46 protein-coding genes and 2 pseudogenes (1 of these 48 running past the window's edge) are annotated in these 57,671 nt (G+C 49.9%); 22 read left to right on the top strand and 26 right to left on the bottom strand.

Annotation, left to right across the window (positions count from 1 at the left end; translation table 11 throughout):
• From B7988_RS04835 to B7988_RS04805, 7 genes are all read right to left on the bottom strand, one after another.
• A protein-coding gene (locus B7988_RS04835) for an HD domain-containing phosphohydrolase (protein ID WP_212668291.1) crosses the window boundary here: on the bottom strand, positions 1-659 show its 5' portion. The gene continues 238 nt to the left of window position 1, outside the view; the window shows 659 of its 897 coding nt (coding positions 1-659); its start codon is at positions 657-659; its stop codon lies beyond the left edge, outside the window.
• An 88-nt stretch (positions 660-747) separates the two neighbouring features.
• Positions 748-1,761 carry a tetratricopeptide repeat protein gene (locus tag B7988_RS04830; protein WP_283160528.1) on the bottom strand — a complete coding sequence of 338 codons (1,014 nt, stop codon included), beginning with the start codon at positions 1,759-1,761 and terminating at the stop codon, positions 748-750.
• Positions 1,762-1,960: 199 nt separating this feature from the next.
• Complete coding sequence (locus B7988_RS04825) at positions 1,961-2,584, bottom strand: energy transducer TonB (RefSeq protein ID WP_249268851.1); 624 nt, start codon at positions 2,582-2,584, stop codon at positions 1,961-1,963.
• 140 nt (positions 2,585-2,724) lie between these two features.
• A complete protein-coding gene (locus B7988_RS04820; RefSeq protein ID WP_072798016.1) occupies positions 2,725-3,129 on the bottom strand; it encodes a biopolymer transporter ExbD in 405 nt (134 codons plus the stop codon).
• A gap of 59 nt (positions 3,130-3,188) precedes the next feature.
• Positions 3,189-3,872 carry a MotA/TolQ/ExbB proton channel family protein gene (locus tag B7988_RS04815; RefSeq protein ID WP_088657037.1) on the bottom strand — a complete coding sequence of 228 codons (684 nt, stop codon included), beginning with the start codon at positions 3,870-3,872 and terminating at the stop codon, positions 3,189-3,191.
• A gap of 6 nt (positions 3,873-3,878) precedes the next feature.
• Positions 3,879-5,441, bottom strand: a complete 1,563-nt coding sequence (locus B7988_RS04810; protein ID WP_088657036.1) for a MotA/TolQ/ExbB proton channel family protein — start codon at positions 5,439-5,441, stop codon at positions 3,879-3,881.
• A complete protein-coding gene (locus B7988_RS04805) occupies positions 5,441-6,277 on the bottom strand; it encodes a DUF3450 family protein (protein WP_088657035.1) in 837 nt (278 codons plus the stop codon). The genes B7988_RS04810 and B7988_RS04805 overlap by 1 nt, the downstream gene beginning before the upstream one ends.
• Positions 6,278-6,463: 186 nt before the next feature.
• Between B7988_RS04805 and B7988_RS04800 the strand changes: the two genes are divergently transcribed.
• Positions 6,464-7,600: an LD-carboxypeptidase gene (locus B7988_RS04800; protein ID WP_088657034.1), complete on the top strand. Its 1,137-nt coding sequence runs from the start codon at positions 6,464-6,466 to the stop codon at positions 7,598-7,600.
• Here the strand turns inward: B7988_RS04800 and B7988_RS04795 are convergent, their stop codons facing one another.
• The 6 genes from B7988_RS04795 to B7988_RS04770 all read right to left on the bottom strand — a co-directional run bounded on the left by B7988_RS04795 (position 7,601) and on the right by B7988_RS04770 (position 19,776).
• Positions 7,601-9,244 carry a hypothetical protein gene (locus tag B7988_RS04795; protein WP_141225560.1) on the bottom strand — a complete coding sequence of 548 codons (1,644 nt, stop codon included), beginning with the start codon at positions 9,242-9,244 and terminating at the stop codon, positions 7,601-7,603.
• Between the two features lie 124 nt (positions 9,245-9,368).
• On the bottom strand, positions 9,369-10,778 hold the full coding sequence (locus tag B7988_RS04790) for a sodium-dependent transporter (protein WP_088657032.1): 1,410 nt from the start codon (positions 10,776-10,778) through the stop codon (positions 9,369-9,371).
• 56 nt (positions 10,779-10,834) lie between these two features.
• Positions 10,835-13,306, bottom strand: coding sequence for a TonB-dependent receptor plug domain-containing protein (locus tag B7988_RS04785; protein ID WP_249268850.1), 2,472 nt, complete (start codon positions 13,304-13,306; stop codon positions 10,835-10,837).
• A gap of 158 nt (positions 13,307-13,464) precedes the next feature.
• The gene (locus tag B7988_RS04780; protein ID WP_088657030.1) at positions 13,465-16,551 is read right to left on the bottom strand and encodes a response regulator; all 3,087 of its coding nucleotides are present in this window, start codon (positions 16,549-16,551) and stop codon (positions 13,465-13,467) included.
• Positions 16,552-16,571: 20 nt separating this feature from the next.
• Entirely contained in the window at positions 16,572-19,496 is a 2,925-nt protein-coding gene (locus B7988_RS04775) for an amino acid permease (protein ID WP_088657029.1), read from the bottom strand.
• A gap of 4 nt (positions 19,497-19,500) precedes the next feature.
• The gene (locus B7988_RS04770; protein WP_088657028.1) at positions 19,501-19,776 is read right to left on the bottom strand and encodes a response regulator; all 276 of its coding nucleotides are present in this window, start codon (positions 19,774-19,776) and stop codon (positions 19,501-19,503) included.
• 124 nt (positions 19,777-19,900) lie between these two features.
• Between B7988_RS04770 and B7988_RS04765 the strand changes: the two genes are divergently transcribed.
• Together B7988_RS04765 and B7988_RS04760 are read left to right on the top strand one after the other, a co-directional pair.
• A complete protein-coding gene (locus B7988_RS04765) occupies positions 19,901-21,604 on the top strand; it encodes an EAL domain-containing response regulator (protein WP_088657027.1) in 1,704 nt (567 codons plus the stop codon).
• Positions 21,601-21,945, top strand: coding sequence for an Hpt domain-containing protein (locus B7988_RS04760; protein WP_088657026.1), 345 nt, complete (start codon positions 21,601-21,603; stop codon positions 21,943-21,945). The genes B7988_RS04765 and B7988_RS04760 overlap by 4 nt, the downstream gene beginning before the upstream one ends.
• A gap of 8 nt (positions 21,946-21,953) precedes the next feature.
• Here the strand turns inward: B7988_RS04760 and B7988_RS04755 are convergent, their stop codons facing one another.
• From B7988_RS04755 to B7988_RS04740, 4 genes are all read right to left on the bottom strand, one after another.
• Positions 21,954-24,323, bottom strand: a complete 2,370-nt coding sequence (locus B7988_RS04755) for a caspase family protein (RefSeq protein WP_088657025.1) — start codon at positions 24,321-24,323, stop codon at positions 21,954-21,956.
• Positions 24,324-24,333: 10 nt separating this feature from the next.
• Complete coding sequence (locus B7988_RS04750) at positions 24,334-25,107, bottom strand: hypothetical protein (protein WP_088657024.1); 774 nt, start codon at positions 25,105-25,107, stop codon at positions 24,334-24,336.
• A complete protein-coding gene (locus tag B7988_RS04745) occupies positions 25,104-25,607 on the bottom strand; it encodes a sigma-70 family RNA polymerase sigma factor (RefSeq protein ID WP_088657023.1) in 504 nt (167 codons plus the stop codon). Before B7988_RS04745 ends, B7988_RS04750 begins: the two co-directional genes overlap by 4 nt.
• 160 nt (positions 25,608-25,767) lie before the next feature.
• The gene (locus tag B7988_RS04740) at positions 25,768-26,700 is read right to left on the bottom strand and encodes an FKBP-type peptidyl-prolyl cis-trans isomerase (RefSeq protein WP_088657022.1); all 933 of its coding nucleotides are present in this window, start codon (positions 26,698-26,700) and stop codon (positions 25,768-25,770) included.
• 318 nt (positions 26,701-27,018) lie between these two features.
• Between B7988_RS04740 and B7988_RS04735 the strand changes: the two genes are divergently transcribed.
• Both B7988_RS04735 and folD read left to right on the top strand, forming a co-directional pair.
• The gene (locus B7988_RS04735) at positions 27,019-27,240 is read left to right on the top strand and encodes a hypothetical protein (RefSeq protein ID WP_088657021.1); all 222 of its coding nucleotides are present in this window, start codon (positions 27,019-27,021) and stop codon (positions 27,238-27,240) included.
• A gap of 112 nt (positions 27,241-27,352) precedes the next feature.
• Positions 27,353-28,192 carry a bifunctional methylenetetrahydrofolate dehydrogenase/methenyltetrahydrofolate cyclohydrolase FolD gene (gene folD / locus B7988_RS04730; protein ID WP_088657020.1) on the top strand — a complete coding sequence of 280 codons (840 nt, stop codon included), beginning with the start codon at positions 27,353-27,355 and terminating at the stop codon, positions 28,190-28,192.
• Positions 28,193-28,288: 96 nt separating this feature from the next.
• Here the strand turns inward: folD and B7988_RS04725 are convergent, their stop codons facing one another.
• The 3 genes from B7988_RS04725 to metE all read right to left on the bottom strand — a co-directional run bounded on the left by B7988_RS04725 (position 28,289) and on the right by metE (position 32,011).
• Positions 28,289-28,612: a hypothetical protein gene (locus B7988_RS04725; protein WP_088657019.1), complete on the bottom strand. Its 324-nt coding sequence runs from the start codon at positions 28,610-28,612 to the stop codon at positions 28,289-28,291.
• 56 nt (positions 28,613-28,668) lie between these two features.
• Positions 28,669-29,652 carry a hypothetical protein gene (locus B7988_RS04720; RefSeq protein WP_088657018.1) on the bottom strand — a complete coding sequence of 328 codons (984 nt, stop codon included), beginning with the start codon at positions 29,650-29,652 and terminating at the stop codon, positions 28,669-28,671.
• 94 nt (positions 29,653-29,746) lie between these two features.
• A complete protein-coding gene (gene metE, locus B7988_RS04715) occupies positions 29,747-32,011 on the bottom strand; it encodes a 5-methyltetrahydropteroyltriglutamate--homocysteine S-methyltransferase (protein ID WP_088657017.1) in 2,265 nt (754 codons plus the stop codon).
• A gap of 180 nt (positions 32,012-32,191) precedes the next feature.
• On the opposite strand from metE, the gene B7988_RS04710 reads away from it, so the two are divergent.
• The gene (locus B7988_RS04710) at positions 32,192-33,097 is read left to right on the top strand and encodes a LysR family transcriptional regulator (RefSeq protein ID WP_088657016.1); all 906 of its coding nucleotides are present in this window, start codon (positions 32,192-32,194) and stop codon (positions 33,095-33,097) included.
• A gap of 1 nt (position 33,098) precedes the next feature.
• Here the strand turns inward: B7988_RS04710 and mnmA are convergent, their stop codons facing one another.
• The 6 genes from mnmA to B7988_RS04680 all read right to left on the bottom strand — a co-directional run bounded on the left by mnmA (position 33,099) and on the right by B7988_RS04680 (position 38,346).
• Entirely contained in the window at positions 33,099-34,175 is a 1,077-nt protein-coding gene (gene mnmA, locus B7988_RS04705; protein WP_249268849.1) for a tRNA 2-thiouridine(34) synthase MnmA, read from the bottom strand.
• An 82-nt stretch (positions 34,176-34,257) separates the two neighbouring features.
• The gene (locus B7988_RS04700; RefSeq protein ID WP_088657014.1) at positions 34,258-35,511 is read right to left on the bottom strand and encodes a hypothetical protein; all 1,254 of its coding nucleotides are present in this window, start codon (positions 35,509-35,511) and stop codon (positions 34,258-34,260) included.
• 111 nt (positions 35,512-35,622) lie between these two features.
• A complete protein-coding gene (locus tag B7988_RS04695) occupies positions 35,623-36,168 on the bottom strand; it encodes an alpha/beta hydrolase (protein ID WP_088657013.1) in 546 nt (181 codons plus the stop codon).
• A gap of 73 nt (positions 36,169-36,241) precedes the next feature.
• Positions 36,242-37,084 carry a class I SAM-dependent methyltransferase gene (locus B7988_RS04690; RefSeq protein ID WP_088657012.1) on the bottom strand — a complete coding sequence of 281 codons (843 nt, stop codon included), beginning with the start codon at positions 37,082-37,084 and terminating at the stop codon, positions 36,242-36,244.
• Between the two features lies 1 nt (position 37,085).
• Positions 37,086-37,481 (bottom strand): NifB/NifX family molybdenum-iron cluster-binding protein, encoded by a 396-nt coding sequence (locus B7988_RS04685; RefSeq protein WP_088657011.1) that lies wholly within the window; start codon positions 37,479-37,481, stop codon positions 37,086-37,088.
• The gene (locus B7988_RS04680; protein ID WP_073056572.1) at positions 37,474-38,346 is read right to left on the bottom strand and encodes a radical SAM protein; all 873 of its coding nucleotides are present in this window, start codon (positions 38,344-38,346) and stop codon (positions 37,474-37,476) included. The genes B7988_RS04685 and B7988_RS04680 overlap by 8 nt, the downstream gene beginning before the upstream one ends.
• A gap of 449 nt (positions 38,347-38,795) precedes the next feature.
• On the opposite strand from B7988_RS04680, the gene nifH reads away from it, so the two are divergent.
• From nifH to B7988_RS04600, 16 genes and pseudogenes are all read left to right on the top strand, one after another.
• Positions 38,796-39,641, top strand: coding sequence for a nitrogenase iron protein (gene nifH, locus B7988_RS04675; protein WP_073321569.1), 846 nt, complete (start codon positions 38,796-38,798; stop codon positions 39,639-39,641).
• A gap of 11 nt (positions 39,642-39,652) precedes the next feature.
• Positions 39,653-41,257, top strand: a complete 1,605-nt coding sequence (locus B7988_RS04670; RefSeq protein ID WP_088657010.1) for a nitrogenase component 1 — start codon at positions 39,653-39,655, stop codon at positions 41,255-41,257.
• Between the two features lie 17 nt (positions 41,258-41,274).
• On the top strand, positions 41,275-42,621 hold the full coding sequence (locus B7988_RS04665) for a nitrogenase component 1 (RefSeq protein WP_088657009.1): 1,347 nt from the start codon (positions 41,275-41,277) through the stop codon (positions 42,619-42,621).
• 382 nt (positions 42,622-43,003) lie between these two features.
• On the top strand, positions 43,004-44,215 hold the full coding sequence (locus B7988_RS04660) for a hypothetical protein (RefSeq protein ID WP_088657008.1): 1,212 nt from the start codon (positions 43,004-43,006) through the stop codon (positions 44,213-44,215).
• Positions 44,216-44,232: 17 nt separating this feature from the next.
• Positions 44,233-45,267 carry an ABC transporter substrate-binding protein gene (locus B7988_RS04655; RefSeq protein WP_088657007.1) on the top strand — a complete coding sequence of 345 codons (1,035 nt, stop codon included), beginning with the start codon at positions 44,233-44,235 and terminating at the stop codon, positions 45,265-45,267.
• Positions 45,268-45,274: 7 nt separating this feature from the next.
• Positions 45,275-46,090, top strand: coding sequence for an ABC transporter ATP-binding protein (locus tag B7988_RS04650; protein ID WP_088657006.1), 816 nt, complete (start codon positions 45,275-45,277; stop codon positions 46,088-46,090).
• Between the two features lie 68 nt (positions 46,091-46,158).
• Entirely contained in the window at positions 46,159-46,851 is a 693-nt protein-coding gene (locus B7988_RS04645) for an ABC transporter permease subunit (RefSeq protein WP_249268848.1), read from the top strand.
• 47 nt (positions 46,852-46,898) lie between these two features.
• Positions 46,899-47,468 carry an HD domain-containing protein gene (locus B7988_RS04640; RefSeq protein ID WP_088657004.1) on the top strand — a complete coding sequence of 190 codons (570 nt, stop codon included), beginning with the start codon at positions 46,899-46,901 and terminating at the stop codon, positions 47,466-47,468.
• A 107-nt stretch (positions 47,469-47,575) separates the two neighbouring features.
• Positions 47,576-49,909 (top strand): EcoAI/FtnUII family type I restriction enzme subunit R, encoded by a 2,334-nt coding sequence (locus B7988_RS04635; protein WP_088657003.1) that lies wholly within the window; start codon positions 47,576-47,578, stop codon positions 49,907-49,909.
• 161 nt (positions 49,910-50,070) lie between these two features.
• Positions 50,071-50,985 carry a Fic family protein gene (locus B7988_RS04630; RefSeq protein WP_212668290.1) on the top strand — a complete coding sequence of 305 codons (915 nt, stop codon included), beginning with the start codon at positions 50,071-50,073 and terminating at the stop codon, positions 50,983-50,985.
• An 18-nt stretch (positions 50,986-51,003) separates the two neighbouring features.
• On the top strand, positions 51,004-52,551 hold the full coding sequence (locus B7988_RS04625; protein ID WP_088657001.1) for a class I SAM-dependent DNA methyltransferase: 1,548 nt from the start codon (positions 51,004-51,006) through the stop codon (positions 52,549-52,551).
• Positions 52,552-52,556: 5 nt separating this feature from the next.
• Entirely contained in the window at positions 52,557-54,164 is a 1,608-nt protein-coding gene (locus tag B7988_RS04620) for a restriction endonuclease subunit S (RefSeq protein ID WP_088657000.1), read from the top strand.
• Between the two features lie 31 nt (positions 54,165-54,195).
• Positions 54,196-56,106, top strand: a complete 1,911-nt coding sequence (locus B7988_RS04615) for a P-loop NTPase fold protein (protein WP_088656999.1) — start codon at positions 54,196-54,198, stop codon at positions 56,104-56,106.
• Entirely contained in the window at positions 56,097-56,885 is a 789-nt protein-coding gene (locus tag B7988_RS04610) for a hypothetical protein (protein ID WP_088656998.1), read from the top strand. Before B7988_RS04615 ends, B7988_RS04610 begins: the two co-directional genes overlap by 10 nt.
• Before the next feature lie 10 nt (positions 56,886-56,895).
• Positions 56,896-57,063, top strand: a pseudogene (locus B7988_RS15435) (DUF2971 domain-containing protein); the annotation flags it as partial.
• A gap of 235 nt (positions 57,064-57,298) precedes the next feature.
• A pseudogene (locus B7988_RS04600) lies at positions 57,299-57,671 on the top strand (IS21 family transposase); the annotation flags it as partial.

Here is a 57,671-nt window from a genome sequence, read left to right as displayed (position 1 = left end):
CCGTGCCCGTCGATACGTTCGTGGTGATAAAGAATCCAGTTCTTGATATGCGCAAAAGTCTGTAGCGGCTCGAGAATTTTCACGCCCACTTTCGGATGCTGCTTCATGACAATCCATTCGTCCGGATCCAGTTTTGCGGGCTTGTTCAAGATAGCCTCCGGGACACCCAGTTTTCCCACATCATGCATTAGCGCCGCATATTCTAGGCTTACGGGATTGATTTTGTACGTTATTGATTTCGGCAAGTATTCGTAAAAAAGCATCGTCAGCCGCTGCACATGGCGACTATGACCGTTCAAGTTCGGGTCACGCGCATCGATAACGCCCACAAGCACTTCCGCAATGTCAATACTTCTGGACTTGGCCGTTTCGATCAAGTTGAACATCAGCGTGAGTACGATTGCCACGAAAACGCTGCCGCCCAAAAGAATCAACGCCATCACCAGGTCGGGATCGCCAATGAAAGCACTGAACAAGTACCCCAACAAGAAAAATATCAACAGGACAGCAGCAATCGTTTTCCAGATGCGGTCACGACGGCTACCCGCAGAAAGGACGTCGTGCGAATTTTTAAGGAATCGAAAATACCTGACGATGTTTATCACCATCAGAATCGATCCCCAAAGGATTGCAACTGTAATGAAATGGTCTTGGGTCATTTCAAGTAGAAAATATAATTTTCCCGCTTAAAATGGAGGCATTTTAAAATATTGCCTTTGAAAAAAGCCCCTTTTTAGGGCTAGCCATTTATTTTCGCTCTAATTCCAGAATGTCGGCCTGCAGGGTGACATCGTCCGGGAAGTAGCTCTGGGCAGCGCGCAGTAGGCGCAAGGCTTCGTCGTCGCGCTTTTGAGCGTGGGCATCGTAGGCCATGTTCTTGTAGCCGAATACGGCTTCGGTGTTACCTTGCTTTGCGGCAAGCTCGTAGGCGGATTCGGCGCGGTCAAGGAATTTGGCGTCGTAGGCTAGGTTCCCGAGGAAGATGGCGGCATCGCTAAAGTCGGGCTTGATTTGCGTGAGATTGTTGAGCACATCCATCGCGACAAAGGGCTTGTTGTCTTCGGCAAGAACATCGGCGAGTTTGTACATGGTCGCCGGGTCATCGGGGCGCACCCCCAACGCTTCGCGGTAAGCGGCAGCACTTTCTTCGTACTGTTTGTTCAGGCGGTAAACATCACCTAGGTAAACCAAGAAGTCGATTTCTTCGGGGTGGGCGGCATAGCCTTCGCGAATCACGGTCACGGCGCGTTCAAAATCGTTGAGCGAGATGTTCGCTTCGGAAAGCTGGTACACGATGCTGATGTCTTCTTTGTCGAGCTGGTAGGCTTTTTCGATGGCACGCAAGGCGCCGACCGCGTCGCCGGTTTTACTGTAGGCTTCGCCTAAGTAAAGCCAACCGGAAACATTTTCCGGTTCCAGTTTCAACGCGCGGTGATACGCCGCCACGCATTCGGGATACTGCTTGAGTCGAAAATACACGCTCGCCATGTTGAAGAGCGCGGGCGAAAAAGCCCCGTTCGAAAAATCAATCGCCTTGCGGTAAGTGGCGGCGGCCTCGGGCAAGTTTTCTAGCTGGTAATAGCTATTCGCGATGTTGAAACTGGTGGCGACGGGGTCCGCGCCGCGAGATTCAGCCTTGCGGTAAAGCGTAATGGCCTGCTTGAATTTTCCGTCGCGGTAAAGGGCATTCGCACGTTCCATCAAATCATACGCGGACTGCGCCGCGAAAGCAGGTATTGCGAAGAGTAAGGCGACTAGCAAGGAACCGCGGGCAACGAGACTACGAGAATTATAGGCAGTGAGATGCCCACGCAAGCCTCGTCTCAATTCATAAAAAATATTTATCAATTTGAACAAATTCATAAATTCCATTGGATCCTTCGACTACGTCACTTCGTGACTCCGCTCAGGATGACACCATACATTACTTTCCATTCCACATTACACACTACACATCGCATCAGTCCCTAAACTTCACTTCAAACGGTTGTTCCATGCCACAGAAGGGCACCGCCTTGCCCGCCTTTTCGGCAGGGCTAAACGTCATGCGCCCAAGAGCCTCTCGACCGGCCTGCGCAAGCCCAGAGCCAGCAGGAGATTCTTCCAGGACCTTGATGTCGTATGCCTTGCCGCTGACATCGACGCAAAAACTGAGTCGGAGCGTCGCATCAATTTCGTTATCGCGAATCTTGGGCGGCACCTGAAAATTCGCCATGCTGCGGCTTTCGGGTTTCTTGTCCACATCGCCTTTTTCCGTCGAAAGCGCTCCGCCGCGGAAATCGGCCACCAAGTCGCGGCTGACGGCTGCGCCACCGTTACCCGAAGCAGCCCCCAGGTTCATCGCAAAGCGCGGGCCCGCCTTGGGCGAGCGGGAATTCGACTTCATGCGATTCGGCTTGCGTGCGGGCTTTTTCCTTTCCACCTTTTTCTCGACTTCGTCCACCTTCTTGATTGCGATTTCGGTCTTGTTGTATTTCTTTTCATGAAAGACCTTGCCGCTCAAGAACAAGTTCGCCATCGTCACCGAGAACACGAGAAGCATACTCGCGAGAACCGCCGCAAGTAAAATGCTAAAACGCTTCACTATTTTTTTCAAATATCTAAACATACAATCAAAAAAAATCTTACTTAGATCCTTCGACGCGCTCCGCGTGCTCCTGCGAACCTAACTCAACTACAGAACTAAAGTTCTAAGTTTCGTATAGCTCAGGATGACACTACGTGTCACTCCGCCTGCGCCGCAATCGAAACCTTCTTGACTCCAGCCAAGTTGCACATGTCAATCACCTGCACAAGCACACCCGTTTCAGCACCCTTGTCGGCAATCACGACCGCCTCGCGATCCGGAGCCTTTGCAAGCGACTGCTTCAAGATATCCTGCAAGCTTGCCAAGTCCACCTGACGTTCGTTCATGTGAATCGTGCCTTCGCGCGTAATGGCAATCAGCAAGTTCTCTTTTTCGAGCTGGCTTGCAGACTGTGCCTGCGGCTTAGTCACGTCAACACCCGTTTCACGCGTAAACGAAGACGTCACCACAAAGAAAATGAGCAAGATGAACACGATATCCATCAGCGGGCCCATTTCGATGCCCATATCTTTCTGCTTTCTTCTCGGCAAATTGAATTCCATAATGCAATTCCTTCATTCCTGGATTGCCACGGCTTCTTCCGAAGCCTCGCAATGACGAATCACGGGCACTTACTCTCCACAAAATAATTCTCTATCACGGTCGCGCCGAGTTCCATTTTCTGGCGCAAAATTTCAACACGTTCATCCAGGCGCTGTTTCAAGAGCGTGAGCGGGAATGCGACAAGCAAGCCGCTCTGCGTCGAAATCAACGCTTCAGAAATTCCATCGGCCATAAGCACCGGATTCTGGTTTCCGTAAAGCGTAATCACTTCAAAAGTCGAGACCATGCCCGTCACGGTTCCAAGCAAACCCAGAAGCGGTGCGGCCGAGGCCATCACAGACACAATGTGGTTTCCTTGCTCCATGTAGCGCACCGTCTTGGCGAGACGCACTTGCATATAGTCGCGGAATCCTTCGGGATTTTCCTTTGCCACATCAATCGCATAGCTCAGTTCGCGACCCAAAAGTCCGCCACGCTTGCGAAGCCTACGCAAGGCCTTCTCGACGCTCGGGGGTTCGGCATTCTTTTCGTATTCTTCGTTACCGCCGTTCAAGTCAAGACGCATGCGCTTGATAACCCTGTGGATGTCGGCACGGAAGAAATCACTCCCGATACGGAACCAGCTCGAAAACAGGAAGTAGAATCCGATAACGCCTGCCAAGAGAATCGGGAGCATGACCACGCCACCCGCCTGGTAAGTGTTCTGCAGAGATTCCAGGAATATGTAATGGGTGTTAGACATGCCCGCTTACGCTTCCTTTCCGAAAATCCTGTTCAACAGCGAGGTGCTCTGCACATACATTTCGCTCGTAACCTTTTCAATCTTTTCGCTCAAAAGGCCATGCAAAATCATCACCGGAATGGCAATCACAAGGCCCGTTTCCGTAGTCACCAAGGCTTCGGAAATGCCGCCAGCCAAAACGCGAGCGTCGTTCGTACCGACTTCGGTAATCACGGTAAAGAGCGTAATGATACCGGTCACCGTACCGAGCAAGCCAAGCAGCGGAGCAATCGTCCCCATGGCCGCCAACAGGCCCATGCGGCGTTCCAATTTCGGCTGTTCACGCAACATCGCTTCTTGCAGCGAACGTTCGGCATCTTCACGCTTGTCGCGGGCGCGGTTCAGCACCGCAAACAGCACCAGCGAAAGGCTCGTTTCCTTTTTCAGGCAAAGATTTGCGGCATCTTCGTAGCGGGATTCCTTCACGAGTGCATTCAGTTTCTTGAGGAAGCGGCGACCCAAGTGTCCGCGGAAAGTCAGCACCAAGAAGCGTTCCAGGCAAAGGAGCAACGCAAAAATCGCCACCAGCATGAGCGGGTACATCACGATGCCGCCCTTCTTGAAGAACTCCTTGAACTTTTCCGTCATCGTGAGTTCCTTGGTATCGGTAATCGCATTCTTGATTGCCTTATTCTGGAGCACATCCAGCGGAATCACGACCGTCGGCGAAGCAGTTTCGCCAGCAGAACCTGCCTGCACCACGGCCTGCTTCACGTTTCCAGCAATTTCGGGCGGGAGCGCCGCATTCCATTCAAACACCTTGCCCTGCAAGGCGCCAGAGCGCAGCAATGCCTGCACGTCGCCGTTATCTTGCGCGACTTCGCCGAGGAACACGGTACCCAGGCGCAAGCGGTTCACGTTCACATCGGGGCGGCTCCCCACCTGCGAAGTTTCGCGGCCGTAAGACTGCGTATAAGTCAGTTCATGGCGGATCAGCAAATCATCCATATAGCTCTGCACCGCACCAATCGTATTCGGCGTCGCCTTTTCGGCTTCGTTGGCGGCTTGTTTCAAGCGAATCAGTCGACCATTCATGCCCACCGGGTAATCGCCCATGGCATCGCCAAGCGTCTTGTCGATTGAAAGCTTTACCTGCGTATTCAATGCATCGTAGGCAGATTCTTCGGACTGCGCACGTTCTTCGGCTTCTTCGGTCAGGCTCTTGCTGGCCGCCACTTCTTCGCTCACGCGGCCAAGATCGGTCGAGAGCTTGGAATAGCGGGCATCCAGTTCGCGCGAGGCGGCCTGGTGTTCTTCGGTCAACTGGGATTCGGCATAACGCTTGCGCCAGTGTTCGGCTTCAAGCTTTTCAAGCGAATCGGCCTTCTGCAGGCGAATGCGGGTCAAAGCCTCTACTTCGCGCTGCAAGTTGCGAACTTCTTCGGTCTGCAGGGAATCCTTGATTCGCGCCTGGTCTTCGGCAGAGGCCTTGCTTTCGCCCGAGCCCGACCACGGCCACGCAAAAGCGGAAGAGGCCGAGAGGAACAGAACTGCAGCAAAGACACCATTACACATTTTCACATTAAACATTATCTTTCACCCCCCACCACAGAAAGGCTTACGGGCAGTTTCACGACCTGAGGCGGCTTTTTCGCCTGCTTCACGTCGAGCGCGAGTTTTACAGCAGCACGTTCTTCCAGATTCAAGTCTTCGTTCCATTCGTAAACAATCTTGCCGTCCACCATCTTGCGCACGAGCGTTCCGAAAACGGTACCGTTGTCGTCGCTGTAAACCATCCACTGGTTACCAATGCGCAGAATCGCCGCATTAATGAGTTCACCGTCTTTACGGGTCAGCGGGCTGTTGATGATTGCCACCTCGTCACCGAACTTGGTTTCTTCGGCAATAAGCGACTTCAGGCGAGAAAAGGCTTCTTCTTCGCTGGCGTTACCGCTTTCGATATCGCGGGTAAGCGATTTGACGCGGTCAAGCCTGCTTTCGCGTTCCCACGGGAGCGTCTGCGCGACTTGCGCCTCTAATCGCTTGCTGATGCCAGCGAGTTCTTCGCGCAGGGCCTTGCGCTTGGCGGCCACATTGTCGCTCTTGTTTTTGGCGCGGGCCTGTTTGCCCCGTTCCGTCTGGAGTTCGGCGGCCACGTTCTTGATTTTCACATTCAAGGTATCGATTTCGCTACGACGGCGTTCCGTGTCGGCCTTGTAACGGGCCTGCAACGTCTTGTAACGGGAATCGTCCGCCTTGAGCATCGAATCGGTCGAGGCAATCTGGCGGTTCAATTTCTGAATTTCGGAATTCAGCTTGTCTTTTTCCAGCTTCAAATCGCGAATTTCGGCGTCGCGGTCGGCAAACGCCACTCCCGAAAGGAGCATCACGACAAGCGTCAACGGTAATAATTTCAGTCGTTTCATAACTTTCCGCAATAAGTGAGACATCAAAATTACATAATTAAAACACCCGGCCAAAACAAAAGTGTTACCGATATATCAAAAAAACTTTAGCGTTTGGCCCCATCCGGCGCCCCATTCCGCCCCTTTTTAATTGACATGAACCGGCCTTCAAGGTATATTTATGTTTACAAAATTAAGAAGGTGATTATGGATATTAAAAAAATTTGCACTTTCAGTGCTATTGTTGCCCTATGTTTCCTTTCCGCCTGTAGCGACGACGGCTCCACTGGCGCCATAGAATGGCCCGGAGAAAAAACGGCTCCGCTCGCCGAATGCACAATGCCAGCATTCCTGAAAAAAGGCGACAAAATCGCCTTGATTTCGCCCTCGTACACCACTCCCGATTCCAACATTCAAAAGACCGCCGACGTCATCAAGGACTGGGGATTCACGCCCGTTATCGGCAAGAATGTAGACAAACTCGATGCTGGCAAATACGCTGGCACCGCCGAAGAACGCGCCGATGACTTTATCGCTGCCCTCAAGGACACAAGCATCAAGGCAATCCTTGCAAACCGCGGCGGCTACGGCACCATTCAGCTGGTCGACCTCATTGACCCGAAACTCGTGAAAAAGAATCCCAAGTGGCTCATCGGCTATAGCGACATCACCACACTGCACGCCATGCAAACCAAGGCGGGCGTCATGAGCATTCACGGCACCATGAGTTCCAGCATCGCCAAAACCGCAGGCAAAGACGACAACAGCACACTCCTGCGCGACTTGCTCAAGGGCGAAGTGCCGACTTACAAGGTCCCCAAGCACAAGTATAACCAGAAGGGCAAAGCCGAGGGTATTCTTGTAGGCGGCAACATGACCACCTTCGTACCGCTCATTGGCGCAAGCGACATCGACGTTTTCCAGAACGACGGAATCATCTTGTTCATGGAAGAAATCGGCGAGAACCTGCGTAACATCGACCGCATGTTCCATTCCATCGAGTTGCACGGTGTCATGGAAAATGTACGCGGCGTGATTCTCGGCGAATTCGTAGATTCCGGCACCGATCTCGACTACGAAAGCACCGAAGCCATGCTTTCAAGCTACCTCAAGAAATACGACATTCCTGTCATGTGTGGATTCCCCGCCGGTCACGACGACGTAAACCTGCCGCTCGTCATGGGTGCAAAGGTTGAGATGAACGTAACCGACAAAGGCGCCACACTCGCCTTTGACATCGGCGGCAAAACCAAAGATGTCGATACAGACAAACTCACAAACAAGACTACCCTTTCGAATGCGATTCGCCTGATGCTTTCGGGTAAGACCTTCAATATTGAATAATTACTGGCATTTCATGCGGCCGTCTTTCTGCTTTTCGCACCAGTTGTCACAAATAGCGGGGTGATAATAGTTGCAAACATTCTGAACTTCGCGCTGGAGAATGCTGGACTTTTGCTCTTGCAAATAATAGCGGCTAACAAGCGCACTCTTGCACTGTTCCATATCGGGCCAGCCACGGTCAGCACACCACAACCACAAATATTCCTTGCAGCTGTTTTTTTCCGGGCTTTCGATACACTGCTGATACAATCCGTAACAGTCGGCAATTTTATTATTTTCAAAGTTGCTCGCCACGCAGTAACGCTTGAGTCCATCGGAATAGGCCATAAACTTTTCACCTTCGCCAATCGTGTCGGGCAAGAACAGCGACCACTTGGTCGTATCGAGCATCATGGCGGCCTTCACGTGCGAGGCATAGCAAGTCTTTAGATGCCGGTTATGGACTGAATCCCTATATTCCTTATACGCACGTTCATTCAGCGATATCAAATCGTCATAATAACCATCATATTCATAGTCTAAAGAAGCGCAGGCAACATCCTGATAAAGTCTGCACCCTCTAGAATCCCAGCTATCGGAATTGTCGCCACTGGCATCGTCGCAATTGCTTAAAGCAATATGACTCATGCTAACACCGTCGCCTTCCACATACAAGCTAATAGTTGTCTTGGACATACCGCTAAACACGCCCATACCGTTCTTGATGTTTGATTCCGGAACAACGCGCGAATCATTGAACGACTCCGTCACCTTCGTTTCGTAATCGACATAGGCCGCATCGGTGGAATAGAAATCCACATAGATTTCGCCCAAAGGCATCATCATGTTCATCAGGTAAAGCGTATCGAGCATGTTGTAACCGCCAACCCAGCGGTTCATGGAAAAGCCCAAATTCTCACGTCTTTCAAGCGGATCGTGCATCGCAATACCGCGGTAGCCTTCGTCATCTTCGCTTGTAAGGCCTTTAAGCATGTTATTAATAGTGGTCTTCTGCGATTCCGCATTCTTGATACCGTAACGCAAAATCGAAATGGCACCCGCTACTTCGCGATCAAAATCCACCGCGCACTTGACAAATTCCATATCCATCGGAAATTCCAGAAACTTAACTCTAAATTCAGGATTCTTTTCGTCATAAGGGAGCCACTCGTAGTCCCCATTTTGCAGAGGAACATTCAGACCCTTGATCCTTACAGGCGTCGGAATAGTCGCCTCGGCCGTGTACCTGGATTTAGCCTTATGGCCTGAACTATCCCATTCAAAGTAGGCATCCATAGTGTAGGACTTGCCCACCACGCCCATGTAATCCGAAGAAAAACAATTCGGCTTGTCTCTATAGGCCCACAAAACAATTGTCGTATCAACATCTTCGTCGTTGGTAGTCCTTTTAAAATAGCCCTTCACCGTCACGTAGGCGCTATCATAAAAGGCAAAATCCTTAGAAGACGTTTCGTCGAGTTCATAGATTTTCGAAAAACAGATTTCGGGATTTTCGTCAGCCACAATGGTGCCGTAAGTGAAAATACCCGTGTAGACATCGCGCTTTTCAGGATAGTAATCCCAGGGGCCATGAAAGTCGCTACAGGCCGCAAGGAACAATGCGGTCAAAAGCAATGAGCAACAGATTGCAAGTTTATTCTTCATCGGGTCCTTCAAATTTACATAATTAGAACACCCAAACCCCTAAAAAGTGTTACCCACCGCAAGTAATTTTCACAAAAAAAACCGCCCCTTTTTAGGGAGCGGTTCTTCGTCGCATCGAATTGACTTATCCAAAGATTTTGGCGCAGAGTTCCGGCGCAAACTTGGAGAGGTAACCCTGAATCAGGAGGATCGAAACGAGAGCCGGCAAAATCCACTTGAAGTAGATTCTGAAGGCGGCATTGTAAGGGATCTTGTAACCCTTACCGGCATTCATTTCGGCAAAGAACTTTTCCTGACCCCAACCATAGCGGCTAGAGCAGAAGATGGCGATGAACATGCCACCAGCCGGGAGCATGGTGTTGCTCACGATAAAGTCTTCGAGGTCCAGAACGCAGCTGCCGGGGCCGAACGGTTCAAAGCTCGAAAGCATGTTGAAGCCGAGGGCACAGGGGAGCGAAAGCAGGAATACGATCAAGATGTTCCAATAGGCGACCTTGCGGCGCTTGAATCCCTTGAGGTCCATCCAGAACGACACCAGGTTTTCGAAAACGGCAATCAAGGTAGACATGGCCGCAAACGACATGAACAGGAAGAATGCGGCACCGAAGAATCTACCGGCAGGCATCATGGCGAACACGTTAGAAAGCGTCACGAAGATAAGGCCCGGGCCCTGACCAGGAGACTGGTTGAAGGCAAAGCAGCTGGGAATCACAATGACGCCCGCGACCAAGGCGACGACGGTATCAAGAATACAGACGCTCGTGGCTTCTTTTGCCAGGGAATGATTCTTTCCGATGTAGCTACCGAAAATAGCCATGCTACCGATACCGAGGCTCAAGGTAAAGAAGGCGTGTGCAAAGGCGGCAAAGATAGCCTCGCCCAGACCCTTGCCCGATTGCGTAAGGCGTTCCAAAGACGGCAACAGGTAGAATTCGAGGCCAGCCGTAGAGCCGGGGAGCGTCACGGCGCGAACCGCGAGGATCACCATAATGACAAGCAAGCAGATCATCATGATCTTGGTGATGCGTTCCACACCCTTCTGAAGGCCAAGCGACACGATAAAGAGGCCAATGACAATGGCAACCGTCATCCAGAAAATCATGAGGCCCGGATTCGAAAGCATTTCGCCGAAGCCGGACGCAATCTCATCAGGAGTGCCCAAGAGGAACTTGGGATCGGTCACCATCTTGTAGAAGTAATAGAACATCCAGCCAGTAACCACCGAGTAGAAGGCCATTAATATATAGTTGGCCGAAATCAGCGGGAACTTGGCCCAATGCCACTTGGTACCCGGTTTTTCCAGGTTGTCGAAGGCGCGGGCGATACCGCTTCGGCCTCCACGACCCAGGGCGAGTTCAGCCATCAAGATGGGCAGGCCCAGGAAAAGCAGGAAGCCGAGGTACGGGAGCACAAAGGCCGCTCCACCGTACTGGCCAGCAATGTAAGGGAAACGCCACACGTTGCCCAGGCCAATGGCGCAACCGGCGGCAATGAGGATAAATCCGAGTCTTGATTTAAAGGTTTCGCGTTCCATAGTAACAGGAACTATAGAAAATTTCCGCAATCCTTGTCACCACGTTATACAAAATTCTAGAAATAATACTCGTAACTGAGCATAATCGGCAAGAACGGGAACTGCGTAATCTCCGTTTTTTCGGGGGGATTCTTGCCCGTATCGTAGAATGTAAAGAACATGTTTTCATGATCGGTCAAGTTGATAATCGTCCAACTAAAGTTCCACTTGCCTTCGCGGCCGATGTCAATCGCCTTCACATCGATACGGAAATAATCTGTCTGACGGGCGCCATTGCGGCTTCCCGGCACCACGACCGTTTCGTCGGAATATTCCTGATGACCGAGGTGTTCCGAGATGTAGTAACCCTTGTATTCACTCATGGGCATGCCCGCCGAATATTTCATAATCACAGAAGACCTCACATACATATCTTTCTGTGTCGGGTGTACGGTCAACGCATCTTCCGGGCCGCGCCAGTTGATACCCAGATCCATCTTGAGGGCGTAGGGCTGGTGCCAACTCGGGAAATAGGGCTTGGTACCATCGTCCACCTTCATGACACTAATGCTCTGGCTCCAGTTTATACCGCCAAACCACCAGCCCTTATCTTTACGGAGCGAAAGTTCGTAACCGAAAGAATAGCCTTCCGCCGTACCGAATCCGTCTGCCACCACAAAGTCGTCCGAAGCCGTTTCTTCGTTACTGTCGAGGACTGCCACAAACGTATTCAAGTTACTTTGAGTCTTGTAGTAAACACCCACGGTGGCGTCGTAGTCTTCCATAATGCCACGCTGGCTGTATTCGGCCGCAAACAGCCAAGAAGAAGCCGGCTTGATGTGCTTGCCCTTGGTAGTCGTAGTCGCCGGATAGTAGAATTCGTTTAGCGTTTCCTGGTCGGTATAGACAATCGAGTTCAAATACTGCAGGTAGTAGCCACCATAGAATTCCACCGTCTTGTCGTCATCGATATTGACACTGAGCGACGCACGGGGTTCTACGCCAAAATGTTCTGCGGCCGTCTGGTAATTAAAGCGCAAGCCATATTGCAACAAGTAATCGGGCGCAAGTTTCCAGGCATCTTGCAGGTAACCCACATGGTGGAACGGTTTTTGAATATCGGCAATACTAAGCGTAGACATTTGTTCGCCATAACGTTCGTAGTCGTATTCCAGTTCGTAACCCGCAGTGAGCGTATGGTTCGGAATGCCGCGGTAATTGACCCACTGCTTGCCTGCGAATGTATAAAGGTACATCTCAATCGACATGAGGTCGCTCACCTTCATGGTCTGATAAAATTCGCTGAAGGCAAGGGTCGCGTTGTAGTCCCAGTCGCCATTAAAGCGGTGGTAAAATCCGAGCGGAATCGCCACGTTGCCCCAGTCCATATAGAGCGGATCAAAACTCAAGCGGTCTTTACCGACATAATAACTGAATTTCATGCGGGTGTCATCGCTAAAATCGTACATGAGCGTTCCCTGCAAGTCGGTAAATTCATAATCCAGCGACAAGTCAATAACGTCAAGGGCGTTCATCAAGTCGAGCATGTAACCGATGTAAGTGGTACGGCCCGCGAGAACCCAGCGAACAGGCCCCTTGTGGCCTTCAGTATGAACCTGCGCCGCAAACGTACTGATCTTGATACTGGACTTGCTGAACCATTCGTCAACGGTATCCTGACCACCCGCGCGGCCATCCATCTTGAGCACGGAACTCAAGCGGTTACCGTACTGCGCCGGGAATCCGCTCTTGTAGAATTGCACGTCATCGATGCCTTCGACCAGGAAGGTACTGAACAGCCCGAAGAAATGCACCGGCGAATAAACGACAGCATTGTCGAACAGGAACAGGTTCTGGTCGGCGGCGCCACCGCGCACATAAATCTTGGAGCTAAAATCGGAGCTGGCGACCACGCCCGGGAGCGCCTGGATGCTCTTGATAACGTCGGCTTCGGCGAGGCTGGGCATACGCTTGATGGACTTGGCCGACACTACAGATTCGCCGGGCTTACGCTTGGGGCGACGGCGCAACTGCACCACGACTTTCTTGAGTTCGGTCACCTTCTCGTTGCCACCCGCAGCAAGGAGAGCATCGACGTCGACGTTTTGCTTCGCGGAATCTTGTGCCAAAGTATCTTTTGCAAGCGAGTCGGGGCGTTGCGGGGCGACGGTCCCGCTAGAAGGGGTAGCGGATGCCGAGTCAACGGCAGCAGCGAGGGGAAGGCCTTCCCCTTCTACTATAGAATCGGGTTCTGCAAAAGCCTCGCCAAGCGCTTGCGAGAAACTGCGTTCAGCGCCAATGTACTTGAGTTCGTAGCATTTTTCTTTTTCGGCGCCCGCCGTGTCCGAATTCGTGACGCACACATTCCAAAGGGTATCTTCGGGAAGCACAATGCTAAAGGGCGTGCCCACGGTGGTTTGCAGCGCCTCGCCCGACTCCAGGATTTCGACATTGAGTTTTTCGCCCGGGGCAAAAGAGGAATCCTGTACGATTCCGTTAAAGGTGATTCCTTGGGGTGCAAGCGAATCGGGCACAGGTTCTTGTGCCACGGCGGCTACACTCAACATAGCCAGCAACAAAGCAAAAATTTCAATATAACGTTTCAAAATAGCTCGCGTTCTCTCAAAAATAGCAAATAGGAGGCCCTATTTGCCATTGTAACACCCGAGGGAACGAAATGTGTTACCTTCACCTAAAAAAAAATGGATTACAGCAATTCCTCGAGCGTCTCGAAGAGTACGTCGGGTTCTACCGGCTTGCTCAGGTGCGCATTCATGCCCACCTGCAGGCTCCGCTGCACGTCTTCGTCGAAGGCGTTTGCCGTGAGCGCAATAATGGGAACCTTCTTGGCGTCGGAGCGCTCCAGCTTGCGGATGGCGGCTGTCGCTTCCAGACCGTCCATTTCGGGCATGCGCACATCCATAAGGATGGCATCGTAATAATTTTCGGGATGGTCGCGGAACATTTCCAGGACCTCGCGACCGTTTACGGCCAGTTCCACCTGCAAGTCCCGCATTTTCAGCACTTCCATCATGATCTGCGCGTTGACTTCCATGTCTTCGGCAAGGAGAACCCGCTTTCCGGCAAGTTCCGCCTTGTTCTTCGCAAGCGAGGTGTGTTCCTTCTTGCGCCGGAGGGCATTCTTGAATTCGTCCAGCAGGATTCCCGAGAACAAGGGCTTAGAAATGAAGCAGTCCACGCCGGCTGCCAGGGCCTCGTCCAGGATGTCGTCCCAGTTGTAGGCTGTCAATATGATAATGGCGGACTCGTCGCCGGTCACCTTGCGGATTTCGCGCGCCGTCTCGATGCCGTTCATCTCGGGCATCTGCCAGTCAACCACAATCAGGTTGTAGGGTTCGCGTCTCGCGTGGCGGAGTTTCGCCATCTCCACCGCTTCCTTGCCCGTAAGCACCGTGTCGGTGAGGATTCCCGCCTTGCCGAGCACGAGTTTCGCGTGCCCCAGGGCAATCTCGTCGTCGTCCACCACCAGCACGCTCATTTCGCTCGGGTGGATTTCGATTTCGTCGTCGGTCGCCTGCTTGCGCATGCTGTCGTTGAGGGTGAGCGTCACGCAGAACGTGGTCCCCTTGCCCTTTTCGCTTTCCACATCGATCTTACCGTTCATCATGTCGACGATACCCTTGGTAATCGCCATGCCGAGGCCACTGCTGCCGTACTCGAAAGCCGTGGTGGCGTTTTCCTGGGTGAACGTGTCGAAAATCTTGGGTAGGAATTCCTTGCTGATGCCGATACCGGTATCGCTAATCTTGAAGACGAGCGTGGACTTGTTGTCGAACGCAGCAATCTTTTCCACGTTGAGGTCGATGTTTCCGCCCTTCGGGGTGAACTTGACCGCATTGCCCAGGATGTTGATGAGAATCTGGCGAATCTTGGTGACGTCGCCGACGTAGTAGTCGTCCAGGCTGCCCGCCACATGGCACGAATAGTTCAGGCCCTTGGTACGGCTCTGGTCGTCGATGATAGTGTTCACCTGCTCCAAAAGCTTGGGGAACGAGAATTCTTCGCTATTGATCTTCGTGCGGCCGCTCTCGATACGGCTCATGTCCAGAATCTCGTTGATGAGGCTCAGCAGGTGTTCTGCGGAGGAGCCGATTTTTTCCAGGTAGCCGCGCGTCTTCGACGAAATCTCGGGTTCGTGCAGCGCAAGGCTATCGAGGCCGATAATCGCGTTCATGGGCGTGCGGATTTCGTGGCTCATGTTGGAGAGGAATATGGTCTTCGCCTTGCTCGCCTCTTCTGCCGTCTTGAGCGCATCGGAAAGGGCCTGACTCTTGGCAAGGGAATCACGCATTTCCTCGTCGATATCGGAAAATCCGAAACCTACAATGCGGAGCGGTGCATCCGGGGCGTCGCCGGCATTGTGCACGCCCGCCATGCGCAGCATTTCGTAACTTTCCTTGCCGCCATGGTTTGCTAGGTAGCGCAAGGTATAGATCTTGTTCTTCGCGACACCCGCGCGCACGTTTTCGGGCTGTATAAAGGCGAGGAACTTTTCGCGGAATTCCGGAGCGACGAACTTTTCGGCATAGGTTGAAAAATTTTCCAGGTAGCCGATTTCGTCCCCTTCCTTGAAGGGCGCGGGAACGGAGCCGTCCTTGCGGTAGCATATCGCCATTCCGGTATCCAGGTTCAGGTAGTAGACGCTGCGGTAATCTGACGCAAGCGCGGTAATCATGTTACGCTGTTCGTTCCTCTTGCGTTCTTCTTCAACTAACTTCTGCTGGAGCGCAAGCTGTTCTTCCAGTTTTTCCTGCTTGATGCGGCTTTCGGCATCGGCCACCTCTTTTTCTAACTTGAGTTGAGAGGTACGCCTGATTTGCATGAAGAGGAACAGGAACACGGTCAAGAGCACTAGCGCGATAATTCCGGATAGCAGAAGGCTGCGTTCCAAAATGTCTTCCGAAATGGAACCGATTTGCTCGGAGATGACGCTTTCGCGGATAAGGTAGGTCAGCATCCAGTCCGTAGAATGGATGGGAACATAGTACATGGTTTCACGGATGCCGTTGTACTCGAAGGAAACGACGCCCGCCTCGTGGTTCGCGAAGTCGGAGCGCATCTTTTCCATGGAGAAGCCTTTTTCGAATCCGGCTTTTTCCATGGCGGCAAGCAGATTGTCGCCGCTCGCAAGCCCACCTAGCACCAGGTTCGTAAGCGAATTGCCTGCCTTCGAGTAGATGTTGCAAAATGTAATTCCCTGCCGGTCGGATTCCAGCGAAATACCTTCCAGCATGCGGTTCATGTCGATTTCCATGAAGCACACGACCAAAACCCGACCATTAAAGGCAAGACGGTCCACAGGCACGGCAATGACAACAGTCTTCTTTTCTTCACTGTTTTTCTTTAATGAAATTTCGGATTTTGCCAGGGTCCTGTAATCGAAATTATAGAGATCAATGTCGGTGCGCGTACCGCGGGATGTGTAGATGAGACCCGTAGTGTCCACGAAGGCGAACTTTTCTAGACCGTACAGTTGCTTCATGCGGAGCTGGTAGCTCTGCAAGCTTGCGGTACTTGCGAGGTCTTCTTTTGAAAGCAGGCCCACCGCCACATCTAGGTCGTTGATGTAGCCGTTCAATTTCGACGCCACCACCTGTTCGCGGCGGTTCGCGAGTTCGTTCATAAAGAGGAGCGTTACGTTGCGCACGGCCTTTTCCGTATCTCCGCTCGCATGGCGACCCGTGAAGATTGTCCCCAGCACAAGGATGATAACGATGATGGGGGCCACGATAATGGCGATACTTACAATCCCGATTCTTTTTTTCGTTTCCATAACATTGTCCTGTTAAAACTTTACCGTACCCACTGCGCAAGTGTTTCCGTGAGCATGCCGACATCGATGGGCTTCGCCAGGTGAGCGTTCATGCCGGCGTCTTTCGACTTCTTGAGGTCATCGCCAAAGGCGTTCGCAGTCATGGCGATAATGGGAACTTCCGCCTTCTTCTTGTCGGAGAGCGCTCGAATCTGGCGACTCGCTTCGCAGCCGTCCATCACGGGCATCTGGATATCCATGACAATCCCGTTGTAGTAACCGGCGGGGTTCTTCTCCACCATATCGACCGCCTGCTTGCCGTTTACCGCCATCTCGACCTTGAACCCGAGACTTTCCAGAATGATTTTTGCAAGCTCGCGGTTCACTTCCATGTCTTCTACCAGCAATAGGCGCATATTCGTGAAATCCGCCTTGGCCGCGATGGAGATATTGCGCTTGCCACTTTCGGGAACCTCCGTGCCTGCGGCTGTCTTCAGTACCACATTCACGAAGAATTCCGTCCCCTTGCCGACTGTCGATTCAAACTTGATTGTCCCGCCCATCAATGACACCACGTTCTTTGCAATGGCAAGCCCGAGGCCCGTTCCCTGCACGCCGCTGATGGTCGAGACGCGTTCCCGCTCGAAGGCGTCAAACACGCGGTCTGCAAACTCGGGCGAAATGCCGATACCGTCATCCTTCACGCGGATTTCGAACGCGGCCTTGCCCTCTTCGATGCATTCCTTTTCGGCGAGAGTCACGGAAACGTGCCCGCCTTCCGAAGTAAACTTGAATGCGTTGCTGACCAGGTTCAGAATCACGCGGTTCATGCGGTTCCTGTCGCAGAGCACCACCGGGTTCCTGAGGCCGTCGTATTTCACGGCAAAGGCGATGTTCTTGCCCACCATCTGCGCCTCGAACATGTCGCGGATTTCATCCATCATTTTCCGCAGGTCGGTGGGCCGCTCTTCCAGTTCCATCTTCCCGATTTCGATGCGGCTCATTTCGAGCATATCGTTGATGAGGGCCATCAGGTACATGTTCGAAGAATCGATCTTGGTCAGGTATTTCTGGATTTGCTCGGGGGTCGCCTCCGGTTTGCGCGCCAGGTTGGTGTAGCCGATAATGGCATTCATGGGCGTGCGCAGGTCGTGACTCATGTTCGAAAGGAATATGGTCTTTGCCTTGTTGGATTCCTCGGCGATATGCTTTTCGTGGTCCAGTTTCTGTTCACGTTGCTGCTGCGTGCGGTAGATGTTCACCACGATGAAAATGCACAGGATAATGAAGAGCGTTTCTACCAAATTGTTCTTCAGCTGGGAATCACGGACAAGGTCCATCTGCTCTTCCATGAAGTCCTTTTCCTGTACCACCTGGGCTTCGGTCATGGGAATATGCATCTTTTTATGCAGATCCGTATGGAACTCGCTGATATGCACAATGACTTTCTCGGCCTCGTCGTTGGTGACCTGGCGTTCCCACATCACCGCCGAGAACAGCAATATGAACAGCATGGTCACCCACATGATGGCCGACTTACCGAAACGGTTCTCCTGGTCGCGCATGAACACGGCCCTGTAAACGACGAACCCCACAATGCTCCACGCCATCAGAATCATGAAGGACTCCGTGGCAATTGTGTTCATGTTCCAAAGCGTCGGCGTAAGCGGGAAGAAAAAGAAGAAGGCGGATATTACGACACCCAGGATTCCGGTAAAGTTCAGCACCGTCTTTCGCCTGCCGGTTTCACTGCGGGCAATTTTCACTATCCCCGCAGAAACATACAGATAAATGATAGATGCACTGATGGAGGTGATGTCCACAATCCAGCCGATGGCCGTTCTCCCGAAGAACGGAATAATGCAGGAAAGGAGCATCACGTAGATAATGCCGTAGTTGGTGGCGCCGTGACGGTTGATATGCCCGAACCAGGACGGCATCACGGAATCTTCGGCGAGGCTCAGGAACATGCGCCCGATTGTTCGGTAAAGCCCAAGAAGGCTCGTGGAAATGGCCGCCGTGATGGTTATGGCGAGCACAATAAGGCCGCCGTTGCCGAGGGTCCTGAAAACGGCGTGGAATACCGGGACGGCATCGATTCCCTTGAAGTTTTGCAGGTTGGCAAAATAGGTTTCCCAATTGCCGGATCCTGCAGGGTTTGCCGAAACCGAAAAAAGAGCTATGAGGGCGTAGACAATCGCTCCAGTTGCAAGAGCCGCCACCATGATGGCGAAACCGTATTTCGGCTTGAAGTCATAGGTGGAAGAGGCAAAGCTCACCACGCCAAAGCCTACAAATGCCCAGGGGGCAAGCACCAGCACGTTCACGATCTGCATCAGGGGGGAATGGTCCTTCGCGACTCCCGACGTCGCAAAGGTCGGGCCCATATCCGAGAAATCAATCCCGCCCTTGCAGGCAATAATTGCAAACAGGCCGACCACACCGCCAAAGAATATGAGGGCAAGCACCGTATTCACCAGGCGCAGCACGTTGGTGTTCCTGCAACTGATGAACCCGAACAGAAGTATGATTGCAAGCGTGGTAAACAGCTCGCCTGCCCAGACCTCGTAGCCCATGATGGTATAACTGAAGCCCCTTTGCAATACGGGTCCGAACAAGAAACGGATAAACAGCACAAAGGCCGACATATTGGCCCACAATACCGCCAGGTACGCAAGGGCCGTGGCCCAGGTGCAAAGGAAGGAATGGTCGTAGCCGAAAAGCTGCTTGGTAAAGGAGAATACGCTCCCCGTGCCGGGAATGCGGTTCATCATGATGTGGAAATTGTAGGCGACAACACCCATCAGCACGGCGCCAAGCACAAGGGCGATAACTGTTCCCAGGGGGCCCGCAATCGGCAGGAGCGTTGTCGCGGGCATCACGAATGCACCCCAGCCTACGGCACAACCGAAGGAGAGCGCCCACGCACTCAAAACGGACAATTTTTTGTGTTTTTCAGACAACATAACACTACACCCTTATCCACTTCTGCAAAATTTTCGCAAGTTCCTTAAAGTCCAGCGGTTTGGAGATATGGTCGTTCATGCCGACTTCCTTCGCCTTGCGGATATCGTCGGCAAAGGCGTTCGCGGTCATCGCCACGATGGGGATTCTCCTTGCATAGGTCGTCATGGTCCTGATGGCCGCAGTCGCCTTGTAAATGAAAAAGCCGCCCGGCATATCTTCGCCGATCTGCTCGATAACTTGCAAAGCCTGTTCGCTCAGGGGAAGGTGTCGACCGAACATGGGGACCTCGTATTCTGGTAATTCTGTTTTAAAGATATCTAAAAAAAATGCTTTGTCGCACAATCCGATACCTTTTTATTTCTTTTTACATATATTTATTCACGGATAAAAGGAGTTTTCTCCAATGAAAAAACTACGCCAGATCACTACCGTCAAGAGACACGTCCTAATCGTAGACGACGAGGTGGTAAATCGCGAAATTTTGGGCAATATCCTTTCCGTGAACTACGACGTCGAATACGCCGACAACGCCAAGGAAGCCCTCGAAGCCCTCTCCAAGCAAGACAAGCGGTTTTCGCTTATCCTATTGGACCTGCTCATGCCCGTGATGGACGGGTTTGAATTCCTGAAAAAAAGAGAAACCACCGAAACACTCAAGCGCATCCCGGTCATCGTGATGACCTCCGAAAAGGAATCCGAAGTCCGCAGCCTCAAGCTGGGCGCCGCCGACTTTATCGCCAAACCCTTCGACATGCCCGAAGTGGTGCTCGCCCGCTGCGAAAGAATCATCGAACTCTTCGAAGACCAGGACATTATCCGCCAGACGGAGCGCGACCATATTTCCGGCCTCTACACCAAGGACTACTTCTTTGAATACATCCGCCAGATCGAGCTGTGGAGCAGGGACATCCCGCGCGACGCAATAGTATTTGACATCGAGCAGTTCCACCTGGTGAACGAGTTCTGCGGAAGGGACTTTGGCGACCGCCTGCTTGCAGAAATCGGTAGCGCGCTCAAGAATGAACTCGCCCCCATGAACGCCATCGCCTGCCGTGCAGACGCAGACACCTTCTACATCTTCGCGACCCACCAGGAAAACTACGACAACATCCGAAGCATTGTCCAGGGAATCATTACAGAATTTTTCGAGGTGAACCACATCCGCGTGCGCTTTGGCCTCTGGGAAAACGTAGACCGCAACGTGGAAATCGAGGCATGGTTTGACCGCGCAAAAGCTGCCCGCGACAAGAACCGCGGCGACCTGACGCAGGCGTTCACCCGCTACAACAATGAGATGCATTCCCGCTACATGTTCGAGGAAACACTCATCCGCGACTTGCAAAGCGCCATAGACAACAAGAATCTGGTTGTCTATTACCAGCCCAAGTTTAACATCGAAGGAGATACCCCGCGGCTCACCAGTGCAGAAGCCCTCATCCGCTGGATACACCCGACACTCGGATTCATCAGTCCGGGCGACTTTATTCCGCTGTTCGAAGGGAACGGCCTTATACAAAAAGTAGACAACTTTGTCTGGAATGAGGTCGCAAAACAGATCCGCAAATGGAAGGACGAATTCGGCGTGACGGTGCCCGTTTCCGTGAACGTGTCCCGCATCGACATCATGGACCCGGAACTGGAAACGAAACTTATGCGCCTTCTCGAAGAAAACGGCCTTTCTCCGGAAGAATACATGCTCGAAGTGACCGAGAGCGCCTACTGCGAGAACATGGAGCGCCTTATCGAAGTCATCAAGAACTTGCGCAAGAAGGGATTCCGCATCGAGATGGACGATTTCGGCGCCGGATATTCTTCGCTGAATATGATTACCACGCTCCCCATCGACATCCTGAAAATCGACATGTCGTTCGTGCGCAACATGGAAAAGGACGAACGCAACCTGAAGCTCGTGGAACTCGTGGTGGGCATCGCGAAATTCCTCAAGATTCCTGCCGTAGCGGAAGGCGTAGAAACGCAGTCGCAGCTCGATACCCTCAAGGGAATGGGCTGCCAGATTATCCAGGGATACTTCTTCTCGAAGCCGGTCCCGCCGAAGGACTTTGTACCCTTCATCGAAAAGGAACTTGAACGCCGGAGAGGCGCATGATAACCATCGATAAACTGAACACTTTTGGGGCAAATACCGCCGAAGGGCTTGCACGCTGCTTCGGGAACGAGGCTCTGTACCTGAAGCTCGTGGCGACCATTCCCGGCGAGGGCAATTTCGACAAGCTCAAGGATTCCATTGCCGCGAAAGACCTGAAAGCCGCCTTCGAGGCGGCCCATGCGCTGAAAGGCGTCCTCGGTAACCTCTCGCTCACGCCGCTCTACACGCCGGTCGTAGAAATCACCGAATTGTTGCGCAGCGAAACCGACATGGATTACAAAAGCCTGCTCGATACCATCCTCGAAAAGAAGGATGAGCTCGGTAGGCTTTGCGCGGAATAATTTTTCTTTTAGAACCTACCCACAGTAATGCCCGAGTAGAATCCGGGCCAGAAACGGCCTTTATGCTTTTCACTACCAAAGTCGTCGTGGTAGTTGTTCCAAGGTTTTGGCCAGAGCTTGTCCGCATAGCCAAGCGTCACCACATTCAGCGTACCGCCTACCGCAAGGCCGACACCCGGGAACAGCTTGTGCACAAAACCTAAACGCAGGCGGTGGTGGTAATTTTCATTCGTATCGTCGCTGAACGAGACAGCTTCGTGGGCGTTCAGGAGCATGTATTCCAATTCAAAGTGGTTACCGTACTTGCCGAACTGCGTACCGATACCGTAGCCGCTTTCGTAGCGGTCTTCAAAGTGCTTGAATCCGTTACCCTTTTCGAAGGGGCGGGCCACTTGGAATGCCGTGTAGAAATAAGCCGTACCCAAGTGGAGTGAAAGATCCAGAGCTCCCATTTCGTTCAAGGAGGTGGTAGCAGACCATACACCATTACCGACCACGCTAATAAAGCCCACCGGAGTCTTTTCGCATTGCCCGCACACGTTCACAAAACCTACCTGGCGGCCCTTAGACTTGGTAGCGACATTCACGTAACCCACCTGCGTGCCGCCCTCCCAAGCCGACACATTTACAAAGCCCACGCCTACACGGGAATTGACCGCCACGTTCGTAAAGCCGACTTGAACGTCGTTGTCTTTTGCCACATTGACAAAGCCCACTTGAACATCGGCATTCTTAGCAGCATCGACAAAGCCCACCTGTACCTTGGAGCCAACACTCGCGTTCACAAAGCCCACATGAGTTCCGCTGTATTCAGAAGCGTTTACAAAACCCAGTTGCAAATAGCGCATGGTATCGAGAGCGGCATTCACAAAACCGATTTGCGCCGCTTCGGATTTTTCAGACGCCCAGTTGATATAGGACAGCTGCAAGCCATCGACACTTTCGGCATAGTTCACGGTACCCGAAATCTGCGCACCGTCGATATTTTCGTTCGCGATATTCAAGAGGCCCGTTACCTGAAGGCCACGCATATCCTTGTCGGCGCTATTCACGAACAGGCTCACCTGCGAACCGACCATGTAATTTTTCGTCTTGGTGGCAAAGAGACCCAATTGCACGCCCTTGCGCGGATCCTTGTCGCGGTCGTAAAAACCAAACGTCGTGCGAGAAACTCCGTTGCGGTCAAGCGAATCCAGGGAGCATTTTGCCGTATCGCCATTAGCGCAAGAACGTTCGCTCTTGATTTCGCCGCGAAGAGCCGTCTTTTCGACAGCGACCGCCGTGAACTGCTTTTTGCCGAGACGCGCACGGTTGTTGTCATAAAGCGTGATCGATGCATCCTTATATTCGGCAGGGCGTTCCAAGCGTACGCTGTACTTGCCGGCAGGGAACCCGAGGCTCATGGCGCGACCGGACTTCTTGTAAAGTTCGGCGACAAGTTCACCCTTTTCGTCGCGAATGAACAAGTGACCGTCTACATCTTCGTCCAAATCAAGGCCTGCGCTCGTGCTGCGCAAATCCGTCATCACCACGTCACCGGTGCCCGCCAAGTTCATGTCGCGGCTGGGGTGCTGGGCGCCACCCATGGTGGCTTCGGTCTTCTGGAGAGTTTCGTTAAAGGCGAACTGGTAAGCTTCGGAAAGAGTCACCTTGCCGTCGCCACTCACGTCACCTGCGCCGCGAAGGCCGCTCACCAGCGAATGCGTAAAGAAGGAACCCTTGAGTTTGTCACTTTCCTGGCTAGATTCATCTTGAGTGCTGCTGGTGATAAAGGCGTAGCCTTTCATGTCGCTGCTCTTGTCGACCATGAACGCAGGCACAGCGACACCGCCCTTCGCGCGAGTGATAGCACCCGAGCCGCAAGCATCGATCACGGCAATCTTCACGTCGGCATTCAAGGCATCCACACGCTTGCGGAATTCTTTCCAACTATAAATTTCTTCACCGAGGCGAAGTCCCTTTTCGTCGGCGTGACCACTGTAATACACCAGCACTTCTTCGCGGGAATCCGCGCCAGCACCTTTCGCAGATTTTGAAGCCTGCAACTTTTTATCGAGAGCATCCAGCTGACTTTGCAAGGTCGCCACACTCGGTTCTGTCACTCGATACACATTCTGCTTGGGCACGCCACCCATCTGCGAAAGTACATTGGCAAATGCGCGGGCATCGCTTTCGGCATAGCGCAGCACCGGGCGGCCCTTACCGCCGTTATTCGCACTCACCGCGAACACGTAACGGTTAATCGCGATCTCGCCGGAATTCGCAGTAGCATGGGCATTGCTTGCAGCCGCCAAAATCGCCACCAGGCACACCAGGCAGAAAATGGCCGAGCCCGACAAAAAATCGCAGAATAAAATTTTACTCAAAATCTTTTTCATTTTCTCCCCCTTATTTCCCAACTTTGCGGAGCGTAAACGAAACGTTTTCTACACCGGTCTGCTTCAGGCTCTTGTCAATATCGTTACCGTCAATTTTAAAAGAATTCTGCGATGTGAGCAAGAAGAACTTTTCAAATTTCGGAGCGTTATCAAGCTTGTAGGCAAACGGAAGCGTCGTCATTTTGCCGGGTTCCAGTTCAATGGCCTTATTGCCCTCGCCCATGTGCATGGTAATGGTTCCGTTGCCGTCCATGCTAAAAAGCATGCCGAAGCACTTTTGCGGAACACGGTAACGCAACTGGATTTCGTCGCCTTCGTGGGCATCGCCCAGGTTCACCATTTGCACGGCACTGTCGCCCGTCTTTTTCCAGACTTCCAAAGAAGCCTGCATACCCTTGATTCGCGTGCCGTCATCTACATCAGCCATGGCAACTTGCATCGCAGCGTCCTTGCTATCGAAGGTTTCGACATTACGATTCAAAAGCACCATAGAAAACACGCCCAGCGCAATCACCAACGCGGCAGCCACCTTGAGCCACATTACAGAAACGACCTTGCGTTCGTCATTGGCCGATTGTTCCGCGGCAGCCATTTTCGCTTCTAGAGCCACAAACGGATTTTCCACCACAAAGCGCTTGCCCTGCAGGCGCATTTCAGCCACGCGGGCGGCAAAGATTTCGTCGCTCAATTCGCGTTCCTGGAGTTCACGCATTTCTTTTTCGGAGAGTTCCCCGAGCAAATAGCGCTCCAGCTTGAAATCGGAAATTTTATTGACAGATGTCATCTTTCAACCTCCAGATTCTTGATCTTGGCTTGCAGGGTACGCAAACGCTTGCGCACGCCACTCACCGAAAGTCCAACAGTTTCAGCAGTTTCTTCGAGCGTCATGCCGTCTACATAATGTAGCGCCGCAATCGTGCGGGTCGATTCCTGCTCCTTCGAGAAAATCTTTGCCAAAAGGCCCCTGGCCTCGATTCCGTCATCTTCTTCGGCGCAGGCGATGGTGAGCAAGAGTTCGCTCGAATCCACATCTAGCCCGCGACGTTTTTTGTCGCGAATGCGGTTCAGGCAAAGCCTGGTCGCCGTATTCCACAACAAGCTCGACGGCTGCGAAAGATCCAAGGTGTCCATGCGTTCGTATATACGCAAAAACACGTTTTGCACCATATCCTTCGCTTCGGCATCGTCCTTGAGCAAAAACACACAGCGTCTGTAAACCATCGGGGCATATGCCTCGTACAGTTTCGAAAAAGCCATGCGGTCAAGGAGATTTTTCCCGTTCATACCATTGTAACACTGGAGAATATTAAAAGTGTCACCGCAAATTTAAAAAAAATAGTAGGAAGTAGAAAGTAGACAGTAGGAAGTAGGCGGTAGGCAGTGGTTGTAATAAAGTAAGCCCCGCTTACGCGGGGCAATAAACGTATAATTATTTAGCAGAACACTATTTCTTAGGAGCGGGTTTTGCCGCCTCGGCGGGTTTCGTTTCCGGCTTGGCAGCGGGTTTTGCCGCTTCCGCCGGCTTGGCTTCGGCCTTGGCTGGTTCCGCAGGCTTCGTTTCAGCCTTCGGAGCGGCAGCAGGGGCGGCGGGCACAACAGTGCTGTCAACCGCAGGCACTTCGGCATAAACCTTCAAGAGTTCCACCTCGAACACAAGCATCGCATTCGCCGGAATCATCGGAGGCACGCCCGCTTCACCATAAGCAAGGGCACTCGGAATCCAGGCCTTCACCTTGTCGCCTTCCTTCATGACCTGCAGCAAGTCCTGCCAGCCTTCTATCACGGCACTCACCGGGAATTCCAGCGGTTCACCGCGCTTGACGCTATTGTCGAATTCCGTTCCGTCGAGGAGCGCTCCGATATAGTGCACCTGCACCTTGTCGCTCATCTTGGGGCTAATGCCTGCACCGGCCTTAACCACCTTATACTGCACGCCCTTCGGAGTCTTCTTGACAGTCGTATCCTTGGCATTTTCGGCAAGGAACTTCGTCTGTTCATCAAGCGCCTTCTGGGCCTGGGCCTTTTCGTCGGATTCCTTTTTCTTCTGCATCTGCAAAAGCAAATCCTGCAAGGCGGATTCCGCAGTAGAATCGGCCATCTGCACCGGGCGAGTAGAATCCACCTGGTCCTTGATAGCGCCCATGAGCACATCCATGTTCAGCGGCACGTTCACGTTCGCAATTGCCTTGCCCAAGTCCATACCCAGCGCATAGCTGTAACGGTCGGTGGGGTTATTCAAATCCGGCAAAGCAGACTTGGGGGCAGCAGCAGAATCAGTCTGAGCCTCGGGATCCACAGCGGGTTTTTGACCGCCACCGCAAGCAACCAGCACCGAGCAAAGTGCCAAAGAAGCCGAAAAAACATGGTTTATCTTCATATAATTCCTTGATCTATAGCGAGTTACATCGCAAATTCCAGTGATGTACGACACACCCAAAAATAGAAAAGACTTTAAAGAACGCGTCGTGAACACTTTTTAGAACAATCTTTTCGCCCTAAAATGTACAAAAACTCGACTTTTCAGAAAAATCTTTAAGCAAAAATCGGCGTTTTTAGCAAAATTTAAACACTTTTATCCAAATATGCAACAACTTTCCTTACACAAACGCCGTAAACGGGCGTTTACAAAGGGGTTGCTAAAAGAGATTTTTGTTACTAAATTTACACATAAGAGTGAGAAATATAAGGAAATTGTATGAACTACCGTTTCGAAAATTTCATAAATTTGGCCTCCGCTAACAAGCAGGCTTTCGAAAGCTCCATCGAGAGCGTTCGTAGCGAGCTCGATAGCATGGTCAGCTCGAACACTGCTCGTGCAGTCCCGAGCCCTGCCAAGACTGGTTGGCTTAAGGGTTCGCTTTCCTACCCGTGGGTAATTGTTTGCTCCTTGGTCCCGTCCCTCAAGGACATGTTCTAAGATTCTAGAAATCTCACATTGATTGATTCGTGTTGCACCGTTTTCCGCGGGGCTTTTTTAATTTCTATCTTTCACCCCGAAAAACAGCGCTTTTCCGCGCAACGGAGATTTTATGGCAGCACTCATCCTCGACGGCAAAGCCCTTGCCAAGACCACTGAAGAAGAACTCAGCGCCCGCGTAGCGAGTCTCAAGGAAAAGACGGGCAAGACCCCGATCCTTGCAACGATTCTCGTTGGCGACGATCCGGCATCGGCCACTTACGTGAAGATGAAGGGCAACGCCTGCGCCCGCGTGGGCATGGAAAGCATTCGCGTGGTGCTCCCGAAGAACACCACCACGCAGGAACTCCTCGACAAGATCCAGGAACTCAACGAAAACAACGACGTGCACGGCATTCTGCTGCAGCACCCGGTTCCGCGTCACATCGACGAACGCGCCGCTTTCGAAGCGATTGACGCCCGCAAGGACGTGGACGGCGTGACCTGCCTCGGCTTTGGCCGCATGGCGATGGGCGAACCCGCTTACGGCTGTGCAACGCCGGCTGGCATTATGCGTCTCTTGAAGGCTTACAACATTCCGCTTGCAGGCAAGCACGCCGTGGTTGTAGGCCGCAGCGCCATCCTTGGAAAGCCCATGGCCATGATGCTTTTGAACGCAGACTGCACCGTAACCATTTGCCACAGCAAGACCGAAAATCTGCCCGAATACGTCAAGCAGGCGGACATTTTGGTCGGTGCCGTCGGCAAGCCCGAATTTATCAAGAAGGAATGGATCAAGCAGGGCGCCGTCGTGGTCGATGCCGGTTACCATCCGGGTGGCGTGGGCGATATCGAAAAAGGTCTCGAAGACGTGGCCAGCGCCTACACTCCGGTTCCGGGCGGCGTAGGCCCCATGACCATCAACACTCTCATCTACCAGAGCGTAGAATCCGGCGAGAAATACCTGAGATAATTCGGATTTCGGATTTCAGATTTCGGAGTTATTTAGTTAGGCGGCTTCGCCGCGACTATTCTAATTTCTAATTCCGAACTTCGAATTCCGAACTAGCTACCGTCTGGTGCGTTCAAGTTCGACAGCGTCGGTTTCAGCAGAATTGGGCGAAAGCATTCCCTTCACAATGTCGCCCACAAATTCGGCACCAACGCCAATCAGCGTCCCGACAGTAGAATCGTTTGAAATTTTCTTACTGTCCATTTCGACAGTCGCATCTTTTATGGCAGACTTTTCGTTTTCTTTAGGGTCTGAATAGACGATGGGCCCTTTCTTATGACCAAGATCAATGGAATCGGCTGCCGTAGGCGCCTTCTTTTGCACCAACTGGGCGCACGCAACGCCCGCAAGCATCAATAAGGCCAATCCAATAAATTTCATTTTTGCACCCTCTGTGCAAAATATAGCAAGACCTTGGCGGAGCGAATCAGGATGTTCTAAAACTTAGTCAAGAATTCCTTGGCATCCATGGACTGCACCAAGGCATCTCCCAAAAGCGCCCGCAGGCGTTCCAAATCGGGGTGGCCTTCGCGTTCGAACACTACGACCTTCTTGAAGCGGTCACGGTGGCGCAACAAGAATTCCAGATTGTTCATATCGGACTTCGGGAATCCATAGCCCAAGAAGAAAATCTCTTCGGCATTTTTGAGGTAGTAATCGGCCTTACTCCACAACAAATTAAATAGGCTCCCGCGCAAGAAAGATTCCTTGGCATGCGCCATCGGAATATAGATCGGAGTGTCTTCACGATAAATCGGAAAACTGCGGTCGCAAGGTTCCACCTGGCACACATTCTTTAAATCAAGCGGATCAGAAGCGCCCTTGACCGGGTACCAGTTCAGTGAGCCATGCAATTTGAGCAAATCAATCGAATGAGTCCGCGGCGCACGAACCGCACTGCGGTCAGCAGGGTCAATACGTACGCCATAATCCACCGCCACATTTGCACTCATCTTAGGATCGTCGGCAATGATATTTTCAATCAACGTGTCGTAATTAAAGCTGAGCAGCAAGGTATCGCGCACACCTTCGCTCGGGCAATTCACACAGCCCGCCAAAAACTTGCGGAGAATGGCCGCCGACTTGGAATCTACCGCATGGTCATGGCGAATCGAACCCGCAATAAAACGCAACAGTTCAAAACGCAGGCTCGAATGGTAAAGGCTCTCGCGCACACCGGGGAAAATCTGCGCCGACAGAATCGACGTCGAAAGCGTTTCGATATTCAGGTATTCCGCCTGATTATTGCAAAGCTCCAGAAACCGCCTGCAGTAATCACGCAGGTGCGGGAACTCGTCTGAAATTCCAAAAGGAATCAGTTCGTTCAAGTCGCGCAGCGTAGGCATCTGCGGGCAAAACGACTTGCTGAATCCAGAACCCAGCACAAAAATGCGGCGGTATGTACTTGATGCGATATCCATACCCTTAATGTATAATAATTTCTGCGGAAGTGCAATAAAAAACGCCTCACGCCAAAAACGTGAGACGCATCAATCCAGAAATGTTCCTTACGGCTTATTCGGCGCGCAATTTCTTTGCGGCTGCCACAAGGTTCTTGAGGCTTGCCGTGGTTTCGGTTTCGCCGCGGGTTTTGAGGCCGCAATCGGGGTTCACCCACACATTCTGCCGCGGGACCTTCGCGATAATCTTGTGGAGTGCCTCCACAATTTCTTGTTCCGAGGGCACGCGCGGAGAGTGAATGTCGTACACGCCCGGGCCCACCTGCGTTTCGAACTTGGCTTCGTTCAGGGCGTCAAGCAGCTTGAGGTCGGAACGGCTAGCTTCGAAGGTGATCACGTCGGCATCCATATTGTCGATATCGCGCACGATGTCGTTGAATTCGCTATAACACATGTGCGTGTGAATCTGCGTTTCGGGCTTGACCTTCGCATGCACCAGGCGAAACGCCGGAATAGCCCAGTCGAGGTATTCCTTGTGCCAGTCGCTCTTGCGGAGCGGCAGCTTTTCGCGGAGGGCAGCTTCGTCAATCTGGATAATGCGAATGCCGTTCTTTTCGAGGTCAAGGACTTCGTCACGGATGGCAAAGCCGATTTCCTGCGCCTGTACCTTCAGCGAAACATCTTCACGCGGGAAAGACCAGTTGAGAATCGTCACCGGGCCTGTGAGCATGCCCTTCACCGGTTTCTTGGTGCAGCTCTGCGCGTATACGGACCATTCGACGGTAATCGGAGCGCTACGGCTCACGTCGCCCCAAACTACAGGCGGCTTCACGCAGCGAGTGCCATAGCTCTGCACCCAGGCATTCTGCGTAAACACGAATCCGTCAATCTTCGAGCCGAAATATTCCACCATGTCGTTGCGTTCGAATTCGCCGTGCACAATCACGTCGAGGCCGATTTCTTCTTGTAGCTTGATGCATTCGGCAATCTTCTTGCGGTTGAATTCCACATACTGTTCCTTGGAAATTTCACCCTTGCGGAATGCGGCGCGGTTCGCGCGGACTTCAGCCGTCTGCGGGAAAGACCCGATGGTAGTCGTGGGGAATGCGGGCAACTTGAATTCAGCCTTCTGCACTTCGCGGCGCTTGAGGCGGCTCGGTTTGCGTTCGAAATCAGCGGCGGTGAGGGCGGCAAGTTCTGCCTGCACCTTGGCGTTCGCCTGCACACGCGGAGTTGCAAACAAGGCCTTATTCTTTTCGAGGGCGTTAACGTCACCGCTTGCGATTTCGGCAAGTTCCACAAGCTTTTCTTCGGCGAAGGCAAAATGACGGAGCGTCTCGGCGGGGAGTTTCTGTTCGGCAGCGACCGTGTACGGCACATGCAACAGCGAGCAAGATGTTCCGACCACTACGTTTTCGACACCGATAGCACTCGCGATTTCGGCGAGCAGAGCATTCTTCTGCGAGTAATCGGCGCGCCAGATGTTCTTGCCGTTCACGATACCGGCGAGCAAAAGCGTATTTTTCGGGAAGCCGGACTTGACAAGTTCCAACGACTTGAGGCCTTCCACAAAATCAAGACCGATGGCATCGAAACCGAGGGCAACCACATCCTGGTACACATCGCGGATATCGCCAAAGTAAGTCTGCAAGGCAATCTTGAGGCCTGCGGCACGCACCTTCTTGATAAGTTCCACATAAATAGATTTAAAAAGTTCCTTTTCTTCGGCGGTCACGTCGAACACCAAAGCGGGTTCGGCGAAGCTGATCCATTCGGCACCGGCAGCGGCGAGCAATTCGGCGACCTTTGCGTAAGCGGCTACTGCAGAGGCGGCGAAATCCTTTGCTTGCTTCTTGCCGTTGTAGCGAGCCAAGCGGAGGAACGTGTAAGCACCAATCAAAGTCGGCACGGTCTTGATTCCGGTAGCCTTTGCTTCGTTGAATTCCTGCACCGGCTTGGAACCGTCCACTTTGAATTCAGAGGCGTCGTCAATTTCTGGAACAATGTAGTGGTAGTTCGTATTGAACCATTTCTTCATGGGGAGAGCCTTCACGTCGCCCTTTTCACCCTGGTAACCGTGAGCGGCTGCGAAATACTTTTCGAGTACGCTCAAGTCGAGGTTTTTATAACGTTCCGGAACAATGCCGAACAAGAATGCGGTATCGAGAACGTTATCGTAGAACGAGAAATCGTTCGAGGGAATAAAGTCGATGCCGGCGGCCTTCTGCTTTGCCCAACCGTACTGACGGATTTCGGCGGCGACGTTCTGGAGCTCCACTTCGGAGATTTCGCCCTTGAAGAACTTTTCGCTTGCAAACTTGAGTTCACGGGCCTTACCAATGCGCGGGAAACCGATTACAGATGTTTTTTTATTGCTCATAGTGTTTAACCTACCTTTTTTGTTTGTTTTTCGATTACGCCGCCAAATATATCTCCTTTTTCACCATCGGTAAAATACTATTTTTTATGCATTCACCATAGATTTTTCCTATGGTAAAAACAAACCTCATCGCCCACACCCCAAAGCACCGAAGGTGCGACCTCACAACCCCTTACCCTTATGACTTTACAACAACTTAAATACGCTATCGCCATCGCTGACACGCGCAACATTACCGAAGCATCGAAGCGTGTATTCATATCGCAACCGAGCCTTACGGCCGCCATTCACGAGCTCGAAGAAGAAATGGGCGTTATCATCTTCAATCGCTCCAATAAAGGCGTTACGATCACTAATGAGGGCGACGAATTCCTCTCTTACGCAAGGCAAGTCTTGGAACAGGCGACCCTCATGGAAGACCGCTACAAGGGAGGCAAAGGCGGCAACACCATCTTCTCCGTGAGCTGCCAGCATTACTCTTTTGCGGTCAACGCATTCGTCGACGTCATCCGAAAATTCGGCGGTCCAAGCTACGATTTCACGCTCCGGGAAACCCAAACTAACGAAATTATCGACGATATTGCCAAGCTAAAAAGCGAAATTGGCGTACTTTATTTGAGCGACAAGAACGAAAAAGTCATCAAAAAACTTATTCAAAAGAACAATTTGATCTTTGAACCGCTCTTTGCGACCCCTCTGCATGTGTTTATGTCGTCTAAAAATCCGCTTGCAAAGAAAGAGAAAATCACGCTGGAGGACTTGAAACCGTACCCGTACCTGACCTACGAACAAGGCGATTTCAATTCGTTCTACTTCGCCGAAGAGCCGCTCACCGCCATCGATTTCGATTGTCCACGCAATATCAAGGTTCGCGACCGCGCGACACTTTTCAACCTGCTCATCGGCCTGAATGGCTACACCATTTGCTCGGGCGTCATCAGCCATAAGCTCAACGGCAGGAACATTATCGCAAGGCATCTTGACGTTCACGACAAAATGACCATCGGCTACGTGATGCGAAAAGGCGTAACGCCGTCGCGCTACGCCAAAGCCTACATTGCCGCACTCCTGCGACACTGCAAATAAGTTATTTATCAATAATTGCCGAAGCGATGACACCGTCGCCAGAATAAAGCACCAGCACTTGGCCAGGGGCGGCAGCGAATTGCGGGGTTTCGAATTCCACGCGAATGCGGCCCGGCTCCAAGTCCAGAATCTTTGCGGGAGAACCCTTATGGCCCAAGCGAATGTGGGCGTCTAGCGGTTCCCTAAGCAGTGGCGAGTTTTCGTTGACCATCAAGTTTAAGTCAATGGCAGAAACTTGAATGCAGGAAAGAGCGCTGCGGGGGCCGAGAATCACCTGATTCTTGGCGGCATCTATCGCCACCACGAAAAGCGGTTCCTTTTGGCCGCCAATGTTCAAGCCCTTGCGCTGGCCCACGGTATAATTCACGATTCCCTTGTGGCGGCCAAGCACCTTGCCGCTCACATCCACGAAATCGCCCGGCACCTGGTCCGATTCTTCGAACAGCACCGAGTAATCGCCACATTCAATAAAATCCTGGCTTTCGCGCTTGGTCGCAAAATCTTCCCAGCCGATTTCAGCGGCGAGCGCCTTGACGTCTTGCTTACGCATGTTTCCCAGCGGGAACAACACCGTCGAAAGTTGTTCCGCCGAAAGTCTCGACAAAAAATAAGTCTGGTCTTTGCCCGCATCTAAGGCGCGGTACAAAAAGGGTTCATTCTCGTTTTTGAAATCGAGACGCGCATAATGCCCCGTAGCAAAATAATCGAATTCAATTCCCATTTTGCGGGCGGCCAAATGCAATGCGCCAAACTTGATGGACTGATTGCAACGCACGCACGGGTTCGGAGTACGGCCAGCGCGGTATTCGGCGCGGAAATAATCCAGCACCTTGGTTTTATATTCGCCGGCGACAGGAACCACATAATGCGGGATTCCCAAGCGGTCTGCCACCAGTTTCGCTTCTTCGATATTTTTGTCTTCGCTGGGGCCATAGCAACCTTCGCGACCTTCTACCGCAGGCATATTCACCGAGCCGTCCCACGTTGCCATGGTGAGGCCCACCACATCGTACCCCTGCTTTTGCAACAGGTACGCCGAAAGGGCGGAATCCACACCGCCCGATAAACCGACTGCCACTCTTTTTGTCATTGAGCCAAATGTAGAAGTCGCAAAAACAAATGTCCAATAATGTTTTTTGATACCTAGGTATCGTTAAAAATTATACCGGCAATTTCGAGCAGAGTTTTTCCACCGTGTCCGAAAGCAGCTTTTTCACGTCATCGCGGTGACACGCATCAAGCTGTTCCAGGCATGCCGTCAAGGTCAAGACAATCGTTTCTCTAAAGGCATATTCTTCTTGCAACTTGCGTTCCTTGCCGTATTCCCACAAGGCAAAGATCAGCGCAAACACCGCCATCGAAGACATGGCGACATTGATTACCACATCGGCCCATACAGAATCCGTATGCACGCCGAATCGAGTAAACACATTATAGATCCACCAGGACGCACCGCCGAACAGCACCAAACTTAGGAACAGCCAAAGGCGCGCCTTGCGGCCCAAGCTCCGCTTTCTCTTGCTAAAACTGCTGCCCAAAGAGCCACCGCCCACAAAGTCTGTCATCTTCTTGATTTTTTCGACTTTTTCGCTAGACGTCGTCAAGCAAGCTTGAACATCCTTCAAGCTATTTTCCGTCATGTTGTCGATTTCAGAAATCCTTGCACAAGCCTGGTCAATCAGACTCTGGGCAGACTCCATCTTCTCCGCAAATTGCCTGTCCCTGTCTTCGGCGTCATTCATCTTGAGCGTCAAAGATTCTTTAAGTTCTTCCAAGCCCTGCTTTCGGGCATCCAGCTGCTCTGTCAACGCTTGAATTTCGGCGACCTTTTCAGCCGCCTCTGCAGACTTCGCCTTCGCATTCTGTTCCGCTTCCGTCACAGACATCATCTGGGTCTTCACCAAATCCGTCATCTTCAGAATTCTTTCGAATTCTTCCGACGCTTTGTCAAACAGCTCGCCCGTCTTTTCCTCTGCCTCGGTAATGGCCGCCACACGTTCATCCAGATTGTCTTTCTGCGGGGCATTCCAAAAACCGAACATCATCTCGTATACGGCAAGATTTCTCGTACAAATAGAAAGAACCGTGACATTCTGCTTCTTGATCGATGCCGCAATCAGCACAATCAGTTGCGAAAGCGTCTTGGGCGGCATACCGAAATAAGTCAACTCGGAATCCCTTACGCGGGCGGGTTCCGGCAAGTCGAAAGGCAAATACAGCCAATCGCACGTTTTCATCTTTTCGCACAATTGGGCGAAAGGCCGCTTCACGTTTTCGAGCGCCTTTCGCAGCTGCACCGACCTGACCGTACGATCATGAATGCTCACACCAGCATAGGTATGGAGATATTCATCTCGGCTATTTTCTAAAAGATTGATGCTATCAAGAAGCTCTTCGCGCTGTTGACGATTCATCCCTAACCCACTTTTTTAAAAAACGCGCACAAGATAACTTTTTTTAATGCGCTTTAGGGATTATTTTTCGTACAACATTATTCCTTAATGCTTAACTAAACATTACAAACGCTAAAGCGGCAAGCCTTTTTCGAATTCGGCTAAAAATGCACGTCCCTGTTCCCATTCGCCCAAATTTGAATCGGAATTGATGTGCCCCAGCGTGCCTGCGTTAAACAACTTCGCGCCCCACGCCTCGGCAAAAAATTTCGTACGCGCAGGCGTCATGTACGGGTCGTTTTCGCTGCCAACAATGCAAACAGGCACCGGCATTTTTTCGGTAGGCATCGGAGCAAAGTTCTTGATGACATCAACCGTGTCGGCATCGGCAGGAGCCACAAGGAAGGCCCCCTTGATATTTGCCGGAAGATTCCCCTGCTGTTGTGTGCGTAAAAGCCAGAGAGCCGTCGTTACGACGCCCAGACTATGTGAAACCAGAATCGTGTCGTCCTTCAGCTGGCGGACAGCTTCATCGAGTGTCGCAATCCAATCCTCTTTTTGCGGCTTATCCCAGCAATGCTGAAAAACGCGACTTGCGCTTGGCAGACTCTTGGTCCAAAAAGTTTGCCAATGACTCGGGCCAGAATTATTTAAACCGGGAACAATCAAGTAGTGCATTCGAGAAGTCCTTTTCTTTCCTATAAAAATAGTATATAAATAAAGGATTCATTGCAAACCAAATCCATTTTGCCTACTTAACCGCTGCAATCAGGCGCACGGAATCGAACGCCTTCAGGTTTCCCATCAGAAAATACCGCTGCTGTAGCGCATTTTCGCCGAGAAATTCGTCGACCTTGAATCCATATCGCTCAAGTACATCGAAAACCTCGCGGTCCAGGTAGCCTTCGGCCATGGTTTCGCCGCAATCAGCAACGATTTTTCGCAATTCTTGAACGGAATTCGAAAACGCATCTTTTTGCAAGTAATCAAATACAATCGAAATGCCGGTTGATGCAATCTCTGAAAACTGGCGCACCGTTTCTGCAAAAACAGGAAGCGGAAGGTAATATGAGACACCCAGAATGCTAATAACTGTCGGCTTTTTGCAGTCAAAGCCATTTGCGACAAGTCTTTCGACAATGCTGTCCTTGCTGAAATCGATCGCCACAAAATGGACATTCTCCGAAACACTCCACTTGAGTTCGCGAATGCGGTTTTTCTTGTAGCTTTGCGTCGGCAGCAAATCCAATTCAAAAACTTCGACATTCGGGTCTTTGTTGCGGAACGAGAACGTGTCTACGCCCGCACCGCAAATTACATATTGAATCTTTCCCGAACGGGCAAGGAGCTTAACGCGATCTTCGGCGAAGCGACTCCTCGAAAGTACAATCGGGAGGAAGTATTTCCGGTTGAAATATTCGACCGAATTTTCTGATTCCTGCGGAAACCGCTTTAGAATTAGGCGTGAAACATTTTCGTACTCCTCGCGGCCCATCAGGTCGAACGCCAAAAAGTCATTGAAAACGGTATGGTCCGATTGTAGAGAATGCCAGGCTCGTGCAAATGCGCATAATTTTGCTGTTAAACTTTCCATTTTATTTGAGTCTCTGGGTACGTTCCGCAATCTTTTTGCGGTATACGTTGATTTTGGCAATTGCTTCGGAGATGGGAAGTGCAATATCGAAAGCACGCACGTTAAAGCGCGTTAACGCCTGTACCGCCTGCGGACCCAGCTGCGAGCAGAGAACGTAATCTAAATCGGCTAGATTTTTCGCGGCCGAGAACATAGATGAACGTTCCACATCTCGCTGACCGCAAGCACCATCGCCGCATGTGCCGTCGCAATGCTCCGGCTTAACGCGAACTTCGACTTTTTCAAATTTTCCGCTTTCTTCATCGACTTCGTAGACGTCGAACGCCGCGGCATGTCCAAAGTGAACATTGACATTTTCGCCATCGTTTGTGGCGACTGCAACTCTATATTTAGCCATGAGAGAAAGTCTCCTTTACACGGATACGGTCCATGTAGATTTGCGCGCCGACATCGTAAACGCCCGGGACGCCAACGGCGTCAGCTCGGCAATGGGCGCAATGCTTGAATACGTTGATGAACACTCCCGCCTGCTCCTGCGCAATCGCAAGAGTTTTCGGTGTCGGAGCGGGAATATCCTTAAAGCCGTTTTGCGGAATCAACGGAATGATGTTGTACATGATGGCGCCCGCTTCGCGCACGGTGGCCGCCACATCTTCGATGTGCTTGTCATTAATGCCCGGGCAAAGAACCGTATTCACTTTGATAAGTGTTCCGCTCTTTGCCACCTTACGAATGCCTTCGAGCTGGTTGTGAATCAGAATTTCTGCGGCTTCTACGCCCGTATAGGTTTTACCGTGGTAGAAAATTCTCGCGTTGATCATCGCCTCGATTTCAGGATCCACGGCATTCACCGTAACCGTGAGCGAATCAATGCCCACATCGATGACTTCGTCTGCCTTGTCATTTAGCAAAAGTCCATTGGTGCTCATGCAGCGAATGAGTTGCGGAAATTCCTTTTTTACTAGGCGGAATGTGTCTAGCGCAAAAGGGGTTGCTAATGTATCGCCTGGCCCTGCGATTCCCACCGTAGTGAGTTCCGGCACAAATTCCAAAGCCTTGCGAATGTACCCGCATGCCTCTTCGGGTTTAATCACCTTACTCGTATTTCCCGGTACCTGAGCATCTTCGTTAATGCGCCTATCACAAAAACGGCACTCGATGTTGCAACCCGGAGCGACTGGCAAATGAATGCGCCCCTTTCGGTTTTTGCAAGCACCAAAACACGGGTGTTCTCTAAAAACTGTTTCTTGACTGGTTGCCATAAAACCTCGCAAGGTATGTAAACCTTGCACAAAAATGATCGGTAAAGAACCGATTTAGTTTGTATTAAAAATGGTGAACGTTTTGCCTAGCGTTCTGTAGCGTGATTAATGCTTTAACTTCTTAGCCAAAGAAGTATGGGTGTAAAGTTAAAAATCACAGCAATGGATTTCAATACGAAGGCAAGAGCGAAAATAAAAAAAGTTCATTTTTTTGAGAGAGCAATAGCTTTATGCTAACGCATGTTATAGGCGTTTATTATTGCAAATCGTTTTTTCATGCATGCGATAGATTCGCGCTAATAAGGGTTATAAGCGGAATTTATAACAACTTAAAAAAAGTGATTTTTTTTGACTAAACGGGCTCAAAAAGTATTGGAAAGAGTTGACTTTAATTCTAACTTGCTTTTGCCTAGTAATTTTGTAGGAAAACATCAAGGAGACACGATAACATGTCTAAGAAATTACGTCAAATCGCTATTTACGGAAAAGGTGGCATCGGTAAGTCCACCACGACTCAAAACTTGACCGCAGGCCTTGTAGAACAAGGAAAGCACGTTCTTGTGGTCGGTTGCGACCCTAAAGCAGACTCTACTCGCCTTTTGCTCGGCGGCCTTCACCAGAAAACGGTGCTCGACACCATTCGCGACAACAAAACCGAACTTCAACTTTCCGACCTTGAAAAGGTTGGTTTCAAGGGCGTACGCTGCGTGGAATCCGGTGGCCCGGAACCGGGCGTGGGTTGCGCAGGCCGTGGCATCATCACCTCCATTAGCATGCTCGAACAGCTCGGCGCCTACACCGAAGACCTTGATTACGTTTTCTACGATGTGTTGGGCGACGTGGTGTGCGGCGGTTTCGCTATGCCGATTCGTGAAGGCAAGGCCAAAGAAATTTATATCGTGGCCTCCGGCGAAATGATGGCCCTTTATGCGGCAAACAATATTTGTAAGGGTATCGCCAAGTATGCCCAGCACGGCGAAGTGCGCTTGGGCGGTATCATCTGTAATAGCCGCAATGTGGATAACGAACTTGACCTGCTCCGTGCATTCACCAAGGAACTCAACACGCAGCTCATTCAGTTCGTGCCGCGTAACAACATTGTGCAGCAGGCCGAAATCCGCAAGAAGACCGTAATTGAATTCGAACCTAAGTCCAGCCAGGCAAACGTCTACCGTGAACTCGCCAAGAATATCGACGAAAATGAACTTTTTACCATTCCGACCCCGATGACGCAGGACCGTTTGGAACAGATTCTCATCGATTACGGCATGATGGAAAAAGACTACCAGATTTAATGTGAGGGTTCATGGCCAAGACTAATATCAATTTGAATATGACCTCAGTCGAAAATCGCGAATATCGACTGGGTACGATTATCGGCTGGGACGGCAAGGCGAGCGATTTGATTAAGGAATCTGCCTACGACGAACGCAGCGCGAAAAAGCATGGCGGTTGCGCCAGCAAGGGCTCGGGATGCAAACTTTGCGAATTGAGTTCTCCGCTGAACCAAGAAACAATGTGCTCTAACGCAATTGTGCAGTGTCAGGTGGGAAACCTCACGGATTGCGCCTTGATAGACCATTCTCCTATCGGTTGCAGCGGCGAAAATTCCAAGTTTAACCTCTCTATGCATAACGGCCTTCGTCGTCGTGGAAAGCCCCTGCAGAATACGCTGAACATCAGCACGAACCTGAAAGAAAAGGACATGGTCTTTGGCGCTTCCGAAAAACTCCGCCAGACAATCCTCGACGCAAAGGAACGCTTTAACCCCAAGGCGATTTTCATTGGCATGGCTTGCGCTACCGCCATCATTGGCGAAGACATCGATTCCATTGCCGAAGAAATGGAACCGGAAGTTGGCGTGCCTATTATTCCGCTACACTGCGAAGGTTTCCGTTCCAAGCACTGGTCTACGGGTTTTGACGTCGCTTTCCATGGCGTTCTCCGCCAGATTGTGGAACGCCACCCGACCAAGAAACAGAATGACTTGCTCAATATCGTTGCCCTCTGGGGTTCGGACTATTTCTCCGAAATGCTTGCTCCGCTTGGACTGCGCGTAAACTACCTTTTGGATACCGCCTCTTTCGAAGAAATTCGCCAAGCCTCCGAAGCAGTCGCTACCGCTACCTTCTGCGATACGTTGGGCGGCTACATGGCGACGGCTCTCGAAGAATCTTTCGGCGTTCCGCAGATTGACGCTCCGCAGCCTTACGGCATCAAGGGTACCGATGCATGGCTCCGCGCTATCGCAAAGGTTGTCGGCAAAGAAAAAGAAGCCGAAGAATACATCGAAAGCGAGCACAAGCGCATTGCTCCGAAGCTTGCCGAACTCCGCGAATTTTTCAAGGGCAAGAACGGCATCGTGATGACAGGTTCTGCATACGCACATGGCCTCATCAGCGTTCTTTCGGAACTGGGAATCGGCCACGATGCTGCTCTCGTGTTCCACCACGATCCCGTTTACGATGGTGGTGGCGAACATCAGGACACCCTTAAAGAATTGGTTGAAACTTACGGTGACATTCCGCACTATACCGTAAGTAAGACTCGCGCCTTCCAGCTTCCGCAGCTTCTGAAACGCGCCAAGACGGATTTCTTGCTCATTCGCCATCCGGGCCTCGCCTCTGTCGCGGGCCATCTCGGATTCCCGACCCTCACCATGGGCGACGAACATATCCCGGTGGGCTATCAAGGCATTCTCCGTATCGGCGAAATGCTCAAGGGCGTGATTGCACGTACCAAGTTTAACCAAGTGCTTAAACGCAACGTGAAACTTCCGTATTCCGACTGGTGGCTTTCTCAGGACGATCCGTTCTATTTGACACATCACCCGGAAGCGCTTGAAGATTTGCCGGAACCGAGAAATCTCAAACTGAAAATTGGTGCAGAATCCAATTCGACCAGCGCATAACAAGGGGATTTTTAAAAATGACTACAATTCAAAAGAAAAAAAGTAATTCTATTTCGGACCCCCGATACGCTTGCGCAGTTGGTGCATCTCATACTGTTGTCGCTATTAAGGGTGCAGTTCCTATTGCCAACTGCTCTCCGGGCTGCCAGCTTAAGCAAACCGCATTCCTCACGTTTGAAAATGGCTTCCAGGGTAGCATTTACGCCGGTGCCGGTAACATGCCGAGCGCAAACTCTACCGAAAACGACATCGTTTTTGGCGGCATCAAGACTTTGGATCAGCTGATTAAATCGACCCTCAAGGTTTTCAATGGCGATCTCTACGTTGTGCTTACTGGTTGCGTGGGCGGCCTGATTGGCGACGATGTTTCGAGCCTGGTTCGTGGCTACCGCGATTTGGGTTACCCGATTGTGTCTGTCGATACCGCTGGTTTCAAGGGCAACAACCTTTTCGGCCACGAAGAAGTCGTGAACGCCATCGTCGACCAGTTCGTGGGCGATTACAGCGGCGAACGCAAAAAGGGCCTGGTGAATCTTTGGTTCGAAACGCCCTACTACAACCAGAATTGGCGCGGCGACTATCAGGAAATTGCACGCATCCTCCGTGGTGCGGGCTTTGAAGTCAATGTGCTGTTCGGACCCGAAAATAACGGTGTCGCTGACTGGTTGCGCATTCCCGAGGCCCAATTCAACTTGGTGATTTCTCCGTGGGTGGGCGTTCGAAACGCAGAACACCTCCAGGAAAAATACGGTCAGCCGTTCCTGCACATTCCTGAAATTCCTCTCGGTGCCGAAGCGACAAGCGAATTTATCCGTAAAGTTGTCGAATTTGCCGGAATCGACAAGGAACAGAGCGAAAAGTTCATCAAGGAAGAAAGCAGAATCTATTACTACTATCTGGAACACTTCTCCGAATTTTTCGCTGAATACTGGTTCGGTATGCCCAGCGAATTTGCCATCACAGCTGATTCTGCCTACACGCTTGCCTACACCAAGTTCCTCGTGGACCAAATCGGCCTTATTCCGCGCAAGGCAATTATCAGTGACGATCCGCCAGAAAAATTCCGCAAAAGTATCGAAGATGCGTTCCACAACATTAGCGAAGGTGTCGATGTTGACGTGGAATTTGAAGAAGATGGCTACCTGATTGAAAAGTCCATTAAGGAAGTAAATTTCTCTTCTGGAAAGCCTTTGATTCTCGCCTCTTCGTGGGAAATCAATATTGCCAATGAAAAGAATGCGCTGCTTTTCGAAATTACTCCGCCGTCCAGCGAAACGTTGATTATCAATCGCAGCTTCGTTGGTTACAAGGGTGCGCTTAATTTGCTCGAAAAGATTTATAGCACTTCTGTCGGCGGCAAATAATTTCAAGACAAATTAAACAATTCTTTTTACTCTCCTAACAAATGTCGCTTGATTATTCAGGCGGCATTTTCTTAAAAAGCACGAAGTCACTTTTTGTCACCGCCTCTGTTCAAGTCTAACCCTATATTAAGCTATAAAGAAAAAGTATTTTACAAGCTCATTTTTATTTCTACTTTTAACGCACAAAATTTCGAGAACGTCATGTTCCGAAGAGCAAACAAATCAAAACGAGGATACCTATATGTGTAGACTTTATAATTTTGCTCAAGGCATTCGCCAGTAAGCACTCACCCCCACCAAACAAAATTTAACCGCATCGTGCAAAAAAGTTTTTTTGCATGGTTGCTCAACTCACAAAAATTTTCACTCAGGAGACTTATAAATGAATATCAATTCGAAAAATATTGCTGCCAAAATTATCCTTTTATCTGCAATCACCTCTTTCGCCGCCGAACCGATTTCGGTCACCACAAGAACCGGCGTAACTGCAACCCTTTACGGTTTTGCATCTCTCAACGCCGCTTACGAAGATTCCAAAAGTAACAACGGGAACTTTGCCAACTTCGTTGCCGCTTCTGACCTCACCAATGAAAACGATGGTGGCTGGCACTTGACTCCGAACCTGACTCGAATCGGTTTCAATCTTTCGAGCGGTAGCGATACGACTTATTTCAAGGCCAACGGTAAAGTCGAAGTAGACTTTTACGGTGGTGGCTCAGCCAACAATCCTAACCCGCGTCTCCGCCACGGCTACGGTGAAATTTCTTTCGGCAAGACTGGCTTCTCTATTTTGGGCGGTCAAACTTGGGATGTGATTTCTCCGTTGGTAACCCCGACGCTTAACGCAGGCGTTCTCAATAACTCCGGCGACGCAGGCCTTCGTAGAGCTCAGCTAAGACTCACCGAGAAAATTCCTGTTGGTGAAGGCTCCGTGGATATTGCCGCCGCTGTTGTCCGCACCATTGGCGAAAATCAGCCGTACAATTCCTCTTCTGCTTCGGAAACCGGTACCGACGCCGACATTCCTACCTTCCAGGGCCGCATCGGCATTGCGCTCCCGCTGTGGGTAGATAACAAGAAGGCTGGCTTAGGCGTTTCTGGCCATTACGGACAAGAAGAAATCGACTTGGACGCAACTGGCGACACCAAGGATATTCCTACTTGGTCTGCTAACGTTGACTTGACTCTCCCCATCACAAGCGCAATCACCTTCCTTGGCGAAGGATTCGTCGGTGAAAACCTGGATACATACGCTGCCGGCATCGGTCGTGGATTTGTCGCCAACACCGAAGACCCCGAAAGCGTCAAGAGCATCAAGGCATACGGCGGATGGTTCGCTCTGCAAGCCAAATTTATCCAAAAACTGGCAATTAATGGTGGCGCAGGTATTGACAAACTGGACCGCGATGACATCGAAACCGTGGGCGGTCGCGAACAGAACATTTCCATTTTCGCAAATGCCACCTACAGCCTGACCGATGCATTCTCGCTCGGATTTGAATACTTGCACGTTCAGACCGACTATCTAACGGCCGGCACCGTGAAAGAAGCCGACTTGAACCGCTATCAACTTTCTGCAACTTATGGCTTCTAACATAGGAGAATTTCACAATGACTCAGAATTATCATAAAAAACATTCTCGGATTGCATTGGCAATCCTCTTTAGCCTCGCCTGCGCTACTTCTGCAATCGCCGCAGACAAGATTTCCATCGGTTACCTGTCTTCTACAGGTCAAGGAAAATTCTTCATCGCTAAAGATGCTGGTATTTTCGAGAAAAACGGCCTTGACGTAACGCTCGTAGAATTTTCGAATTCCGGCGACGGCATTGCTGCCGTTCGCGCAGGTAAACTCGATGCAGGCGCATTCGGTTCGCTCGCTCCACTTATTCACATTTCGCAGGGCGCCGACATCCGCGTGATTGGTGGCATCATGGGCGGTGACCAGGCCGTGATTACCCGCAAAGAAAACGCAGCCTCCGTCAAAAAGCTGAGTGACCTCAAGGGCAAGAAAATCGCTACCATTCGCCTGGGTACTGCCGACGCCATCGTTCGCGGCGGCCTCAAGAAAGAAGGCGTTGACTGGCGCAAAGACGTTACCATCGTAGAACTCAAGAATCCGCCTGCAGTGATCGAAGCCGTCAAGAACGGAAGCGTATTTGCAGGCGTTACTTGGGGACCCCATGACCTTCGCGCCGAAGAAGCTGGCCTTTCCGTGGTGCTCCGCAGTAAGGACATTAACCCCGGCCATATTTGCTGCCGCCTCATTGCATCGCTCCGCAAAATCGAAGGTCGCGACGATGTTTACAAGCGCCTGGTCAAGTCGCTAATCGAAGCCGAAGAACTGGTGCAAAATGACCACAAGAAGAGTGTGGAAATTATTGCCAAGTGGATTAAGCTCGATACCGCCCTTGTCAACAAGGCGTTCTACAGCGGGCACGTCACGCAGGACACGGACCCGAACGTGAAGGGTGTTGAATTCTTCTGGGATTTCTTGAAAGACGCAGAATTCATCAAGTCCGACAAGAAAGTCTCCGAATACGTGCGCACCGATTTCTACAAGGCCGCCATTGCGGAACTGCGCAAAGAAAACCCCAAGTCCGAATTCTACGCCAAGGCAGAAAATATTTTCAAGTCCAGGAATTAAGGAAAGTATGACAATAAAGCAAAATGGTTTTGAAACAACGAATCTCGGTTTTTCGTACGATGGCAGAGCCATCTTGAAAGACATTAACTTGAAAATCAATCAAGGTGAGTTCGTATGTCTGCTAGGCGAAAGCGGTAGTGGCAAGACCACTTTGCTTAACCTTCTCGCCGGGCTTGCCAAGCCGAGCGAGGGGCATGTCTACTGGAAAGGAAAAGAAATCGAAAAGCCTTCTGCAGAAAGGAGTGTAGTCTTTCAAGACTACACCCTTTTCCCTTGGCTTACCCTTCTCCAAAATGTAACGCTCGCTATTAAAAAGACAAAAAAACTGAAGACAAGTTACGCCAAAAATTTAGCAGAAGAATACTTGAATTTGGTGGGGCTTTCAGGAAGTCTGCATAAATATCCCTTTGAACTTTCGGGCGGAATGCGCCAGCGCGGAGCCATAGCGCGCGCCTTAAGTGTCAGCGCTGACGCCCTTCTTTTAGACGAACCCTTTGGCGCTCTCGATCCCGTAAACCGTGCAAGCCTCCAGGATTTGGTGCTGGAACTTTGCCGCGGTGTCAAAGACCGTCCTATTACCACATTATTTGTCACGCACGACATTCGCGAAGCCGTTTATCTCGGGAGCCGCATTATCGTTTTGGGTTCGACGCCGGGGCGCATCATTGCAGACATCCCGCTTGATTTCCCGGTAAAGAAGAATCGTGGCGAATGGTTCCGCAACGAAAAAGTCCAACAAACCATTGCAACCATTGAAGACGCCTACCACAAGGACATCCTTGAAAAACTAGGCCACATTGTACAAGGAGGTGCCAGCATATGAGAACCTTTACAAAATACTTATCCAAGTTTTCAGGAATCCTTTTTCTTCTCTTCTTGTTAGGAATTTGGGTGCTGATCAGCTGCGGCCCGGAATGGGACAGTCAATATTTGTTCCCGTCTCCTAAGGCAATCCTGAAAGCGCTCTTTGATTCTCGCGAAGAACTTTTGCGCAGTGCAGGAGCCTCTCTTTTAAAACTGGTGCCCGCTTATTTGGTGGCATCGATTGTCGGAATCTCTATCGGAATTGTCTCTGGTTCCGTTCCATGGGTCTCCAATATGCTAAAACCTATTTCCAGGTTTGCCGCCCCCATTCCGCCAAACGTTTATATTCCTTACGCGATAGCGATTCTTCCGACGTTCTATTTGTCTTCAACCTTTATCATCTTTATTGCCGCCTTTTGGCCCATCTACTTGAATACGGCTGCCGGTGCCGCCGAAATCCCCGAAAAATACAAGCGTAACGCCGCCATCATCGGAATCGGAAAGTTTGAGTACTTGTGGAGAATCGCCCTTGTGGCAAGCCTTCCCTCAATATTTTCGGGGCTTTCTGTAGGCATGGGACTTTCGTTCATCATGCTCACCGTGGCTGAACTTTTCGGCGAAAATACGGGACTTGGTCACTTCGTGCAATTTTACGCGGACTATTCCGATTACCCCAACATGGTTGCAGGCATTCTCTGGACAGGCTTTGTGGTGCTTGCGATTATGGAACTGTTTGAACTTGTTAAACGCAAGCTCCTGTTCTGGACAAAAGCGAATTAGTCTTTCTTCAAAATATTTATATTAGCGGTGGAAATTGGAGATTTAAAATGAGTCTGACCCTTGAACGCGCAAAAGAAATCAATAAAGACCATGTGACCGAAGAATCCCTGGTCATCCATTCCCTCAACGTATGCTACGCCATGGGCGCCATGGCCAAACACTTCGGCGAAGACGTTGAACATTGGCAGGCCGTGGGCTACCTGCACGATTACGACTACCAGGAATTCCCCGAAGAACACTTGCAGCACACCGAAAAGGAACTGCTTGCGCAGGGCGTCTCCGAAGAAGACGTGCGCGCCATTTTGGCGCACGGTTTTGAAATCGTGAACCAGGTGGAACCCAAGACCAACATGGAAAAGAGCCTGTTCACCGTCGACGAACTCACCGGCATCATTCAGGCCTGCGCGAGAATGCGTCCCAACGGAATTTTGGACCTCGAAGTGAAAAGTTTCATGAAGAAGTTCAAGGACAAAAAATTCGCCGCCAAGTGCAACCGTGACTACATTCTGAAAGGCTGCGCCCTGCTCGGCATGGACGTGAAAGACGTCGCCGCCATCTGCATCGAGGGCATGCGCGAACACGCCGCAGAAATCGGCCTAGCAGGGAACGCCGCGTAATTACGGCGCTATCCAAAATCCGTAAAGTTTTCCAAAAACCGTTACGGAGCGTCAAAAAAGCCACCTTTTAATGCAAATATGATATATATTTGTATTAAAGGTTTTTTATGCCCGAAAACAAGAAAGAACTTTCCGAAGAAGATATCAAGAACCGCTACATTACGCCGGCGTTGAACGCTGTGGGCTGGGCGGCCGAAGATATGCGTATGGAAAAGTATTTCACCGACGGGCGCGTCATTTTTCAGGGTGGCAAGCATGCCCGCAAGCAGGGCAAAAAGGCGGACTATCTGCTTTATTCTGCCCCGAATTACCCGATAGCCATTGTCGAGGCGAAGGACAACAACCACCCCGTGGGTGGCGGATTGCAGCAGGCGATGGATTACGCCGAAATTCTCGACATTCCGTTTGCGTATAGCAGCAACGGAGACGGCTTCGTGGAACACGACTTTTTGACGGGAATGGAAGTTGAAATTCCGCTGGACAAGTTCCCGACTCGTGAACAACTCCTTGCGCGCGTACGGGCGAACAAGAAGTTCACCCCGGAACAAGAAACCGTCATCAACCAGCCATACTACTGGGACGCGGACACGCACGCTCCCCGTTACTACCAGCGTATTGCGATCAACCGCACGATTGAGGCGGTCGCGAAAGGCCTGCAGAGAATATTGCTCGTGATGGCGACGGGTACAGGCAAAACCTATACGGCTTTCCAGATTATCGAACGCCTGCACAAGTCCGGCTGCAAAAAGAAAATCCTGTACCTAGCAGACCGCAATGTTTTGATTGACCAGACCATGGTCCAAGATTTCAAGCCCTTCAAGAAAATCATGACCAAGATAAAGGGCAAGGAACTTGATTCCAGTTTTGAAATCTACATGGCGCTTTACCAGCAGCTGGTTTCTTATGATGAAGGCGTACCCGATCCGTTTACGGAATTCAAGCCTGAATTTTTTGACTTGATTCTGGTGGACGAATGTCATCGCGGTTCAGCAAAAGAAGATTCCGAATGGCGAAAGATTCTGGAATACTTCAGCGGAGCAACGCAGATTGGCATGACGGCGACGCCCAAGGTCAAGAACGGTGCGAACAACCTGGAATATTTTGGCGAACCGATTTTCACGTATTCGTTAAAGCAAGGTATAGAAGATGGTTTCCTTGCTCCGTATCGTGTGACAAACAGCTTCTTGAATGTGGATTTGAAAGGCTGGGCTCCGGAAGGTCCGCAAGAAATTGACCTCTTTGGAAACGTGATTCCGGAACAGCTATACCAGCGCCCCGATTTTGGTCGCGAACTCGTTATCAAGACCCGCCGCGAAGTGGTTGCCCGACGCATTACGCAGATGCTTTACAAGATTGGCCGCATGACCAAGACGATTGTCTTCTGTACCGATGTGGAAGAAGCCGACGCGATGCGACAACTGCTCGTGACTTTGAATGCCGACATGGTCAAGGAAGATTCCCGCTATGTAATGCGCATTACGGGCGATGACGCCGTGGGCAAAAAGCAACTCGGCAACTTTATCGAACCCGACGAAGCCTACCCGGTGGTGGTAACGACATCCGAAATGTTGAGCACCGGCGTAGATTGCAAGACCTGCGGACTTATCGTCATTGATAAGGAAATCGGCTCGATGACGGAGTTCAAGCAGATTGTAGGCCGCGGTACCCGCCTCAAGACCGACAAGGGCAAATGGCACTTTGAAATCCTTGATTTTCGCAATGCGACCAAGCTGTTCAAGGATCCCGAATTTGACGGCGAACCCGAAATGCCCGAAGAACCGTTCGGCGAAACAAAAACGCCCGATCATGTTGGCGAAAAGCCCAAGCCCTACGACCCGTCAGGTAGCGCGAAGACTGGTCCCAAGAAGTATTACATCAATCATGTCGAAGTGAAAATCGATGCCGAGACGGTTTCGTATCTGGGTGCCGACGGCAAGACACAGGTGGTCGAAAGCTTTACCGACTTTACCCGCAAAAACATCCGCGGCAAGTTCGCAACGCTGGACGATTTTATCAAGCGCTGGACTGCCGAAGAACGTAAGGCGGCCGTCGTTGACGAACTCAAGGAATACGACGTCTTGATAGACGCCATCCGCGAGGCTAACCCTGCCCTTGCGAAGGTGGATGTATTCGACATTATTTGCCACGTGGCATTTGACCAAAAGCCGCTGACCCGCAGCGAACGCGCGAACAACGTCAAAAAACGCAATTATTTGGCAAAATACGAGGGCAAAGCCCGCGAGGTTTTGGAAGCCCTTCTCGTAAAATACGCCGATGACGGCATTTTGCAGATGGAACAGAACGAAGTTCTGAAACTGGACCCGTTCAGCCATATCGGCACCGTTCCCAAGATTATGAAGCTTTTTGGCGGCCGTGAAGGCTACGAAGCCGCCGTTATAGATCTGAAAAAACAGCTCTACTTGACTGACGACGTCGCATAATATATATTTAGGATGTCGGTGTAAATGTCGGGGTATTTGTCGGTGTAAATGACTATGTATCTGTCGGGGTATTTGTCATATTATTTGTCGGAGTAAATATGTACGAGCCACCATACAAATTGAACTCGGAAATTTTGAAAATAGCGACGGAAATATCGTCGTTGATTGAACGATTTGTCATCCGTTTGGAACAAGCCGACTCTCTTAAATTGCGTAAGGCGAATAAAATCAAGAGCATTCATAGTTCCCTTGCTATCGAGGGCAATTCGCTTAGCGAAGATGTGGTAAGCGACATTATTAACGGCAAGAGGGTTCTTGCTCCTGTGCAAGAAATTCTTGAAGTTAAGAATGCTTTGGCGACATATGAACTATACCCCAAATTGAACGCATTTTCTATTAAAGACTTGTTGAAGGCTCATGGTGTAATGATGCGAGGAATCGCTCTAGATGCAGGCAATTTTCGCAGCTGCAACGAGGGCGTTTTCAAAGGGAAAAAGTGTGTCCATTTTGCTCCGCCACCAAATCGTGTGCCGATACTCATGGCCGATTTATTTGAATGGCTAAAAAAGAGCAACGAACATTTGTTGATCCGTTCTTGCGTGTTCCATTACGAATTTGAATTTATACACCCGTTTAGCGACGGCAACGGCCGTATGGGTAGGCTTTGGCAATCCCTTATTCTTGGAAAATGGAACCCGGCCTTTGAACATTTGCCGATAGAGAATATGGTGTATGCGAACCAGCAAAAGTATTATGACGCCATTGCAAAGTCTTCTGCTTCAGGCGAATGCAGCCCTTTTATCGTATTCATGCTTCAGAATATTCTTGATTCATTGAAGAAATTTAAGGATGCTCCTATTGAAGGCGACGTTTCAACAGTAATCGAAACGAAGCTTTCAGCACGTCAGCAAAAGATTGTTGATATGATTCGAAAAGACGATATCACGATTGCAAGTGTCGCGAAAAAATTGAAAGTTTCTGAACGAACGATTGAACGTGAAATGTCGAAACTGCAGCAACTGATGGTTATTTACCGCGAGGGTTCAGACAAAACCGGCCGTTGGCTCGTCAAATAAAGTTTTAGTAGGTAAAATATGTCCGTAAACAACTTGGTCAAAAGATTGCAAAACGAAATGCGTGGCGACGCCGGTATCAACGGCGACGCCCAGCGTATCGAACAGATGGTGTGGATGTTTTTCTTGAAGGTCTATGACGCCCAAGAAGAAATCTGGGAATGCACCAAGGACAAGTACAAATCCATCATTCCCGAAAAGATGCGCTGGCGCAACTGGGCTGTCGATGAAAAAGATGGCAAAGCGCTCACGGGCGATGCGTTGCTCGCGTTCGTGAACAACGAACTTTTCCCGACGCTCAAGAACTTGCCCGTAAACGAGAACACTCCGCGCGGCAAGGCGATTGTGCGGATGGTCTTCGAAGATTTGAACCAGTACATGAAAGACGGCATCATCCTACGCAAGCTCATCAACATCATTGACGAAGTGGACTTTAGCGACGCTGACGACCGCCACACCTTCGGCGACATTTACGAAGGAATCCTGAAGGATTTGCAGAGCGCAGGCAATGCGGGCGAATTCTACACTCCGCGAGCATTGACGGACTTCATTGTGCAACAGCTGCACCCGAAACTCGGCGAAACGTTCGGCGACTTTACCAGCGGAACGGGCGGTTTTTTGACCAGTTGCCTGAACTACCTGAAACCCTCCGTCAAGACCACGAGCGACGAAAAGAAATTCCAGTCGTCCATTGTCGGGCAGGAATGGAAACCGCTCCCGTACCTGCTTTCAATTACCAACATGCTCGTCCACGACATCGAAGAACCGAACATCACCCATACGGATTCGCTTGGCCGCAAGGTGACGGAATTCAAGGACAGCGACAAGGTGGATTGCATCGGCATGAACCCGCCCTATGGCGGCAGCACCGGCATGAACGCCAAGCTGAACTTCCCGACGAGCATGCAGAGCAGCGAAACTGCCGACCTTTTCATTGTGCTCATCATGTATCGCCTCAAAAAGATGGGCCGCGCGGGCGTGATTATCCCCGACGGGTTCCTGTTCGGCACCGACGGCGCAAAACTCGCCATCAAGCAGAAGTTGCTCCGCGAATTCAACCTGCACACCGTCATTCGCCTGCCGGGCAGTATCTTTAGCCCTTACACCAGCATTGCGACGAACATCCTGTTCTTCGATAACGAAAAGGCGAAAGGCGCCCCGACAGGGTTCAGTACAAAGGAAACCTGGTTCTACCGCCTCGATATGCCCGAAGGCTACAAGCATTTCAGCAAGACGAAGCCCATGCGCCTGGAACACTGCAAGCCCATAATGGACTGGTGGAACAACCGCGAAGAAATCCTCGAAACCAACGACGACGGCGAAGTCGTGAGCGAAAAGTCCCGCAAGTTCACCCCCGAAGAACTTGTGGAAATGGACTGCAACTTTGACCAGTGCAAGTTCCCCAAAGAAGAAGAGGAAGTGTTGCCGCCTGCGGAACTCCTGGAAGACTACCACAAGAAACGCGCCGCACTCGACAAGAAAATCGACAAGAAGCTAGAACAGATTCAGAAACTCCTCGGGATTGACACCATTGTCATCCCCGACTCCGTTCGGGGATCTAGGAGCTAGTGACGATGGACGGAAAACAACTCAAGAACAGCATTCTGCAATGGGCGATACAAGGCAAACTCGTTCCGCAGAACCCCAAGGACGAACCCGCCTCAAAACTCCTAGAGCGGATTGCAGAATCCCGAAATGAAAGTTCCCTGAGCCTGCCGAAGGGAACTGCCAAAGGCACGAAGTCGAAGGATCTAAAGAAGAAAACTTCCAAGAACCCGCCTTCCCGCATCTACTGCGAAAACGGCGTGTGGTACGAACAAGTCGGCACTGCAACCCCCAAGGATATTTCAGATGAAATTCCGTTCGAAATCCCTGAGAATTGGGCTTGGTGCAGATTGGGCGAAATGGGAAATACAATTACAGGATCTACTCCGTCTAAACTGAATCCTGAATACATCGGTTCTAACATACCCTTTCTTTCTCCAGGTGATATTTCTTTGTTGAATAAGATTATTTCTTATGATTCTCAAGGATTAAGCCTTTTAGGGAAGTCCGTTGCAAGACCGGTTCCTCCACAAACAATATTACAAGTTTGTATCGGAGGCTCCATTGGAAAATGTGCTGTTGTTGATAGAGAAGTCTGCTTTAATCAGCAAATAAACTCTATAACGTTAGAAGAAATTGATTATAAGTATGTTTATGAGGTACTTCAATCAAAAATCTTTCAAGATTTGATGAAATCAAAATCTACTGGAACGGCTACACCCATTATAAACAAAGGGGCGTGGGACTTGTTGATATTTCCCCTTCCACCCCTAGCCGAACAGAAACGAATCGTCGCAAAACTTGAACAAGTCCTCCCGCTCGCAGAAGAATACGGAGCCGCCCAGGAACAACTCGACAAACTCAACAAGGAACTCCCCGAAGCCCTCAAAAAGAGTATTCTCCAAGAAGCCATCCAAGGCAAACTCGTCCCCCAGAACCCCAAGGACGAACCCGCCCAAAAGCTACTAGAGAAGATTGCAAATTCTCGTCATTCTGAGCGCTGCGAAGAATCCGGTAAACGTTCTAAGAACGCATCCAAAGACCAATTCTCCCGTATCTACCGTGAAAACGGCGTGTGGTACGAACAAGTCGGCTCCGCCGCCCCCAAAGACATTTCAGATGAAATTCCCTTTGAAATCCCCGAAACCTGGGCTTGGTGCAGAATGGGCAACATTGGTTCATGGGGTGCTGGGGCAACACCTGCAAAAGGAAACCCTGCCTTTTATAAAAACGGGGAGATTCCTTGGCTTGTAACAGGAGAATTGAATAATTCTGTAGTGACTGAAACAAAAACAAAAATATCCAAGGTTGCTTTAGAAAAATGCTCCCTACGTTTGTGTAAACCTGGCGATGTATTGATCGCCATGTATGGCGCTACAATTGGAAAATTAGCTATAGCAGGAATAGAATTGACCACAAATCAAGCTTGTTGTGCATGCACTCCGCATTATGAGTACAACAAGTATCTATTCTATTTTTTGATGGCAAGTAAACCCGATTTGATAAAACGTGGCGAAGGCGGAGCACAACCAAATATATCCAAAGAAAAATTGATTAATTACTTAATGCCCCTCCCACCCCTAGCCGAACAAAAACGAATTGTCGCCAAATTAGAACAACTCTTTAAGGTGCTGTAATTATTCTTTGGAATAGTGTTGGAAGAAGATAATGAACGAACATATAAAAGATTATTGTGAAAAATTTATTGAGTCACAAGAAAATCCGCATTACGCTGTTTTCCTAAATGGTAAATGGGGTACAGGGAAAACATATTTCATCAATAAGCTGCTAGAAAAATATACGGATGAAACGGGTATAAAAAAGAAAGATATTGTCAAAATTAGCCTTTATGGTATAAAATCAGCAGAAGAAATCGATTTAAAAATTTATCAAGCGGTTCATCCGATTCTTTCTTCTAAGGCAATGAAATTGGCTGGAGCAATCTTAAGATCAGCCGTAAAATTTGGAACAACAATCGATATAAATAAAGATGGTAACGCAGATGTATCTTTATCGTCTGATTGTTTGAATGAAATTAAATCAAAAGGGAAGGTCGATTCTGTTTCAAAGCGGTTAATTGTTGTAGATGATATAGAAAGAATAGATTCGTCTTTTTCTATTAATCAAGTTTTTGCATATTTCTCCGAAATCATTACTGAATCTGACATACGAGTGATCTTTATTGGAAATGAAGAAAAAATTTATGGTAAAAGCGAAGAAGAAAAAAATGAATATCTACAAATAAAAGAAAAAATTATTGGTATTGAATTTACAATTGTTCCAGAAAAGGAAAATGCCGTTAAATCGTTTGTTTCTGAGTTATCTTTGTCTAAAGAAAGCTTTTTTGTCGAGAAAACGCTTGAAATTATGAAGATATTGAAATGTGACAATTTAAGAACTGTATGGCAGGCTTTATATAATCTAAATCTGTTTGCAAAGATTTTGGATGATGTGATAGAAGAAGAGGATAAAGAAGAAATATTTGAAATATTCTTGGTTCTATATATTCAAAAGAATTTAGAAGAAATACATAAGACAGATGATGTTGAATCTGTTTTATCGGGATACTTTGTTTATCATAAGCCGTATAAAGAACATGTTAAATGGCTAGAAGAAAAGAAAAAAAATCAAAAGTATTTTTTTCCAGACACATTAATGCATGTGCTGTTGCGGAATGTATGGATGAAACTAATTTTTGAGGGATGCTATGATAAAAATTGGATTGCTGATGAATATACAAAAGAATTAGAGGAAAGAAAACGCCAAAATAAAAATCAAAAGAATTTGTTTAAGTTGGCCAAAAATTGGAGAAATCTTAATAAGAAAGAGTTTGAAAGTCTTTTTAAAACTGTTGTTGACGAATTTGAAAATGGTAGCTACTTAAATGCTGGGGAAATTGTCTTCTTTTGTTACTTTATGTTTTTGTATTCGAATTGGAAAATCATTCCTGACAGCGTAAGTGATATTGTTGCGAAATTCCATAAGTTAGTAGAAGAGAAAAAGTCTCAAATAGAACCCTTAAATTATTGGAACTCTCATGAATTCATCTATAATGGATATGGATTAAATTTAGATGATCCAGAATATAAAAAGCTATTTGATGAAATTGCCCTTATAAATAAAAATAATCTTTTAAAACAGTCTCAGGATTCTATAAACAAAGATTTAGAATTGTTAAAGAAGGATGTTTTAGAATTTTGTAGGAATATTCTACATGTTCATGGAAATAGCAAATATCATGAATTTCCGATTTTAAGCTTTATTAACATTGATGCATTCTATAACATCTTGCAAGATTTATCAATTGACAATCAATTACTTGTTGAAGAATCGTTTGAAGAACGATATGGAAAACGTTATTCCAATGGAAATGTCTTGCCTGAATATACAGATGATTATGAAAATTTGAAAAAGATTGCAGAAAAATATGATGCAGACAATGCGGATTTTTTGTATAATCCGCAAGCATATGAAAAACATTGTATTGGCGAAAGATGGATGGAACTGGTCAAATACTTTGAAGAAAAATTAAATTTGAAAAATAATGGGGTAAATGAAGGAAATGAAAAATGCATTTAGATTGTACAATTAGTATTAGTGATATCATTGTAGCTGCTATTACTGCTATTCCTGCCTGTTTGATGGCTGTTTTTGCTTTTTGGCAATATCGTATCAATAAACGCCAAGAAAAACATCAGCACACAACAACATCAATTGATTATTGCAAACAGTTGATGGAATTCTTTGACGCTTGTGAGAGTGATTGGAAAAATATAGAGGAAGAATATCAAAAAGAGATTCGTGAGACTTTCGACAAGGCTGTGAAAGAGCAAAAGGACGGAATCCCCGATAATATTCAAAAAGAACTTGCAAAACTCATTGAAGAACGTAATTTCCTAGATGTCATCGTTAAGATTTGCCCTCTATTAAGATTGACGGGAACTGAATTTCAAATATTTCTTAATCGCTTAAGTAATTATATAAGCCGGTGCGGTTTCCACATGGACTCTGTACTCAAAGGACTCCAAAGAATAAATTTAGATACGTTGAATTTTCATCAAGTTCTTTTAATACAGAAAAGAATTTTTCAATCAACTCCTTGTTTGTCGTTTTTCTTTGATTGGAAACTTCAAGAAATCGAAAATATCGAAAAGCAGGATCCATTTACAGATGGATGGCGAGAGAGCATGAAAAATAAACTTCCAATATTATCAAATTTGGCAAGTGATATTGGCGATCGAGCTACATTCTTGTCTGAATTGTATTCTGATGAATATTCTGAAGATGAAAAGGACAAAATAAAGAAAAAGTTTGCCGAAAAAACTTGGAACGACTCAAAACTATGGTCGCACTTCTAAAAGGAAGATAATGACCATCTCACAGTTATACAAATATCTTGATTTTGAAGGCGGATTGAGTATGCTGAAGAATCATAATCTTCAATTCACGAATCCGTCCAAACTGAATGACCCGTTTGATTGTCATCCTAGCCTGATTAATTTTTCAAATGTCCCTGAGGAAAAATGCAAGCGGTGGCCAGCACATTTAATTGAGGAATTAGAGTCTTGCCAGTATAAGAACTTGCGAAAGCGTACTTGGATGATTATTCCGGCGTACTTTGAGCCACCAGTCCGGTGCTAGAGAGCCACCCTTCCGGAAAATGCGGAGCCACCGTTCCGGTCGAAAAGAGCCACCCCACAAACGGTCAAGAAAAACTCTATAATGGGATAGCCCGTCGCAATGCCGCGACGGGTTTTCCAATGGAGGTCACATGACCAAATACCGCGAAATCCTCCGGCTGAAGCATCTCGGCTTCAGCGAGAGGAACATCGCAAGGACGGCGGGCGTATCCCGCAACACGGTGAAACGTGTCGTGGAGGCGGCGAACGCGGCCAGGATTGACTGGACGCATGCCGAGAGCATGGATGACGCGACAATCGAGAAGGCGCTCTTCCCCGACAGGAAACCGGCACAGCCTAGCCACACGATAGACTTCGAGTACATCCGCAAGGAGCTGCTTCGGAACGGCGTGACGAAGAAACTGCTGTGGGCCGAATACTGCGAGAGCTGCCGGCTCTGCAACCGCGATCCGCTCATGTACTCGCAGTTCTGCCACTACATCCAGCAGGAGGAACAGAAACGCA

This window comes from Fibrobacter sp. UWB1, from assembly GCF_002210325.1.
GTDB lineage: Bacteria > Fibrobacterota > Fibrobacteria > Fibrobacterales > Fibrobacteraceae > Fibrobacter.
This window is presented reverse-complemented; position numbering and strand designations above follow the sequence as displayed.

Bases quoted from the DNA above. Each gene is read 5' to 3' on its own strand.
- B7988_RS04820 (WP_072798016.1), bottom strand. From the start codon at position 3,129: ATGGAATTCAATTTGCCGAGAAGAAAGCAGAAAGATATGGGCATCGAA.
- B7988_RS04815 (WP_088657037.1), bottom strand. From the start codon at position 3,872: ATGTCTAACACCCATTACATATTCCTGGAATCTCTGCAGAACACTTAC.
- B7988_RS04810 (WP_088657036.1), bottom strand. From the start codon at position 5,441: ATGTTTAATGTGAAAATGTGTAATGGTGTCTTTGCTGCAGTTCTGTTC.
- B7988_RS04805 (WP_088657035.1), bottom strand. From the start codon at position 6,277: ATGAAACGACTGAAATTATTACCGTTGACGCTTGTCGTGATGCTCCTT.
- B7988_RS04800 (WP_088657034.1), top strand. From the start codon at position 6,464: ATGGATATTAAAAAAATTTGCACTTTCAGTGCTATTGTTGCCCTATGT.
- B7988_RS04795 (WP_141225560.1), bottom strand. From the start codon at position 9,244: ATGAAGAATAAACTTGCAATCTGTTGCTCATTGCTTTTGACCGCATTG.
- B7988_RS04790 (WP_088657032.1), bottom strand. From the start codon at position 10,778: ATGGAACGCGAAACCTTTAAATCAAGACTCGGATTTATCCTCATTGCC.
- B7988_RS04780 (WP_088657030.1), bottom strand. From the start codon at position 16,551: ATGGAAACGAAAAAAAGAATCGGGATTGTAAGTATCGCCATTATCGTG.
- B7988_RS04775 (WP_088657029.1), bottom strand. From the start codon at position 19,496: ATGTTGTCTGAAAAACACAAAAAATTGTCCGTTTTGAGTGCGTGGGCG.
- B7988_RS04770 (WP_088657028.1), bottom strand. From the start codon at position 19,776: ATGTTCGGTCGACACCTTCCCCTGAGCGAACAGGCTTTGCAAGTTATC.
- B7988_RS04765 (WP_088657027.1), top strand. From the start codon at position 19,901: ATGAAAAAACTACGCCAGATCACTACCGTCAAGAGACACGTCCTAATC.
- B7988_RS04760 (WP_088657026.1), top strand. From the start codon at position 21,601: ATGATAACCATCGATAAACTGAACACTTTTGGGGCAAATACCGCCGAA.
- B7988_RS04755 (WP_088657025.1), bottom strand. From the start codon at position 24,323: ATGAAAAAGATTTTGAGTAAAATTTTATTCTGCGATTTTTTGTCGGGC.
- B7988_RS04750 (WP_088657024.1), bottom strand. From the start codon at position 25,107: ATGACATCTGTCAATAAAATTTCCGATTTCAAGCTGGAGCGCTATTTG.
- B7988_RS04745 (WP_088657023.1), bottom strand. From the start codon at position 25,607: ATGAACGGGAAAAATCTCCTTGACCGCATGGCTTTTTCGAAACTGTAC.
- B7988_RS04740 (WP_088657022.1), bottom strand. From the start codon at position 26,700: ATGAAGATAAACCATGTTTTTTCGGCTTCTTTGGCACTTTGCTCGGTG.
- B7988_RS04735 (WP_088657021.1), top strand. From the start codon at position 27,019: ATGAACTACCGTTTCGAAAATTTCATAAATTTGGCCTCCGCTAACAAG.
- folD (WP_088657020.1), top strand. From the start codon at position 27,353: ATGGCAGCACTCATCCTCGACGGCAAAGCCCTTGCCAAGACCACTGAA.
- B7988_RS04725 (WP_088657019.1), bottom strand. From the start codon at position 28,612: ATGAAATTTATTGGATTGGCCTTATTGATGCTTGCGGGCGTTGCGTGC.
- B7988_RS04720 (WP_088657018.1), bottom strand. From the start codon at position 29,652: ATGGATATCGCATCAAGTACATACCGCCGCATTTTTGTGCTGGGTTCT.
- metE (WP_088657017.1), bottom strand. From the start codon at position 32,011: ATGAGCAATAAAAAAACATCTGTAATCGGTTTCCCGCGCATTGGTAAG.
- B7988_RS04710 (WP_088657016.1), top strand. From the start codon at position 32,192: ATGACTTTACAACAACTTAAATACGCTATCGCCATCGCTGACACGCGC.
- B7988_RS04700 (WP_088657014.1), bottom strand. From the start codon at position 35,511: ATGAATCGTCAACAGCGCGAAGAGCTTCTTGATAGCATCAATCTTTTA.
- B7988_RS04695 (WP_088657013.1), bottom strand. From the start codon at position 36,168: ATGCACTACTTGATTGTTCCCGGTTTAAATAATTCTGGCCCGAGTCAT.
- B7988_RS04690 (WP_088657012.1), bottom strand. From the start codon at position 37,084: ATGGAAAGTTTAACAGCAAAATTATGCGCATTTGCACGAGCCTGGCAT.
- B7988_RS04685 (WP_088657011.1), bottom strand. From the start codon at position 37,481: ATGGCTAAATATAGAGTTGCAGTCGCCACAAACGATGGCGAAAATGTC.
- B7988_RS04680 (WP_073056572.1), bottom strand. From the start codon at position 38,346: ATGGCAACCAGTCAAGAAACAGTTTTTAGAGAACACCCGTGTTTTGGT.
- nifH (WP_073321569.1), top strand. From the start codon at position 38,796: ATGTCTAAGAAATTACGTCAAATCGCTATTTACGGAAAAGGTGGCATC.
- B7988_RS04670 (WP_088657010.1), top strand. From the start codon at position 39,653: ATGGCCAAGACTAATATCAATTTGAATATGACCTCAGTCGAAAATCGC.
- B7988_RS04665 (WP_088657009.1), top strand. From the start codon at position 41,275: ATGACTACAATTCAAAAGAAAAAAAGTAATTCTATTTCGGACCCCCGA.
- B7988_RS04660 (WP_088657008.1), top strand. From the start codon at position 43,004: ATGAATATCAATTCGAAAAATATTGCTGCCAAAATTATCCTTTTATCT.
- B7988_RS04655 (WP_088657007.1), top strand. From the start codon at position 44,233: ATGACTCAGAATTATCATAAAAAACATTCTCGGATTGCATTGGCAATC.
- B7988_RS04650 (WP_088657006.1), top strand. From the start codon at position 45,275: ATGACAATAAAGCAAAATGGTTTTGAAACAACGAATCTCGGTTTTTCG.
- B7988_RS04640 (WP_088657004.1), top strand. From the start codon at position 46,899: ATGAGTCTGACCCTTGAACGCGCAAAAGAAATCAATAAAGACCATGTG.
- B7988_RS04635 (WP_088657003.1), top strand. From the start codon at position 47,576: ATGCCCGAAAACAAGAAAGAACTTTCCGAAGAAGATATCAAGAACCGC.
- B7988_RS04625 (WP_088657001.1), top strand. From the start codon at position 51,004: ATGTCCGTAAACAACTTGGTCAAAAGATTGCAAAACGAAATGCGTGGC.
- B7988_RS04620 (WP_088657000.1), top strand. From the start codon at position 52,557: ATGGACGGAAAACAACTCAAGAACAGCATTCTGCAATGGGCGATACAA.
- B7988_RS04615 (WP_088656999.1), top strand. From the start codon at position 54,196: ATGAACGAACATATAAAAGATTATTGTGAAAAATTTATTGAGTCACAA.
- B7988_RS04610 (WP_088656998.1), top strand. From the start codon at position 56,097: ATGCATTTAGATTGTACAATTAGTATTAGTGATATCATTGTAGCTGCT.